The sequence below is a fragment of the Stenotrophomonas sp. AS012628 genome (genome assembly GCF_010608305.1).
GTDB lineage: Bacteria > Pseudomonadota > Gammaproteobacteria > Xanthomonadales > Xanthomonadaceae > Stenotrophomonas > Stenotrophomonas geniculata.
Window position 1 is genome coordinate 1 of sequence record NZ_VMBJ01000002.1, and the last position, 52,146, is coordinate 52,146.

Annotated in this window: 71 protein-coding genes and 1 tRNA gene (1 of these 72 only partly in view); 48 read left to right on the plus strand and 24 right to left on the minus strand. The window is 65.8% G+C overall.

The genetic code is table 11. The annotated features are described in order from the left end of the window. The first annotated feature begins 181 nt into the window (after positions 1–181). From G5A07_RS01475 to G5A07_RS01505, 7 genes are all read left to right on the plus strand, one after another. On the plus strand, positions 182–613 hold the full coding sequence (locus G5A07_RS01475) for a DUF2946 family protein (RefSeq protein WP_019338729.1): 432 nt from the start codon (positions 182–184) through the stop codon (positions 611–613). A 72-nt stretch (positions 614–685) separates the two neighbouring features. Continuing rightward, positions 686–2,749 (plus strand): TonB-dependent copper receptor, encoded by a 2,064-nt coding sequence (locus tag G5A07_RS01480; protein ID WP_191862444.1) that lies wholly within the window; start codon positions 686–688, stop codon positions 2,747–2,749. 273 nt (positions 2,750–3,022) lie between these two features. Continuing rightward, positions 3,023–4,129, plus strand: a complete 1,107-nt coding sequence (locus G5A07_RS01485) for an efflux RND transporter periplasmic adaptor subunit (protein ID WP_010481451.1) — start codon at positions 3,023–3,025, stop codon at positions 4,127–4,129. Continuing rightward, a complete protein-coding gene (locus G5A07_RS01490) occupies positions 4,126–7,251 on the plus strand; it encodes an efflux RND transporter permease subunit (protein WP_010481452.1) in 3,126 nt (1,041 codons plus the stop codon). The genes G5A07_RS01485 and G5A07_RS01490 overlap by 4 nt, the downstream gene beginning before the upstream one ends. Continuing rightward, positions 7,244–7,783, plus strand: a complete 540-nt coding sequence (locus G5A07_RS01495) for a GNAT family protein (RefSeq protein WP_029379754.1) — start codon at positions 7,244–7,246, stop codon at positions 7,781–7,783. The genes G5A07_RS01490 and G5A07_RS01495 overlap by 8 nt, the downstream gene beginning before the upstream one ends. Positions 7,784–7,963: 180 nt before the next feature. Then, positions 7,964–9,481 (plus strand): alanine/glycine:cation symporter family protein, encoded by a 1,518-nt coding sequence (locus tag G5A07_RS01500; RefSeq protein WP_100446602.1) that lies wholly within the window; start codon positions 7,964–7,966, stop codon positions 9,479–9,481. Further along, complete coding sequence (locus G5A07_RS01505) at positions 9,474–10,307, plus strand: TrmH family RNA methyltransferase (RefSeq protein ID WP_191862445.1); 834 nt, start codon at positions 9,474–9,476, stop codon at positions 10,305–10,307. The genes G5A07_RS01500 and G5A07_RS01505 overlap by 8 nt, the downstream gene beginning before the upstream one ends. Positions 10,308–10,491: 184 nt before the next feature. On the opposite strand, the gene G5A07_RS01510 is transcribed toward G5A07_RS01505, so the two are convergent. The 4 genes from G5A07_RS01510 to G5A07_RS01525 form a co-directional block, all read right to left on the minus strand. After that, positions 10,492–11,913, minus strand: coding sequence for a M28 family peptidase (locus tag G5A07_RS01510; protein ID WP_049481710.1), 1,422 nt, complete (start codon positions 11,911–11,913; stop codon positions 10,492–10,494). Between the two features lie 63 nt (positions 11,914–11,976). Then, on the minus strand, positions 11,977–12,381 hold the full coding sequence (gene mscL, locus G5A07_RS01515; RefSeq protein WP_010481458.1) for a large-conductance mechanosensitive channel protein MscL: 405 nt from the start codon (positions 12,379–12,381) through the stop codon (positions 11,977–11,979). A gap of 55 nt (positions 12,382–12,436) precedes the next feature. Next, complete coding sequence (locus G5A07_RS01520) at positions 12,437–13,153, minus strand: fumarylacetoacetate hydrolase family protein (RefSeq protein WP_019660190.1); 717 nt, start codon at positions 13,151–13,153, stop codon at positions 12,437–12,439. A 75-nt stretch (positions 13,154–13,228) separates the two neighbouring features. Then, positions 13,229–13,510 (minus strand): hypothetical protein, encoded by a 282-nt coding sequence (locus G5A07_RS01525; protein WP_010481462.1) that lies wholly within the window; start codon positions 13,508–13,510, stop codon positions 13,229–13,231. A 178-nt stretch (positions 13,511–13,688) separates the two neighbouring features. Here G5A07_RS01525 and G5A07_RS01530 point away from each other — a divergent pair, with 178 nt between their 5' ends. Then, on the plus strand, positions 13,689–14,024 hold the full coding sequence (locus tag G5A07_RS01530) for a Rieske (2Fe-2S) protein (RefSeq protein ID WP_071306355.1): 336 nt from the start codon (positions 13,689–13,691) through the stop codon (positions 14,022–14,024). A gap of 312 nt (positions 14,025–14,336) precedes the next feature. Here the strand turns inward: G5A07_RS01530 and G5A07_RS01535 are convergent, their stop codons facing one another. The 4 genes from G5A07_RS01535 to thiS form a co-directional block, all read right to left on the minus strand. Next, entirely contained in the window at positions 14,337–16,184 is a 1,848-nt protein-coding gene (locus tag G5A07_RS01535) for an SLC13 family permease (protein ID WP_049413367.1), read from the minus strand. 27 nt (positions 16,185–16,211) lie between these two features. Further along, positions 16,212–16,946 carry a tRNA (guanosine(46)-N7)-methyltransferase TrmB gene (trmB, locus tag G5A07_RS01540; protein ID WP_053501092.1) on the minus strand — a complete coding sequence of 245 codons (735 nt, stop codon included), beginning with the start codon at positions 16,944–16,946 and terminating at the stop codon, positions 16,212–16,214. Continuing rightward, complete coding sequence (locus G5A07_RS01545; RefSeq protein ID WP_010481470.1) at positions 16,946–17,740, minus strand: thiazole synthase; 795 nt, start codon at positions 17,738–17,740, stop codon at positions 16,946–16,948. The genes trmB and G5A07_RS01545 overlap by 1 nt, the downstream gene beginning before the upstream one ends. 80 nt (positions 17,741–17,820) lie before the next feature. Next, a complete protein-coding gene (gene thiS / locus G5A07_RS01550; protein WP_171955083.1) occupies positions 17,821–18,021 on the minus strand; it encodes a sulfur carrier protein ThiS in 201 nt (66 codons plus the stop codon). 207 nt (positions 18,022–18,228) lie between these two features. Here thiS and G5A07_RS01555 point away from each other — a divergent pair, with 207 nt between their 5' ends. Both G5A07_RS01555 and G5A07_RS01560 read left to right on the plus strand, forming a co-directional pair. Beyond that, a complete protein-coding gene (locus G5A07_RS01555; RefSeq protein WP_100446596.1) occupies positions 18,229–20,082 on the plus strand; it encodes an autotransporter domain-containing protein in 1,854 nt (617 codons plus the stop codon). A 128-nt stretch (positions 20,083–20,210) separates the two neighbouring features. Then, positions 20,211–20,284 (plus strand) — tRNA-Gly (locus tag G5A07_RS01560). Positions 20,285–20,310: 26 nt separating this feature from the next. Here G5A07_RS01560 and G5A07_RS01565 read toward each other — a convergent pair. The 4 genes from G5A07_RS01565 to G5A07_RS01580 all read right to left on the minus strand — a co-directional run bounded on the left by G5A07_RS01565 (position 20,311) and on the right by G5A07_RS01580 (position 22,283). Then, positions 20,311–20,625, minus strand: coding sequence for a hypothetical protein (locus G5A07_RS01565; protein ID WP_191862446.1), 315 nt, complete (start codon positions 20,623–20,625; stop codon positions 20,311–20,313). 123 nt (positions 20,626–20,748) lie between these two features. Further along, on the minus strand, positions 20,749–21,789 hold the full coding sequence (locus G5A07_RS01570; RefSeq protein ID WP_191862448.1) for a tyrosine-type recombinase/integrase: 1,041 nt from the start codon (positions 21,787–21,789) through the stop codon (positions 20,749–20,751). Position 21,790: 1 nt separating this feature from the next. Continuing rightward, positions 21,791–21,988 carry a DUF4224 domain-containing protein gene (locus G5A07_RS01575; RefSeq protein WP_191862450.1) on the minus strand — a complete coding sequence of 66 codons (198 nt, stop codon included), beginning with the start codon at positions 21,986–21,988 and terminating at the stop codon, positions 21,791–21,793. A 1-nt stretch (position 21,989) separates the two neighbouring features. Further along, complete coding sequence (locus G5A07_RS01580) at positions 21,990–22,283, minus strand: hypothetical protein (RefSeq protein ID WP_191862452.1); 294 nt, start codon at positions 22,281–22,283, stop codon at positions 21,990–21,992. A 51-nt stretch (positions 22,284–22,334) separates the two neighbouring features. Between G5A07_RS01580 and G5A07_RS01585 the strand changes: the two genes are divergently transcribed. Continuing rightward, the gene (locus G5A07_RS01585; RefSeq protein ID WP_191862454.1) at positions 22,335–22,817 is read left to right on the plus strand and encodes a hypothetical protein; all 483 of its coding nucleotides are present in this window, start codon (positions 22,335–22,337) and stop codon (positions 22,815–22,817) included. Between the two features lie 5 nt (positions 22,818–22,822). Here G5A07_RS01585 and G5A07_RS01590 read toward each other — a convergent pair whose 3' ends face one another. Further along, positions 22,823–23,029 carry a hypothetical protein gene (locus G5A07_RS01590; RefSeq protein ID WP_191862456.1) on the minus strand — a complete coding sequence of 69 codons (207 nt, stop codon included), beginning with the start codon at positions 23,027–23,029 and terminating at the stop codon, positions 22,823–22,825. Positions 23,030–23,093: 64 nt separating this feature from the next. Between G5A07_RS01590 and G5A07_RS01595 the strand changes: the two genes are divergently transcribed. Next, the gene (locus G5A07_RS01595) at positions 23,094–23,630 is read left to right on the plus strand and encodes a hypothetical protein (protein ID WP_191862458.1); all 537 of its coding nucleotides are present in this window, start codon (positions 23,094–23,096) and stop codon (positions 23,628–23,630) included. Between the two features lie 77 nt (positions 23,631–23,707). Here G5A07_RS01595 and G5A07_RS01600 read toward each other — a convergent pair whose 3' ends face one another. The 10 genes from G5A07_RS01600 to G5A07_RS01645 all read right to left on the minus strand — a co-directional run bounded on the left by G5A07_RS01600 (position 23,708) and on the right by G5A07_RS01645 (position 27,013). Next, entirely contained in the window at positions 23,708–24,070 is a 363-nt protein-coding gene (locus tag G5A07_RS01600) for a hypothetical protein (protein ID WP_191862460.1), read from the minus strand. After that, positions 24,063–24,737 (minus strand): hypothetical protein, encoded by a 675-nt coding sequence (locus G5A07_RS01605; RefSeq protein WP_191862462.1) that lies wholly within the window; start codon positions 24,735–24,737, stop codon positions 24,063–24,065. The genes G5A07_RS01600 and G5A07_RS01605 overlap by 8 nt, the downstream gene beginning before the upstream one ends. Then, positions 24,734–24,943, minus strand: coding sequence for a hypothetical protein (locus tag G5A07_RS01610; RefSeq protein WP_191862464.1), 210 nt, complete (start codon positions 24,941–24,943; stop codon positions 24,734–24,736). The genes G5A07_RS01605 and G5A07_RS01610 overlap by 4 nt, the downstream gene beginning before the upstream one ends. 87 nt (positions 24,944–25,030) lie before the next feature. Then, positions 25,031–25,273 (minus strand): hypothetical protein, encoded by a 243-nt coding sequence (locus tag G5A07_RS01615; protein ID WP_191862466.1) that lies wholly within the window; start codon positions 25,271–25,273, stop codon positions 25,031–25,033. Then, positions 25,273–25,602 (minus strand): hypothetical protein, encoded by a 330-nt coding sequence (locus G5A07_RS01620; RefSeq protein ID WP_191862467.1) that lies wholly within the window; start codon positions 25,600–25,602, stop codon positions 25,273–25,275. The genes G5A07_RS01615 and G5A07_RS01620 overlap by 1 nt, the downstream gene beginning before the upstream one ends. Continuing rightward, on the minus strand, positions 25,599–25,886 hold the full coding sequence (locus tag G5A07_RS01625; protein WP_191862468.1) for a hypothetical protein: 288 nt from the start codon (positions 25,884–25,886) through the stop codon (positions 25,599–25,601). The genes G5A07_RS01620 and G5A07_RS01625 overlap by 4 nt, the downstream gene beginning before the upstream one ends. Continuing rightward, positions 25,883–26,317 carry a hypothetical protein gene (locus tag G5A07_RS01630; protein WP_191862470.1) on the minus strand — a complete coding sequence of 145 codons (435 nt, stop codon included), beginning with the start codon at positions 26,315–26,317 and terminating at the stop codon, positions 25,883–25,885. Before G5A07_RS01630 ends, G5A07_RS01625 begins: the two co-directional genes overlap by 4 nt. Next, entirely contained in the window at positions 26,314–26,613 is a 300-nt protein-coding gene (locus tag G5A07_RS01635) for a hypothetical protein (protein WP_224329024.1), read from the minus strand. Before G5A07_RS01635 ends, G5A07_RS01630 begins: the two co-directional genes overlap by 4 nt. Then, positions 26,610–26,825 carry a hypothetical protein gene (locus G5A07_RS01640; protein WP_191862472.1) on the minus strand — a complete coding sequence of 72 codons (216 nt, stop codon included), beginning with the start codon at positions 26,823–26,825 and terminating at the stop codon, positions 26,610–26,612. The genes G5A07_RS01635 and G5A07_RS01640 overlap by 4 nt, the downstream gene beginning before the upstream one ends. Then, positions 26,822–27,013: a hypothetical protein gene (locus G5A07_RS01645; protein WP_191862474.1), complete on the minus strand. Its 192-nt coding sequence runs from the start codon at positions 27,011–27,013 to the stop codon at positions 26,822–26,824. The genes G5A07_RS01640 and G5A07_RS01645 overlap by 4 nt, the downstream gene beginning before the upstream one ends. 540 nt (positions 27,014–27,553) lie before the next feature. Here G5A07_RS01645 and G5A07_RS01650 point away from each other — a divergent pair. Both G5A07_RS01650 and G5A07_RS01655 read left to right on the plus strand, forming a co-directional pair. Further along, the gene (locus G5A07_RS01650) at positions 27,554–27,949 is read left to right on the plus strand and encodes a hypothetical protein (RefSeq protein WP_146256732.1); all 396 of its coding nucleotides are present in this window, start codon (positions 27,554–27,556) and stop codon (positions 27,947–27,949) included. A gap of 73 nt (positions 27,950–28,022) precedes the next feature. Further along, positions 28,023–28,169 (plus strand): hypothetical protein, encoded by a 147-nt coding sequence (locus G5A07_RS01655; protein WP_191862476.1) that lies wholly within the window; start codon positions 28,023–28,025, stop codon positions 28,167–28,169. Between the two features lie 87 nt (positions 28,170–28,256). Here G5A07_RS01655 and G5A07_RS01660 read toward each other — a convergent pair whose 3' ends face one another. Continuing rightward, positions 28,257–28,946: a S24 family peptidase gene (locus G5A07_RS01660; RefSeq protein WP_191862478.1), complete on the minus strand. Its 690-nt coding sequence runs from the start codon at positions 28,944–28,946 to the stop codon at positions 28,257–28,259. A 73-nt stretch (positions 28,947–29,019) separates the two neighbouring features. On the opposite strand from G5A07_RS01660, the gene G5A07_RS01665 reads away from it, so the two are divergent. The 34 genes from G5A07_RS01665 to G5A07_RS01830 all read left to right on the plus strand — a co-directional run. Continuing rightward, on the plus strand, positions 29,020–29,451 hold the full coding sequence (locus tag G5A07_RS01665) for a hypothetical protein (RefSeq protein WP_191862603.1): 432 nt from the start codon (positions 29,020–29,022) through the stop codon (positions 29,449–29,451). A gap of 109 nt (positions 29,452–29,560) precedes the next feature. Beyond that, entirely contained in the window at positions 29,561–30,091 is a 531-nt protein-coding gene (locus tag G5A07_RS01670) for a phage regulatory CII family protein (RefSeq protein WP_109813934.1), read from the plus strand. Next, positions 30,088–30,399 (plus strand): winged helix-turn-helix domain-containing protein, encoded by a 312-nt coding sequence (locus G5A07_RS01675; protein WP_191862479.1) that lies wholly within the window; start codon positions 30,088–30,090, stop codon positions 30,397–30,399. Before G5A07_RS01670 ends, G5A07_RS01675 begins: the two co-directional genes overlap by 4 nt. 1 nt (position 30,400) lies before the next feature. Beyond that, the gene (locus tag G5A07_RS01680) at positions 30,401–31,294 is read left to right on the plus strand and encodes a helix-turn-helix domain-containing protein (RefSeq protein WP_191862481.1); all 894 of its coding nucleotides are present in this window, start codon (positions 30,401–30,403) and stop codon (positions 31,292–31,294) included. After that, the gene (locus G5A07_RS01685) at positions 31,284–31,955 is read left to right on the plus strand and encodes a hypothetical protein (RefSeq protein ID WP_191862483.1); all 672 of its coding nucleotides are present in this window, start codon (positions 31,284–31,286) and stop codon (positions 31,953–31,955) included. The genes G5A07_RS01680 and G5A07_RS01685 overlap by 11 nt, the downstream gene beginning before the upstream one ends. Further along, the gene (locus G5A07_RS01690) at positions 31,952–32,146 is read left to right on the plus strand and encodes a hypothetical protein (protein ID WP_191862485.1); all 195 of its coding nucleotides are present in this window, start codon (positions 31,952–31,954) and stop codon (positions 32,144–32,146) included. The genes G5A07_RS01685 and G5A07_RS01690 overlap by 4 nt, the downstream gene beginning before the upstream one ends. Continuing rightward, positions 32,146–32,523, plus strand: coding sequence for a Ref family recombination enhancement nuclease (locus G5A07_RS01695; RefSeq protein WP_191862486.1), 378 nt, complete (start codon positions 32,146–32,148; stop codon positions 32,521–32,523). Before G5A07_RS01690 ends, G5A07_RS01695 begins: the two co-directional genes overlap by 1 nt. Beyond that, the gene (locus tag G5A07_RS01700) at positions 32,520–33,032 is read left to right on the plus strand and encodes a hypothetical protein (protein WP_191862487.1); all 513 of its coding nucleotides are present in this window, start codon (positions 32,520–32,522) and stop codon (positions 33,030–33,032) included. The genes G5A07_RS01695 and G5A07_RS01700 overlap by 4 nt, the downstream gene beginning before the upstream one ends. Then, the gene (locus G5A07_RS01705) at positions 33,029–33,382 is read left to right on the plus strand and encodes a Lar family restriction alleviation protein (RefSeq protein ID WP_154352239.1); all 354 of its coding nucleotides are present in this window, start codon (positions 33,029–33,031) and stop codon (positions 33,380–33,382) included. Before G5A07_RS01700 ends, G5A07_RS01705 begins: the two co-directional genes overlap by 4 nt. Then, positions 33,382–33,591 (plus strand): hypothetical protein, encoded by a 210-nt coding sequence (locus G5A07_RS01710; RefSeq protein ID WP_191862489.1) that lies wholly within the window; start codon positions 33,382–33,384, stop codon positions 33,589–33,591. Before G5A07_RS01705 ends, G5A07_RS01710 begins: the two co-directional genes overlap by 1 nt. A 70-nt stretch (positions 33,592–33,661) precedes the next feature. Then, positions 33,662–34,360 (plus strand): hydrogenase maturation nickel metallochaperone HypA, encoded by a 699-nt coding sequence (locus tag G5A07_RS01715; RefSeq protein WP_262405792.1) that lies wholly within the window; start codon positions 33,662–33,664, stop codon positions 34,358–34,360. A gap of 190 nt (positions 34,361–34,550) precedes the next feature. Then, positions 34,551–34,748: a hypothetical protein gene (locus tag G5A07_RS01720; RefSeq protein WP_191862491.1), complete on the plus strand. Its 198-nt coding sequence runs from the start codon at positions 34,551–34,553 to the stop codon at positions 34,746–34,748. Further along, positions 34,745–35,209, plus strand: coding sequence for a lysozyme (locus tag G5A07_RS01725; RefSeq protein ID WP_191862493.1), 465 nt, complete (start codon positions 34,745–34,747; stop codon positions 35,207–35,209). The genes G5A07_RS01720 and G5A07_RS01725 overlap by 4 nt, the downstream gene beginning before the upstream one ends. After that, complete coding sequence (locus tag G5A07_RS01730; protein WP_191862495.1) at positions 35,206–35,682, plus strand: lysis system i-spanin subunit Rz; 477 nt, start codon at positions 35,206–35,208, stop codon at positions 35,680–35,682. The genes G5A07_RS01725 and G5A07_RS01730 overlap by 4 nt, the downstream gene beginning before the upstream one ends. After that, entirely contained in the window at positions 35,679–36,023 is a 345-nt protein-coding gene (locus G5A07_RS01735) for a DUF1064 domain-containing protein (RefSeq protein WP_154352243.1), read from the plus strand. Before G5A07_RS01730 ends, G5A07_RS01735 begins: the two co-directional genes overlap by 4 nt. Before the next feature lie 162 nt (positions 36,024–36,185). Continuing rightward, positions 36,186–36,476: a hypothetical protein gene (locus tag G5A07_RS01740; protein ID WP_191862496.1), complete on the plus strand. Its 291-nt coding sequence runs from the start codon at positions 36,186–36,188 to the stop codon at positions 36,474–36,476. Next, positions 36,476–36,874 (plus strand): HNH endonuclease signature motif containing protein, encoded by a 399-nt coding sequence (locus G5A07_RS01745; RefSeq protein ID WP_191862498.1) that lies wholly within the window; start codon positions 36,476–36,478, stop codon positions 36,872–36,874. The genes G5A07_RS01740 and G5A07_RS01745 overlap by 1 nt, the downstream gene beginning before the upstream one ends. A gap of 78 nt (positions 36,875–36,952) precedes the next feature. Continuing rightward, positions 36,953–37,333, plus strand: a complete 381-nt coding sequence (locus G5A07_RS01750; protein WP_191862499.1) for a hypothetical protein — start codon at positions 36,953–36,955, stop codon at positions 37,331–37,333. A 3-nt stretch (positions 37,334–37,336) separates the two neighbouring features. Beyond that, positions 37,337–39,007, plus strand: a complete 1,671-nt coding sequence (locus G5A07_RS01755) for a terminase TerL endonuclease subunit (protein WP_049431057.1) — start codon at positions 37,337–37,339, stop codon at positions 39,005–39,007. Then, on the plus strand, positions 39,007–40,311 hold the full coding sequence (locus G5A07_RS01760; RefSeq protein WP_191862501.1) for a phage portal protein: 1,305 nt from the start codon (positions 39,007–39,009) through the stop codon (positions 40,309–40,311). Before G5A07_RS01755 ends, G5A07_RS01760 begins: the two co-directional genes overlap by 1 nt. 1 nt (position 40,312) lies before the next feature. Beyond that, positions 40,313–41,038: a head maturation protease, ClpP-related gene (locus G5A07_RS01765; RefSeq protein WP_262405794.1), complete on the plus strand. Its 726-nt coding sequence runs from the start codon at positions 40,313–40,315 to the stop codon at positions 41,036–41,038. 68 nt (positions 41,039–41,106) lie between these two features. Then, positions 41,107–42,351 carry a phage major capsid protein gene (locus G5A07_RS01770; protein ID WP_191862504.1) on the plus strand — a complete coding sequence of 415 codons (1,245 nt, stop codon included), beginning with the start codon at positions 41,107–41,109 and terminating at the stop codon, positions 42,349–42,351. A gap of 57 nt (positions 42,352–42,408) precedes the next feature. Beyond that, on the plus strand, positions 42,409–42,813 hold the full coding sequence (locus tag G5A07_RS01775) for a hypothetical protein (protein ID WP_154352251.1): 405 nt from the start codon (positions 42,409–42,411) through the stop codon (positions 42,811–42,813). 3 nt (positions 42,814–42,816) lie between these two features. Next, the gene (locus G5A07_RS01780) at positions 42,817–43,239 is read left to right on the plus strand and encodes a head-tail connector protein (protein ID WP_154352252.1); all 423 of its coding nucleotides are present in this window, start codon (positions 42,817–42,819) and stop codon (positions 43,237–43,239) included. Continuing rightward, a complete protein-coding gene (locus G5A07_RS01785) occupies positions 43,236–43,568 on the plus strand; it encodes a phage head closure protein (RefSeq protein WP_191862506.1) in 333 nt (110 codons plus the stop codon). Before G5A07_RS01780 ends, G5A07_RS01785 begins: the two co-directional genes overlap by 4 nt. 4 nt (positions 43,569–43,572) lie before the next feature. Next, a complete protein-coding gene (locus tag G5A07_RS01790) occupies positions 43,573–44,064 on the plus strand; it encodes an HK97-gp10 family putative phage morphogenesis protein (RefSeq protein WP_262405795.1) in 492 nt (163 codons plus the stop codon). Further along, positions 44,061–44,423 (plus strand): DUF3168 domain-containing protein, encoded by a 363-nt coding sequence (locus G5A07_RS01795; protein ID WP_191862508.1) that lies wholly within the window; start codon positions 44,061–44,063, stop codon positions 44,421–44,423. The genes G5A07_RS01790 and G5A07_RS01795 overlap by 4 nt, the downstream gene beginning before the upstream one ends. Positions 44,424–44,501: 78 nt before the next feature. Next, positions 44,502–44,981 carry a hypothetical protein gene (locus G5A07_RS01800; protein ID WP_065179728.1) on the plus strand — a complete coding sequence of 160 codons (480 nt, stop codon included), beginning with the start codon at positions 44,502–44,504 and terminating at the stop codon, positions 44,979–44,981. Between the two features lie 124 nt (positions 44,982–45,105). Further along, positions 45,106–45,480, plus strand: a complete 375-nt coding sequence (locus tag G5A07_RS01805) for a hypothetical protein (protein ID WP_154352256.1) — start codon at positions 45,106–45,108, stop codon at positions 45,478–45,480. A 77-nt stretch (positions 45,481–45,557) separates the two neighbouring features. Then, positions 45,558–45,773 carry a hypothetical protein gene (locus tag G5A07_RS01810; protein WP_012511474.1) on the plus strand — a complete coding sequence of 72 codons (216 nt, stop codon included), beginning with the start codon at positions 45,558–45,560 and terminating at the stop codon, positions 45,771–45,773. 2 nt (positions 45,774–45,775) lie between these two features. Beyond that, positions 45,776–47,743, plus strand: coding sequence for a hypothetical protein (locus G5A07_RS01815; protein WP_262405796.1), 1,968 nt, complete (start codon positions 45,776–45,778; stop codon positions 47,741–47,743). Between the two features lie 223 nt (positions 47,744–47,966). Then, entirely contained in the window at positions 47,967–48,728 is a 762-nt protein-coding gene (locus tag G5A07_RS01820) for a hypothetical protein (RefSeq protein ID WP_262405797.1), read from the plus strand. 74 nt (positions 48,729–48,802) lie between these two features. Further along, positions 48,803–49,153, plus strand: a complete 351-nt coding sequence (locus tag G5A07_RS01825) for a hypothetical protein (protein ID WP_191862512.1) — start codon at positions 48,803–48,805, stop codon at positions 49,151–49,153. An 89-nt stretch (positions 49,154–49,242) separates the two neighbouring features. Continuing rightward, positions 49,243–52,146, plus strand: partial view of a tape measure protein gene (locus tag G5A07_RS01830; RefSeq protein WP_191862514.1) — the 5' portion only. It continues 1,683 nt past the right edge of the window; the window shows 2,904 of its 4,587 coding nt (coding positions 1–2,904); the start codon lies at positions 49,243–49,245; its stop codon lies off the right edge, out of view.

The following is a 52,146-nucleotide window of genomic DNA, read 5'->3' on the forward strand; positions in this document are numbered from 1 at the left end:
CCCATGGATGGGTTTACGGCGTCTCCCGCAACCGGACCCGCCCCGCCATCCCACGGATTGCCCGCTTTTGACGTTGACGTTGACGTTGATTCGGCGGGTGCAGGGCGCAGCCCTGCCGATAAACCCCTCCTGCGACGGTTCGTCGCACGGGCAACCCTGGACCCGGCTCTACACTAGCGGGGTGACCCGCCTGTCCCGCCCGCAGCGCCTTCTGCTCCAGCTCGCCGTCCTGGCGACGCTGCTGATGGTGCTTGCGCCACTGGTCAGCCGCGCGCTGCAGGCGCCGCCGATGGAGTACGCCGCGATGGCAGGCATGGACCACGCCGCCATGGGCCATGGCATGCACGGCATGACCATGGCCGGGCACGATCGGCACGGTGCTGCGCCGGCAGCGCCCAACCGCCCCGCCGACCCCCACGCCATGCACGGCGAAGCCTGCGAATACTGCGTGCTGGCCATGCGCCTGCTGCCGTGGCTGGCGGTGCTGATGCTGCTGTTGCCGCTGCTGTGGCGGCCGCGCCTGGTGTTCCCGTGGTCGCAACAGGTGCTGCCGGCACTGCGTTGGCCGGCGCACGCCGCACGTGGGCCACCGCGCCCCGCCATCGTCCGCTGATGTCCCTGTCGAATCTGCCGCACGACGCCTGACCGGGCACCGTGCGCGCGTGCGTACTTTGGAGCTGTTCCGATGAAAATGACTTCCCGCCCCGCGGGCGCCTGCGCGCGCCTGCCGGTTGCCCTTGGCCTGGCCGTGGCTGCGTCACTGGCCCATGCTGCGCCTGCCGAGCAGGCGCGCACCCTCGACACGATGGTGGTCACCGCCGCCGCACCGTCCTCGCCCCTGCACTGGGTGACCGATCCGCGCCTGCCGCGGCAGCCTGTGCCGGCCAGCGACGGTGCCGATTACCTGAAGACTGTCCCCGGCTTCTCCGCCATCCGCAATGGCGGCACCAACGGCGACCCGGTGCTGCGCGGCATGTTCGGTTCGCGGCTGAACATCCTCAGCAACGATGGCAACCTGATCGGTGCCTGCCCGTCGCGCATGGACAATCCGCTGTCCTACATTGCGCCGGAGAGCTTCGACCGGCTGACCATCATCAAGGGGCCGCAGAGCGTGCGCTGGGGCGCAGGAGCCTCGGCCGGCACCGTCCGTTTCGAGCGCGATACGCCGCGCTTCGACGAACCGGGGCTGCGTGCCGATGCCAGTGCGCTGGTTGGTTCGCGCCACCGCAATGACCAGGTGCTGGACCTGACCCTGGGTAACCCGACCGGCTACGTGCGCGCCAGCGGCAACCGTTCCGAGGCCGATGACTACAAGGACGGCCACGGTGATGTGGTGCCGTCGAAGTGGCGCAAGTGGAACGGTGACGTGGCCATCGGCTGGACGCTGGATGCCGACACGCTGCTGGAAATCTCCGCCGGTGCCGGCGATGCCATCGCGCGCTACGCCGGGCGCGGCATGGACGGTGCCGCGTTCGAACGCACCAGCTATGCAGCACGCTTCGAGAAGCGCAACCTGCCCGGTGCGTGGGATACGTTGCAGGCCAACGTGTACTACAACGAAGCCGACCACGTGATGGACAACTACACGCTGCGCACGCCGAACCCGCACAGCATGATGCCGATGCCGATGGCCTCGAACGTGGACCGCCGTACCCAGGGCGGCCGGGTCAGTTCCGAGTGGCGCTGGCAGGACGTGCAGCTGGTGGCCGGTGTGGATGGCGAAGACAGCCGCCATCGTGGCCGCATGGGCATGGGCCGCGACACCTACCGCCAGGCCGCCTGGGAGACCGATGCCAACTTCCGCCGCTATGGCGTGTTCACCGAGTTGACCCTGGGCGCCGGCACCGACCAGCGCTGGATCAGTGGCCTGCGCATCGACCGTGCCAGCGCCCGCGATGAGCGGCAATCGATCCGCGGCATGATGGGCAACCGGCCCAATCCAAGCGCAGGGCAGACGCGCAAGGAATGGCTCGGCAGCGGTTTTCTGCGTTACGAGCAGGACCTGGCCGATGGCCTGACCTGGTACGCCGGCCTCGGTCACAGTGAGCGCATGCCCGACTACTGGGAGCTGTTCTCGCCCAACCATGGCCCGGCCGGTGCAGTGAACGCGTTCACCGGCGTGCAGCCCGAGCGCACCACCCAGCTCGACGTCGGCCTGCAGTACAAGGGGCCGCGCGTGCAGGCGTGGGTTTCGGCGTACGCCGGGCAGATCCAGGACTACATCCTGTTCACCTACCACGGCAGCGGCATGATGGGCATGAGCCAGGCCCGCAACGTCGATGCGCGCATTGCCGGTGCCGAAGCCGGGCTGGAAGTGAGCCTGGCCGAGCAGTGGAAGCTGGGTGGCACGCTGGCCTATGCCTGGGGCGAGAACCGCGACCAGCAGCGTCCGTTGCCGCAGATGCCACCGCTGGAAGCACGCCTGAGCGCGAACTGGGAAGGCGAGCGCTGGAGTGCCGGTGCGCTGCTGCGCGCGGTGACCCACCAGCATCGCGTCGCCGATGGCCAGGGCAATGTGGTCGCGCAGGACCTGGGGCCGAGTGCCGGCTTCGCCACCTTCGGGCTCAACGCAGCCTACCGCTTCAGTTCGCAGCTGCAGCTCAGTGCGGGCGTCGACAACCTGTTCGACCGCGCCTACAGCGAGCACCTGAACCTGGCCGGCAGCGCCGACTTCGGTTTCCCGGCCGATCCGGTGCGCATCAACGAGCCGGGCCGCAGCCTGTGGATGAAGGTGAACTACCGGTACTGATCCGCCGGGTGAAAAAAACCGGGGCCGGATCCCCGCCAGGATCCGTCCCCGCCCGACGCCCTCTGTCGGGCAGCTTCGACTCTACGATGGCAACGCCCGCGGTGCACGGCTGGATACACCTCGACACATGCCGACACCGCTGCTGCCAGCCTTGCACGGAACGGGTTCAGGGCGCTATCGCGACGCCGGTTCCACGCTGGTAAACGCTTGGCACATATCGCTTCTGTGGGCGCTTGCCTACACTCGGCGGCCGTGGATCACTCAGGACCGTTCATGTTGGCTCGCATCGCTTCGACCCTGGCCCTTGGCCTCTGCCTGGCCGTGCTGGCCGGGTGCGCGGGCAAACAGGAGGCCGCCGCCCGTCGGCAGGGAGAAGCGGTGCCGGTCACCGCGCAGGTCGTGCAGTCCACGCAGTGGAACGACACCCTGCAGGCACTGGGTACGGCCAAGGCGCGCGAATCCATCAGCGTCACCGCCAAGGTCAGCGAGATTGTCGAGAAGGTGCACTTCGAAAGCGGCCAGCATGTTGCTGCCGGTGCGCCGATCGTAACCCTGCGCGGGCAGGCCCAGGAGGCCGCGCTGGTGCAGGCGCAGGCCACCTTCCATGAGGCCGACCAGCTGTACAAGCGCCAGCGCGAGCTGGCCGCGCAGCGGCTGGTGTCCAGCGCCACGCTGGATACGCAGAAGTCGATCCGCGATGCTGCCGAGGCGCGTGTGGCGCAGATGCAGTCGGACATCGGTGACCGTCGCGTGCGTGCGCCGTTCGCCGGTGTGCTCGGCATCCGCCAGGTCAGCCCGGGCACGCTGCTGACGCCGACCACGGTGATCGCCACGCTCGATGACATCGAGCACATGCATATCGATTTCCAGGTGCCGGAAGTGGAGCTGGCCGCGCTGGGCGTCGGTGACAAGGTCAGTGCCACCAGCGTGGCGTGGCCGGGCCGTACTTTCGAGGGCGTGGTCAGCACCATCGACGCACGCATCGATCCGGCCACCCGCGCGGTGACCGTGCGCGCCGACTTCGCCAACGGTGACCATGCCCTGCGCCCGGGCATGCTGCTGGATGTGCGCCTGTTCCACCCCGAGCGCCCGGCGCTGGTGATTCCGGAAATCGCCGTGGTGCAGGTCGGTCGCGATACCTTCGTGTACCGCATCACCGCCGACGACAGCGTCGAGCGCGTGGACGTGATCACCGGCGCACGCCGTGCCGGCGTGGTCGAGATCAAGCAGGGCCTGGAAGCGGGCCAGCGCATCGTGGTCGATGGCACCGGCAAGCTGCGCCCGGGCCTGAAGGTCGCGGCCAAGGATGCGGCACCGGCCAGCGGTGCGAAGCCGGCTGACGCGCCGGCGCCGGTCGCGGCCGAGGGCCACGGCGGATGAAGCTGTCCGACATCTCCATCCAGCGGCCGGTGTTCGCCGTGGTGATGAGCCTGCTGTTGCTGGTGCTGGGCGTGATGTCCTTCACCCGCCTGACCCTGCGCGAACTGCCCGCCATCGATCCGCCGATCGTGTCGGTGTCGGTGGACTACACCGGCGCCTCGGCGGCGGTCATCGAAAGCCGCATCACCCAGGTTCTGGAAGATGCACTGGCTGGCATCGAAGGCATCGATACGATCAATGCGCGCAGCACCAACGGCCGCTCGCAGGTCAGCATCGAGTTCACTTCCAACCGCGATATCGAAGCGGCGGCCAATGACGTGCGCGATGCGGTCAGCCGTGTCGCCGACCGCATGCCGGAAGAAGCGCGGCCGCCGGAAATCGCCAAGGTCGAAAGCGATGCCGACCCGATCATCTGGTTCAACATGGTCTCCTCGACCATGGACACGCTGGAACTGAGCGACTACGCCGACCGCTACGTGGTCGACCGCTTCTCCAGCCTCGATGGCGTGGCCCAGGTCCGCATCGGTGGCCGCCAGCGCTATGCAATGCGCATCTGGCTGGACCGTGACCAGCTGGCCGCGCGCGGGCTGACCACCGGCGATGTGGAAACCGCACTACGCAACGAGAACGTGGAACTGCCGGCCGGCCGCATCGAGTCGACCGACCGCGATTTCACCCTGCGCGTGGAGCGCAACTACATCAAGCCGGAAGACTTCGCGACCATCCCGCTGGGCAAGGGCCGCGACGGCTATGTGGTGCGCATGGGCGACGTGGCGAAGATCGAACTGGCCTCGGCCGAGCGCCGCGCCTACTACCGCAGTAACGGCGAGCCGGGCATCGGCCTGGGTATCGTCAAGACCTCCACCGCCAACTCGCTGGACGTGGCGCGCACCGCGCGCGCTGAAGCCGAGCGGGTGGCGCTGTCGCTGCCCAAGGGCACGCAGATCTTTGTTGCGTTCGACAACACCACCTTCATCGAAGCCGCCGTGGACCGCGTCTACGCCACGCTGGTGGAGGCGATGATCCTGGTGCTGGCGGTGATCTGGCTGTTCCTCGGCAGCTTCCGTGCCGCACTGATTCCGGCGGTGACCGTGCCGGTCTGCCTGGTGGCCGCGTTCATCGCACTGTATGCGTTCGACTTCTCGATCAACCTGCTGACCCTGTTGGCACTGGTGCTGTGCATCGGCCTGGTGGTGGACGATGCGATCGTGGTGGTGGAGAACGTGCAGCGCCGCATCGACCTGGGCGAGCCCCCACTGGTGGCCTCCAAACGCGGTACCACGCAGGTTGCCTTCGCGGTGATCGCCACCACCGCCGTGCTGGTGGCGGTGTTCCTGCCGGTCGGTTTCCTGGAAGGCAATACCGGGCGCCTGTTCCGCGAACTGGCGGTGGCGCTGGCGGCGGCGGTGGCGCTGTCCGCATTCGTAGCGCTGACGCTGACGCCGATGATGGCGTCCAAGCTGCTCAAGCCGCACACCGGGCAGGCACCACGTGGCCTGCATGGCTTCATCAACCGCAATCTGGAGCGCCTGGCCTCGGGCTATGGCCGCGTGCTCGACCACCATGTCGACCGCACCTGGATCTACCTGCTGGTGATGGTGGCCGCACTGGCTGCCAGCTGGGGCCTGCTCAAGCTGCTGCCGTCGGAGCTGGCGCCAGCCGAAGACCGCGGTTCGTTCCAGATCATGATCGACGGCCCGGAGGGCGCCGGCTACGACTACACCGTGCAGCAGGTGCAGCAGGTGGAAGCGATGCTGGCACCGCATGTCGGCCCGGACAAACCCATCGTGCGTGCCAACCCGCGCGTGCCGGGCGGCTGGGGCGCCAGCGAGGAAATGCACACCGGCCGCGTCAGCATCTTCCTGCAGCCGTGGCGCCAGCGTAGCGAGGGCACGCCGGATGTGGCCAATGAGCTGCAGAAGGAACTGGACACCATCCGCGGCGTGCGCGTGCGTACCCAGGTCGGTGGTGGCCTGGTGCGCAGCGGCGGGCAGCCGTTCCAGATCGTGCTGGGCGGGCCGGAGTACGCCGAGATCGCGCAGTGGCGCGACCGCATCCTGCTGCGCATGGCCGACAATCCGGGCCTGGTCGGCCCGGACTCGGACTACAAGGAAACGCGGCCGCAGATGCGGGTCAACATCGACCGCCAGCGCGCGGCCGACCTCGGCGTGCCGGTCACCGCGATCGGATCGGCGCTGGAAACCATGATGGGTTCGCGCCGCGTCACCACCTTCGTCGACAACGGCGAGGAGTACGACGTGCTCGTGCAGGCCGGTCGCGACGGCCGCGCCAGCCCGGCCGACCTGGCTGCGATCCGCGTGCGCGCGACTTCCGGCGAACTGGTGCCGCTGTCCAACCTGGTCACGCTGAGCGAAGTGGCCGAGGCCGGCACCTTGAACCGCTTCAACCGCCTGCGCTCGATCACCATCAACGCTGGCCTGGCGCCGGGGTATCCGCTGGGTGAGGCCATCGCCTGGGCGCAGCAGGTCACGCGTGAAGAGCTGCCGCAGTATGCGCAGGTGAACTGGAAGGGTGAATCGCGCGAGTACCAGAGTGCCGGTGGCGCAGTGCTGCTGACCTTCGCGATGGCCCTGCTGGTGGTCTACCTGGTGCTGGCCGCGCAGTTCGAAAGCTTCATCCACCCGCTCACCATCATGCTGACCGTGCCGCTGGGTGTGCTCGGTGCGCTGGTCGGCCTGTGGGTGAGTGGCGGCACGGTGAACCTGTTCAGCCAGATCGGCATCGTCATGCTGGTCGGCCTGGCCGCGAAGAACGGCATCCTCATCGTCGAATTCGCCAACCAGCTGCGCGACGACGGAAGAACCGTGCGCGAGGCGATCATCGAATCGGCGATGGTGCGCCTGCGCCCGATCCTGATGACCTCGATCGCCACCGTGGTCGGCGCGATCCCGCTGGTGGTGGCCGGTGGCCCCGGTTCGGCCAGCCGTGGCACGATCGGCATCGTGATCATCTTCGGCGTGACCCTTTCGACCTTCCTGTCGCTGTTCGTGGTGCCGGCGTTCTACGCGCGGCTGGCCCCGTACACCCGTTCGCCGGAAGCGGTGAAACGCGAGCTGGAGAAGCAGGAAGCGGAATCGCCCTCGGTGGGTGGCCATGCCTGATCCGACCACGTTGCTGCGGGGCGATGGCTTCCAGCTGCGCCCCTGGCGCGCGGATGATCTGGAATCGCTGCTGCGCCATGCCAACGACGCCGAGGTGTCGCGGGGCCTGCGTGATCGCTTCCCGTACCCGTACACGCGCGAGGATGGCGAGGCCTTCCTCGCCGGTCGCGTGCTGGCCCCTGGCACCCTGAACCTGGCCATCGAGATCGACGGCCAGGCCTGCGGCAGTGTCGGCGCCCAGCAGGGCGTGGCCGAGCGGGGTCATATGGCTGAACTTGGCTACTGGCTGGGCCAGGCCTACTGGGGCCAGGGCCTGATGACCCGCGTGGTCGGCCTGTTCGCGCCGTGGGTGATGGACGAACTGCGCCTGTTCAGGCTGCAGGCCGGGGTGGTCGACTTCAACCTCGGCTCGGCACGGGTGCTGGAAAAGAACGGCTTCCAGGAAGAGGGCGTGGATCGCTGCGCGATCTACAAGCGGGGTGAGCTGCACGACCTGCGCCGCTTCGCCCGGGTGCGCACGCAGCTGCCCTGAACACGCGGGCTGGCCGCTGTAGAGCCGATCCCATGCTCGGCTGCCCTCGGGGGCCCAAGCCGAGCATGGGCTCGGCCCTGCAAAACAGCGCTACCGCAGCGGCCTTCGATCAGGGAGAATCGACCGGTCCCCTCCAGCCGACGGGACGTCCTTACAACCCGCCGACTGGAGAGAGCGCGCGTGGAAGCTACCGTACATTTCATCAACAGCATCATCTGGAGCAAGGCGCTGATCTTCATGTGCCTGGCCGCCGGCCTGTTCTTCAGCCTGCGCACGCGCTTCATGCAGATCCGTGGTTTCGTCGAGATGTGCCGCCTCACCGTCAAGGGTGAGAAATCCGACGCCGGCGTGTCCTCGTTCCAGGCCCTGGCCATGTCGATGGCCGGCCGCATGGGCATCGGCAACATCGCCGGCGTGGCCACCGCCATCGCCTTCGGCGGCCCCGGTGCCATCTTCTGGATGTGGGTGATGGGCTTCCTCGGCGCGTCCACGTCGTATGTGGAATGCACCCTGGCGCAGATCTACAAGACCAAGGACGCCGAAGGCCGCTACCGCGGTGGCCCGGCGTATTACATCGAAAAGGCCATGGGCCTGAAGTGGTACGCGCTGGCCTTCGCCATCGCCACGATCATCGCTGCCGGCTTCCTGATGCCGGGCGTGCAGGCCAATGCCATCGCCGACAGCATCATCAACGCCTGCCGTGGCACCGCGCTGTGCGGCCCGCTCGATGGCCAGGCCTTCGGCATGGAGTCGGTGCAGGCGCTGAAGCTGGGCATCGGCATCGTGGTCGCGCTGCTGCTGGGCGTGGTGATCTTCGGTGGCGTCAAGCGCATCGCCAACTTCGCCGAAGTGGTGGTGCCGTTCATGGCCGCCGGCTTCATCCTGATGGCCATCGTCATCATGATCATCAACTACGACCGCGTGCCGGAAATGTTCGGCATCATCTTCAAGAGCGCCTTCGGCACCCACGCCGCGTTTGGCGCGATGATGGGCCTGGCGGTGGAGTGGGGCATCAAGCGCGGCATCTACGCCAACGAAGCCGGCCAGGGCTCGGGCCCGCACGCTGCAGCCGCCTCGGAAGTCTCGCACCCGGCCAAGCAGGGCTACGTGCAGGCCTTCGCCATCTACTTCGACACCATGATGGTGTGCACCGCCACCGCGTTCCTGATCCTGGCCAGCGGTACCTACAACGTGTACTCGCCCGTGGCCGGCGCCGAGCCGATCTTCCAGGGCCTGGCTGGCATTCCAGAAGGCGCGGGCTACGCGCAGGCCGGCGTGGAAGCGGTGCTGCCGGGCTGGGGTTCGGCGTTCGTATCGATCGCCATCTTCTTCTTCGCCTTCACCACCATCATGGCGTACTACTACATGGCCGAGACCAACCTCAGCTATGTGAACCACAACAAGAAACGCCCGCTGACCGTGCTGCTGCTGCGCCTGGGCATCATCGGCATGGTGGTGTTCGGCGCGTTCCATAACGCCACCCTGGCCTGGGCGCTGGGTGACATCGGCGTGGGCCTGATGGCCTGGCTGAACATCATTGCCATCCTCATCATCCAGAAGCCGGCCATGCTGGCCCTGCGTGATTACGAACGACAGAAGAAGCTCGGCCTCGATCCGATCTTCGACCCCGATGCCCTGGGCATCAAGAACGCCGATTTCTGGCGTCAACGCAAGCTGGAGTTGTCCCGTAGTGAATGATCCCTGGAAGAACGCCCGCCGCCCGTCGTCGCGACCGCCGCGGGCGACCCCGCTGCCGCCGCGTGAGGGCGGCACCCCGCCGCCGCCGGGGCGCGGCAATGACGAGCTGCGCCTGTATGGCTGGAACGCCGTGCAGGCGCTGTTCGCCAAGCGCCCGCAGACGTTGCGCAAGCTGTACCTGGTGGACGCGCTGATTCCGCGCATGCAGCCGGTGCTGAAGTGGTGCGTGGCCAACCGCGTGGGCTATCGCGTGGTGGAGGAGGGCGATCTCAACAAGCTGGCCGCCACCACGCACCACGAAGGCCTGGTGGCTGACGTGCTGCGCGCGCCGGTCGTGCCGCTGGCACAGTGGCTGGCCGATCTGGGCGAAGGCCCGGCGCTGGCGTTGTGGCTGGATGGCGTCGGCAACCCGCACAACTTCGGCGCGATCCTGCGCTCGGCCGCACACTTCGGGGTCAAGGCGCTGCTGCTGCCGGCCGGCAGCACGCTGGCGCTGTCCGGTGCCGCCGCACGCGTGGCCGAGGGCGGTGCCGAGTCGGTGCCGCTGGTGCAGCTGCCTGAAGATGCAGAAGCGATGGCGCAGCTGCGCGCCGCTGGCTTCGGCCTGGCTGCGACGCTGGTTGAGGGCGGCGATGACGTGTTTCGCGCGTCCCTGCCGGACAGGCTGGTGTATGTGATGGGCGCCGAAGGCGAAGGCATGGACCGCAACCTGGCAGGGCAGTGCGATCTGCAGGTCTCCATTCCCGGCAGCGGTGCAGTCGAGAGCCTCAACGTGGCCTCGGCTACGGCGGTATTGCTGGCGCAGTGGGCAAACCGCCGCAGCTGAGTGGCGCCCGGTGGGTGCGAAATCTGCCTTGGTGGGTGCGAACCTTGGTTCGCACCGCTCCTGCCGCTTCACTCGCCGGGCATGGCCCGGCGTTACCGATGCGGGATCTGCCGTGGTGGGTGCGAACCTTGGTTCGCACCGCTCCCGCCGCTTCGCTCGCCGGGCATGGCCCGGCGCTACCGCATCATTCGTTCGGCGGCGTGGTCGCCTTGGCTTCGCTGCCGAAGTTGCCATCAGCCTCCGCCGCCAGGTATGCGAACACGGTATACGCAGCCACGTTCTGTGCCAGCGCCTTCGGGTCGATCTTGTCGAGGGTGTCGTCGGCGGTGTGGTGCAGGTGGAAGTAGTCCGAGCCATCCTGCGCCAGCCACGCCCACGCACCGCCCTTGGCGGCCAGCGGGCCGACGTCCGGGCCCGGGCCACCCTTGTCGGCCTGGTACTCGATGCCCAGCGGCTTCATCACTTCGGCAATCTGCTTCGTCGCTTCGCGCGAGCCTTCCGGGTTCGGCGAACCGGTATTGAAGGCGTAGATGCGGCCGGCGCCAAAGTCACTCTCGGCAGCCAGCTGGTGCAGGGCCACGTCCTTGGCATGCGCCTCGGCGTAGGCCTTGCCGCCGTACAGGCCCTGTTCTTCGTTGGCGAAGGCGACCACACGGATGGTGCGCTTCGGCGCCTGCTTGAGCAGGCCGATCAGGTGGCCTGCGGCCATGGTGATGCCCACGCCCGCGCCGTCATCCACCGCGCCGGTGCCCAGGTCCCATGAATCCAGGTGACCACCAATCACCACCACTTCCTTCGGCAGGCTGCGGCCGGTGATCTCGCCGATCACGTTGTACGAGGTGGCGGTGCCATCCCAACCGCAATCCAGCGCGACCTTCACCGTGGTGCTGCCACGGGCCAGCAGGCGGGCCAGCTGGTCGGCATCGGGCACCGACAGCGCGGCCGACGGCACCGGGGTCAGGCCATCGTCAAAACGGGTGATGCCGGTGTGTGGCACGCGGTGCGAGTCGGTACCGGCCGAGCGCATCAGGAAACCCACCGCGCCCTTGCGGATCGCTTCGGACGGGCCCTTGCTGCGGATCGCGCCGCCGCGGCCGTAGTCGCGGCCATCGCGGAACGGCAGCATCTGGTAATCGACGAAGGCAATCTTGCCCTTCAGCGAACCGGCCGGTGCGGCCTGCAGTGCGGCCAGATCGGCGAAGCGCACCACTTCCGCTTCCACCGTGCCGCCCGGGCTGCCGCCCAGTGCGGTGATCTGCAGCGGCTGCGGGTTTTTGCCGGTCACGGCGGCGTGCTCACTGCGGCGTTCCCACTTCGGGAAGGTCACCGGCTCCTTCCAGACTTTGTCGAAACCGAGTGCCTTGAACTTGGCCTCGGCCCAGGCCACGGCACGGGCGTCAGCCTCGCTGCCGGCAATGCGCGGGCCGATTTCGGTGGTGAGCGATTCGACCACCTTCCAGCCTGTGTCATCGGCCAGCGCCTGGTCGCGCAGCTGTGCGGCGGTGGCCAGCGACGCCGGGGGCAGGGTGGTGGTGTGCGGCGCCGCGAAGGCCGGGGCGGCCAGCAGGGCGAGGGAGGATGCGATGGCAAGGACGCGGCGACGCATGGACAGCTCCGGGAAGGGACCAAGCCTTGGAGCTTAACAGTCGTTCAGCCCGGCGCTACTACCTTATTTCTTCAGGCTGTCGCGGATCTCGCGCAGCAGCACCACTTCCTCGGCCGGCGCTGCCGGTGCCGCTTCCTTCTTGCGCGACAGGCGGTTGATCACCTTGATCACCAGGAAGATGGCGAAGGCCACGATCACGAACTGGATCAGCGTATTGATGAAGTCGCCGTAGCCGATCACCACCGCCGGAATCTCCTTGCCGTCCGGCCCGATGCGGGCCGGTGACAACGTCCACGCCAGCTGCGAGAAATCCACCTTGCCGATCAGCATGCCCAGCGGCGGCATGATGATCTTCTCGACCAGCGCCGTCACGATCTTGCCGAAGGCCGCGCCGATCACCACGCCGACGGCGAGGTCGATGACGTTGCCGCGCATCGCGAATTCCTTGAACTCGGTGAGCATTCCCATTGTTGTTTTTCTCCGGTGGGGGAAGAGGACAGCGCGCAGGGTAGCGCAGGTGATGTCAGCCGGCGATCACACCGTGGCGCTCGGCCACGTTTTCCAGGCGGGCACTGAAGCGGTCGCCGGGCTTCAGTGCGGCCACACCGGACGGGGTGCCCATGAACACCAGGTCGCCGGCACGCAGCTGCCACAGCTTGGACAGCTCGTGCAGGATCTCCGGCACGTTCCAGATCATCTGGTCCAGCAGCGCCTGCTGGCGCACCTCGCCGTTGACCTCCAGCGACAGGTTCAGCGCGGCCAGGTCGCCCACTTCCTCGGCGTGGACGATTTCGCTGATCGGCGCGGAGGCATCGAAGCCCTTGGCCGCGTCCCACGGGTGGCCCTTGTCCTTGGCGGCGGCCTGCAGGTCGCGGCGGGTCAGGTCCAGGCCCACGGCGTAGCCGTAGACCAGTGCATCGGCATCGGCCACGGCCAGCTCACCGGCAGGCGCATCGCGGCCGATCGCCACCACCAGTTCAACTTCGTGGTGCAGGTTGGCAGTCGCCGGCGGGTAGGGGATGGCATCGTCGTGGCCGACCACGATCGCATCGGCCGGCTTGCTGAAGAACATCGGGCGGCCGCGGTCATCGGCCGCCGGCACCGCTGCGCCCATTTCGCGGGCGTGGTCGGCGAAGTTGCGGCCGACGCAGTAGATGCGGTGCACGGGGAAACTGCCGCCACCGGCTACCGGCACACGCGGCAGGGCTACGGCAGGGATCACATCGGAGACATCGGACATGCGGGCATCCAGGAAGGGCGTGCCCGCAGTCTAGAACGCATGGCGCCCGCCGTCAGCGGGCGCGGATGGCGTAAGTCAGCGCGAGACCGGCAACACCGGCTTGCGCACCACGCGGTACTCGCCCTCGACCACGGTCGGGTCGACCGGACGCGCGGCACCCGGCTTGCGCGAGGCCAGCAGCTTCCACGCTAGGCCGACCATGATCATCGCCGCACCAACAAACACGCCGATGAACACCATCGCGGCCAGGATCGCCAGGCCAAGCAGGCCCACGGCAACGCGCACCAGCGGGTGACGCGGCTTGCGCGGCGCGAACAGGGTGCGGAACTGGTTGAAGGCGGATGCGCGATTGAACATGGCGGCTCGATAGGCTGGGATCAGCGAAAACAGAGTATCGGGACGCGCCACTGTCATTGAGTGAAAAACTCGTTAAATATAGCCTGTGCTTATTACGGATCAATGACTTGTGTTCATGTCGCAGCCAGTCACCTGAGTGGGCATGCGACAATGCGGGTTTACTGTCCGAGCCTTCGCCATGACTGCCGCTGCTTCCCTGATCGCCCTTGATGCCATTGCCGATGGCGCGTTTGCCGAGGTCGAAGCGGTGGTCGATGGCGATGCCGAGTCGCTGGTGCTGTACCGCGACGGCGCGCAGGTGCGTGCGTTCCTGAACATCTGCCCGCACGCCGGCCGACGCCTGGACTGGGCCCCGGGCCAGTTCCTGAAGAGCCGCGAAGGCCACCTGGTCTGCGCCGCCCACGGTGCCTCGTTCGCGCTGGACAGCGGCGACTGCATTGCCGGTCCCTGCAAGGGCGACCGCCTGCGCGCAGTGCCGGTGGACGTGCGCGACGGGCAGGTTTACCTGGTTTGATGTATCGGTGTGCGGACCAACGGTCCGCACCCACCAAGCCAACAGTCCGCACCCAACAGATCAACAGGTATCCAGATCCATCCACGCATGGCGTGGATCTACTGCAGATTGCAGCGATCTGTCGAAGGCGGGGTGGGGCCGGTTGCGGGGGCGTGAGCCGCATGGATGCGGCGACCGAGCTTACAGGGACGTACTTGCAGCGTCCCCCGCAACCGGCCCCACCCCGCCATCCCACGGAATGCAGGCTGTTGCTGTTGCTGTTGCTTTGGCTTCTGCGGGTGCAGGGCGCAGCCCTGCCAACAAACCCAACCCTCAGAACATCAGGTTGATCATCAACACCACCACGCAGGTGTAGATCAGCGACAACGGTCCGCCGACCCGCCACATCTCGCGCGGGGTGTAATTAGCCGGACCGGTGATCATCGAGATCACCGGGTTGGAGGCCGTCATCAGGTTGTTGGACGCCGACAGCGCCACGATCAGCGCGAACGCCGTCGGGTTGCCACCCGCCGCCAGTGCCAGGTTCACCGCAATGGGCACCATCACGATGGTCGCGCCCACATGGCTGATCACCAGCGAGAACGCCGTGGTCAGCAGCGCCAGCGCCACCTCCAGCACCCACACCGGGATGCCGGTCGGCAGCTTGTCGATGGTATGGCCGGCCACCCATGCCGCCGCACCACTGGAATCCATCGCCCAGCCGAGCGGAATCAGCCCCGCCATCATGAACACCGTCTTCCAGTTGATCGAGGCATAGGCCTCGTCCATGCGCAGCACGCCGGTCAGCAGCATGCCGGCCACGCCGGTCATCAGCGTCAGCGCCACCGGCAGCTTGCTGGTCAGCGCGATCAGGATGGTCAGCGCGAAGATCGCCATCGCGATCTTGAACTTGTGCGGGCGCTGCTCGCCGGTCGGGTAGTCGGTCACCACCACGAAGTCACGGCTGCGCGCGGCCTGCGCCAGGTCGGTCCAGATGCTGTGGAAGACCAGCATGTCGCCGGCGCGCAGCTGCACGTCGCGCACGTCCTCGCGGATCACCTGCTTGTCGCGGTTGATCGCCAGCAGGCTGATGCCGCGCTCCTTGCGCAGGCGCAGGTCGGCCGCGCTCTTGCCGATCACGTTCGAGGTGGGGGGCACCACCGCTTCGGAAATGCCGGCACGGCTGGGATTGAACAGGTCGCCCAGGTGCTTCAGGCGCGAAGACATGCGCAGGAACTGGTTCTGCGCGAAATCGTGGATCTGCTCGCGCGGGCCCATCGCACCGAGCACGCTGCCGACCCAGATGCGCATTTCCGCCGGCGGCGCCAGGCGGGTGTCGTTGCCGGTTTTCAGGGCCAGCAGCAGCGGGGCATCGTGCAGGTTCTCGGCCTCGCCCAGGGTCATGCCCACCAGCGGGCTTTCCGCGCTGACCACCAGCTCGAACACATCGCCTTCGATGCCGTAGGTCTTGGCGAAGTAGCTCTCGGTGCGTGCGGGCGTGACCCCGTCGTTGACCAGGTTCTCTTCCTCGATCAGCTTGCGGTCGCCGTAGTAGCGGAAATACAGCAGCGAGGCGATCAGCAGGGCCACGCCGATCGGCAGCGGTGCGAACATGCGCAGCGGCTCGATGGTGGCCAGGCCGGAGGGCAGGTTGTTGTTGGCCGAGGCCAGCAGATCGTTCAGCAGGATCAGCGGCGAGTTGCCGACCATGGTCAGCGCGCCGCCCATCACGATCGCCGCCGAGATCGGCAGCAGCAGGCGCTGCAGGGTCAGGCCGGTGCGCGCTGCCAGTCGCGAGGCGACCGGCAGGTACAGCGCCATCACCGACGGGTTCTGCATGAAGGACGAGTTCAGGCCGGCGATGGCCGTGGTCATCATCAGCAAGCGCTGCTCGACGCCATGGCCGCGCCGCAGCAGCCAGGCCGCCAGCCGGTTCAGCGCCCCGGTGCGGTCCAGGCCGGCACCGAGGATGGTGGTGGCGATGATGCTCATCACCGCGTTACCGGAGAAACCGCCGAAGATTTCCTCCGGCGCGATCAGGCCGGTGACACCCAGCACCACCAGCACCACCAGCGCGACCACGTCGGCGCGGATGCGCTCGAACAGGAACATCGCCATCGTGAAGCCGACCAGCCCGAGCACGAGCTTCATGTCGTTGGTCAGCGTCAGCGCGGTATCCATGTGGGGCGCGGCGTCCTCAGGCGATCGTCAGGTGCGGTCGTACAGCAGGTCCCAGACGCCGTGGCCGAGCTTCTGGCCGCGGGTCTCGAAGTGGGTCTGCGGGCGCCAGTCCGGGCGCGGCACGCTGCCACGCGGGCCGGCGCGGTTGACCAGGCCGGCGGTGGCATCGAGCACGTCCCACATCTGCTCGGCGTAGTCTTCCCAGTCGGTGGCGCAGTGCAGGCGGCCACCCGGGCGCAGCTTGCGCACCAGCAGCTCGGCGAACGCCGGCTGCAGCAGGCGGCGCTTGTTGTGGCGCTTCTTGTGCCACGGGTCCGGGAAGTAGATGCGCACTTCATCGAGCGCGCCATCGGCGATCTCGTTCTGCAGCACTTCCACCGCATCGTGGTGGTACAGGCGCACGTGGTCGGCGTTGTCCTCCGCCAGCGCGTTCAGCAGCCGGCCCACGCCGGGCGCGTGCACTTCGATGCCGATGTAGTCGCGCGACGGGTCGTGCTGGGCGGCGAAGCGCAGCGCGGCACCGTTGCCGAAGCCGATTTCCAGCACCTTGTGCGCCGGGCGCCCGAAGGTGGCGTCCAGGTCACGCGGCTGGCCGTTGTAATCGATGCCGAAGCGCGGCCAGCGTTCGTCGAACGCGCGCTGCTGGGCGGGGGTGAAGCGGCCCTGGCGCAACACGAAGCTGCGCACCTCGCGGCGGCCTTCGCTGACGGTGAAGGGCTTGGGCGGAGCCTTGGAACCGGCGCTGTCGAAAGGATTGGTCATCAGCCGATCAGCCCATCCACCGGGGAGGAGGCGCTGGCGTAGCGCTTGCGCGGGATGCGCCCGGCCAGGAACGCCTCGCGGCCGGCCTCGACGGCCTTGCGCATGGCACTGGCCATCAGCACCGGGCTGCGTGCACCGGCAATGGCGGTGTTCATCAGCACGCCGTCGCAGCCCAGCTCCATCGCGATTGCCGCGTCCGACGCGGTGCCCACGCCGGCGTCGACGATGATCGGCACCTTGGCGTCTTCGATGATCTGCAGCAGGTTGTACTTGTTCTGGATGCCCAGGCCCGAACCGATCGGTGCGGCCAGCGGCATCACCGCAGCGCAGCCGATCTCTTCCAGGCGCTTGGCCAGGATCGGATCGTCGGAGGTATAGACCATCACCTCGAAGCCGTCCTTGACCAGCTGTTCGGCGGCCTTGAGGGTCTGCACCACGTCCGGGTACAGCGACTTCTGGTCGCCCAGCACTTCCAGCTTGGTCAGGTTGTGGCCGTCCAGCAGCTCACGTGCCAGCCGGCAGGTACGCACCGCGTCTTCGGCGGTGTAGCAGCCGGCGGTGTTGGGCAGGATGGTGTAGCGCTCCGGCGGCAGCACGTCGAGCAGGTTGGGCTCGCCCGGGTTCTGCCCGATGTTGGTGCGGCGGATGGCCACGGTGACGATCTGGGCGCCTGCAGCCTCGGTGGCCAGGCGCGTTTCTTCCAGATCCTTGAACTTGCCGGTGCCGGTGAGCAGCCGCGAGCCATAGGTCTTGCCGGCGATCACCAGCGAATCGGGGGAGACATGAACGTTCATGGCGCGATTATCGCCTATCCGCCTGAAGATGGGATCACGCAATGGCGTGCCGGCCGCTGGCCGGCAAACCCGCGCAGGTCTCAGCCCCCGCCCAGCGCGTGCACGATCTCCACGATGTCGCCTTCGGCCAGGACGTGCTCGCCATGGCGGCTGCGGCTGACGATCTCGCCGTTGACCTCCACCGCCACCCGGCGCTGCAGCAGCTGCTCGGCCTCGAGCAGGTCGTGGAGGGTCGCCGGGGCGGGCAGGGTGCGGGGTTCGCCGTTGAGCTGGATGTTCATCCCTGCATTGTCGCTGATAGCCCGTCGAGATCGGAACGTTTGCAATTTGAACCGGGCGCCAGCTCCAGCACAGCGGGTTCCGGCGTGATCAGGCGACAATCCATGCGGCGGCGCAGCGTGAGCAAACGGCGGCGCGGTGAAACCATTGACCGTGCGCCGGCGTACGTGCGCCGGATTCCAACCTATTTACCCCACAGGAGTTCCTAGATGCAGCTCAGCAAACACCCGATCCGCTCCCTGATGGCGGCTGCGATCGCACTCGCCGCGCTGCCGGCCATGGCAGGCGAAAGTCCGTATTCCAAGGCGGTGTTCTTCGGCGACAGCCTCACCGACGCCGGCTATTTCCGCCCGCTGCTGCCTGAGGCCACCCAGGGGCTCTCCGGCCAGTTCACCACCAACCCGGGCTGGGTGTGGTCGCAGCAGGTCGCCAACTACTACGGCCTCAACAAGGACCCCAACGGCAACGGCCAGAACGGCGACAACTACGCTGTCGGCGGTGCCCGCGTGTCGGTCGAAGGCGGTGGTGCCCTTGGCGCGATCCCGTCGTTGAAGTCGCAGGCGGCCCGTTACCTGGCCGCAAACGGCGGCAAGGCTGATCGTAATGCCCTGTATACCGTCTGGGGCGGCGCCAACGACCTGTTCGCCGCGGCCGGTGCTGCCGGCGCGGGTGCGTCGCCGGCCCAGGTGCAGGGCATCATCGGCGCGGCGGTCACCGACCAGATCGCGCTGGTCGGCGCCCTGAAGCAGGCCGGTGCCCAGTACGTGCTGGTGCCGAACCTGCCGGACGTGGGCATCACCCCGCAGTTCCGCGGCCCCAACGCGGCAGCCGCCACCGCCATGTCGGTGGGCTACAACAAGGCACTGTACGGCGGCCTGAAGCAGGCGGGCATCGAGTTCATTCCGCTCGATACCTTCAGCATCCTGCGTGAAGTGACCGCCAACCCGGGCATGTACGGCTTCACCAACGTCACCGGCACCGCCTGCAAGATCAACCCGGCCAACACCACGGGCAGCATCATCGGCTGCAACCCGACGACCTACGTCAGCCCCGATGCGTACCAGACCTATCTGTTCGCCGATGGCGTGCATCCCACCGTGACCGGTCACCAGCTGCTGGGCCAGTACGCCGTCTCGGTGCTGGAGGCTCCGCGCCTGCAGCAGGTGCTGAGCCACTCGGCACAGACGGTCGGCCGTTCGCGTGCCGACCAGGTCAGCAACCACCTGGGCGCCCGTCCGGCCGATGGCCTGTCGTGGTGGGGTGGCGTGCGCGGTGACATGCAGCGCTATGACCACGCCGACCTGTACGACGGCGTGGCGCCGGCCGGCCTGTTCGGTGTCGACTGGTCACGTGACGGCGTGGTGGTCGGCGGCTTCGCCGGCTTCGGCCGCATGAGTGCCGACTTCGGCAACAGCCGTGGCGACTTCACCCAGAAGGACACCACCGCCGGCCTGTTCGCTGCCTGGTATGGCGACCGCGTCTGGGTCAACGGCCAGGTCAGCTACACCTGGTTGTCGTATGACGTGAACCGCAAGGTCCAGCTGGGCCCGGCCACCCGTGAGCATGGTGGCTCGCCGGATGGCAGCAACCTGACTGCTGCACTGAATGCCGGTTACGAGTTCGGCACCGAAGGTGGCTTCCGCCACGGCCCGATCGCTTCGGTGATCTGGCAGAAGGTGAAGATCGACGGCTACACCGAAAGCGCCACCGCCGGCACCATGGCCACTGCGCTGGGTTACGACCGCCAGAACGTCGACTCGACCGTCGGCCGCGTCGGCTGGCAGGCCCGCTTCGATGGCGGCACCGTCAAGCCCTACGTGCAGGTGACCTACGACCACGAGTTCGAGGACACCAAGCAGGCCAGCGCGTGGCTGCAGACCCTGCCGGAACTGGGCAGCTACCGCGTGCCGGGCCTGGACTTCGACAAGAACTACGCCACCGCCGTACTGGGTGCGCGCATGGACCTGTTTGGCCTGCAGGGCAACGTTGGCCTGAGCACCACGGCTGCGCAGAAGCGCGCCCGTGACGCGACGATCTTCGCCACTGTGGGTGGCAGCTTCTGATGAAGGCAACATCCCGGGCACCGCAAGGTGCCTGGGATGCCTGCACGGCAGCGCCGGGCGATGCCTGGCGGGTGCGGCGGCCACCATTGCGCAACACCGGCCGCTCCGCATAGACTTTCATCCGCAATGCGGGCGTAGCTCAATGGTAGAGCTGTAGCTTCCCAAGCTACTGACGTGGGTTCGATTCCCATCGCCCGCTCCATGTCTCCCAACGGTTTCCAACCGTTCCTAGCGCTCCGCAATATCCAGACCGCTCCGCAATTCGTGGAGGTGGCGGGGCGGATTGCTCTGTTGAGCGTCGTACCAAGCTTGGAACTTCGCGCCGTCATCGGGCCCGTCGAATGTGACCAAGTACCTGGTTTCCTTTCGGGCACCTTCGACTGGCGGCGCGTCAGAGTACGGACCGACTCGCCAATCTGCGTCGACTTGTGTCACGGTGGCATTGCTGCCCGAGGCAGCAATGCCGTGGTTCACTTCCTCAAGCTTGGAAGGTGTGATTAGCAGAGTGTTTTGATGCACCTGCAGGTATTCATCGCTGTTCATGAGCATTGACCTCCGGTTGGGACTTCATGTTGCCTCAACGGGAAATTGCCGTGGTGACGCGGCCTAGGCGGAACCTAGTCGAAAGCATAACGCCCCGACTTTTCTGGTTATAGCGGGTTCACTTTATTTAGTTGGGGTTGCCTTAGACCCTCTCTTCTTCCGGACGTAGATTTCGGTCGTGGTGACCGATGAATGCCCGAGCTGGGCCTGCGCCTCGCGAATGTCCTTTGCCGAATCGGCCTTGTCCGTGCCCGCCTTGGCGCGTAAATCCCGGAACTGGAATTCCCCCTTTGGAATGCCCGCAGCCTTCCTGGCCTTGTCGAACCGGTAGCGCAGGGCCGCACGCCCCAGGGCCAAGCCCTCGTCGTCCACGATCAGCCGCGTGCTGTAGACCTTCTCTCGCCCGTTCGGGCACTTCTCCCCCTTTCGCTTTGCAATGCGCTCGAGCAGCGCAGCCAGCTCGCCTGTGATCTCCATGGTGACGCGGTTGCTGGTCTTCGACTGCTGGATGATGAGTCCGCGCGCTGTAACCTGGCGCACGTCCATGGACCACACGTCGCCAACGCGCTGGCCGGTTAGGTAGGCCAGATCCATGGCGTCGCGCAGAGCTGCGTCGGCATATGCATAGACGGCGCTGAAAGCGTCATCGTCCACGTAAACGTCGCGACCGGCTTCCTTGTTGCGACGAATGCCCTCGCACGGGTTGGGTAGATCGGTGATGCCTTTGCCGCGTGCCCAGTTCCAGATATGCGAGAACAGTGAAACCTCACGGTTCGCGATCACCTTCGCCTTGCGCCAATCCAGATACTGCCGGATGTTGATCGGACGGATGGCTTCAAACGGCGCTGGCGGTGCGTCGAAGTAGCTCAGCAGCGCGGTGATGCAGCGATTGTTGAGGCGCTGGGTGGTGACGGCCTTGGTAGGAACCACCTCGGCGCGGTAGCGATCGGCAACGTGCCGGAAGGTCACGACAGCCGCTGCGGGGATCGTGCTCGCGTGTTCGATCTCGGCCCATCGCTTGATGGCCACGCCGTAGTCGCTGCCGAGGGGTGTTTCGCGCCTCGGCTTTCCGCCGTGGTCATAGTAGTAATGGATAACGCCCGATTTCTGCTTGCGTGGCCTGAACCGGGGGATTGCCCCCGGCTTACTCGGTTTCCGTCCCATTTCAAGCGACCTTGCTGGAAGTCCATGTCGGCGGCGCCTTTGGTGCATGCGCCGTTCCCTCGACACTGGAGCGGAGCACGACCGGCCAGTCGTGCGCGTCCAGGTAGTGCTTGATCCCGTTCTTGCGGAGAAATGCCGCCTGGCGCGCGCGCTGCGGCGTGCGGCACAGGCCGGCGATCTCGTCCCGCGACAAGTACATGTCAGACGGCACTGGCCACCTTGCCTCCGCCTGACATCACCAGGCGCATCTGTACAACGTTGTCGGCAACGGCTGCCGGCGACTGAGCCCGCGCGCTGCGGGCCGGCCGGTTGAGCAGGCGCCACGCTTCGATGGCCTTGCCCGGATCGGCATGCTTGCCGGTCGACCTGCAGGCGCACTCCACCAGGTGGCCACCGCCGGCGGACGCGCAGCGCTTGTCGTGGATGTGGCGCGCGCGGTGGCCGGCGGCGCAGTTCGGCAACCCTTCCGGGTGGCTGATATGTTCTTGGGTCATGTGTCAGCTCCGATGGAAATGCGGGGAATGGCTGGCGCTACACTGGGGTGCATGAGTCAATATGCGAACTCGACGCATGCGGAGTTGTGGCTCCGCGCCAAGGCTGAGGCGGGCGCTCTTCGACAGAGCGCTGACGTTCAGGACTTGGTATTGGCCAAGAGGCCGACGACGCATTGGCAGCGGCAGCAGATCCGAGCCGCCATGGCTCCGGGCGCTGACCGGTCGCTGGCCGACCTGTTGGACGCACTGGCCAGGCAGGTTCACCACGGTGAGCACCTGGAGGGCGACGCCGCGCAACAGCTTCTGGAGCCGGGCGCGACGCTGCTGACTGTGTTCGGCCCTCGGCTCGCGAATGGGCAGAGGAATGCTCGCCACCAGGTCGTTCTGGAAGCGGCAAACCTGGTGCTTCGGACGCGAGCGAAGGAATGGCTCAATGCGGGAAAGCCCGGAGAGACCCGGCATGATCGAGCTATTGCCAGCAATCGCGGCTTGGCGGCCGTGCTGGGGGAGCTTGAGGCGGAGCGGAAGCGCTAGAGCGGTCATGCGAACAGGTCCAGTTGGGCCGGCAGTGCCGGTGCGCGCGGGGGTTCCGGCAGTGAGGCGGGGGCGGTAGCGCGCACACGCGCGCGCTGAGCGGCGTTGAACGAGAACCAGTAGCCAAGGCCATTCCTCCGCGCTCGCGCCTCGCTGAGGAATACGCGCGCTGTGTGCTTGGCCTGTGCAGCGGTGAGCAGCTGGTCAGCCATGGGTGGCCACCGAGGTGACACGAGCCGTGGCAGAATGCCGACCACACCACGAATGGAGTTCGGGATGAGCATGATGGATGGAGTGAGCCAGTGCTGGTTGCTCAGCCGATCTTGTGTAATCGATTGGGATGCTTGGGCTGCCATCGCCACGGCAGCTGCAACTGGGCTTGCTCTCGCTCTTGCTCTCAAAGAGACGAAAGCGCGTCATCGCAAAGCCAAGCACGACGCATTGCGATCGAAGATCGCGCTTTATCCCCACGTCCATGAAGCTCAAGCTGCGGTCACATCCCTGGGCTCGGTCATTCGTGCTGACGCTCATCTCATCATTCCGAATGTCGAGCATGAGATCCAAAGGGTCACGGCTGCCATGGAGGCCATTAAAGGAACCGGCCACCAGCTGGAAGAAGGTGATGCGCTGTTGCTCGCCAACGCCACGTCGCTTGCTGAGTACGTTGTTCGTCAGTCCAAAAGACTGGTCAACCTCGATGCGGCCGCACACAGTGACGCTGCGCTTCGTGACGACTGGGCGAGAGATGCCCGTAAGGCAACACAACTCTTTCTTGACCTTGCCTCCGATTACAAGAGAGCTACGAAGGCGTAGCAGGTCACCGCAAACGCAGCACTGGCAGATTGGCATGCATTTCCCATTGCGCGCCTCCGTGTCTTTGGTGATCGCCTTCATCTCCAGCCCCTCAGGTACTCGCCGAATGTCACGCCACCGTCGTAGCGCAGGAACTGCTGGTAGCGCTGCTGGGATCGGGTCAGTTTCGGTGGCGGCGGAGTGTGCTCCTGCACTGCTGCGCGGCCGGCCTGGGTGACGTTGAACAGGTCGCTGCCGCCGGTGAGCGCATTGCCCGCGCGCCGGACCATGAATCCACGCTCGACCAGCGCCATGCAGTGTTGGTGGTCGGTGCCGCCTGGGCCGGTGACGAAGTGACTGCGGTAGCTGCGCTCCAATCCGCCCTCGCCAACGCCCAGGGCGTGGCGAAGGATCTGCAGCTCGGCTTCCGGCAGAGCGCCGGTGGTCGTTTGGTCAGCCATTGCCCACCGCCTGGTTGTCGATCTTGGACAGCAACTCCTCCATGACGGCGATCCCCTCGCGGTAGATACGGGCGTCGTTGTTGTAGTCGTGCTCGCCCTTGGTCTCAATCTCGCGGGTTCCGGGTGCGCAGGGATCGGCGGGCAGGTGCGAGCGCCACTGCTCGATCCGTCGCTGCAACAGTGCACGCATCGCGTCCAGGTCCACGGCCTGCGCGGGCGGTGCATGCCGCTCCATGATCAGTCGCAGGTCGAGCATCCGGATGCACACCGTGTCGGCGGCGTCAGGGTCTTCCGGATCAAGCTCGCACACGTCGCGGATGACAAGCTCGAACCATTCAGGGATAGACCCCACCGGCTGGCGGGCGGCGAGGGCGGCTACCAGCGCGTCGTAGGTGGCCATAGAAATCGTGCCGCTGTAGTCACCGCTATCAATGTCGCTGATTACGCGGCGCGCGGCTTCGTGCAGCGCATCCTGACCACCCGGGGTGGGCTGGACAGGAATGATCGCGTCGTGCAGCTCCATGGCCTGCTGGCTGTAGCCGATGCCGTGAGTCCCTGCGTTGTACGCGTCACCAATCAGGTCGCGTGCGCGGTCGTACGGCACAGTTGCCAGCCTCACCCTCCCACCGGGCTGCACGTCCGCCAGGGTCTTGTTGTCGTTGCTCATGCCTGCATGTCCTTGCTGTTGGTGGAGCGCGCGCTGTGCGCGGCGAGGTGTTCCCAGCGTTCGGCTTCGCCCAGGTAGTACTCGTGTCGTTCCTGTCGGACGGTGGCGGTGAACTGCACATCGTTCAGGGCGCGCTCGGCGGCGGCGCGGTTGGCCGCTGCCATGCGGGCTGGGTCGTGATCGAAGATGTCGAGCTGGTTACGCACGCTGGACTCCTGGAATGGGTTGCCGGCTGGTGGAACCCGGCCGGCGCGGGTTCCCTGCGCTACAGGGGGAGAGCGCAGGGCAGGGGGTCAGTGGGTGTCGTCAGCGATCAGCGGCGCGCGCTGTCGTTCATCGCTGCGGCGCTGCATCTCGGCCTTGAAGGCCGGCCAGCTGGTGCGGAGGTCTTCCCAGCAGCGCCATGCGAAGAACACGGCGCCGATGGCGCAGGCCAGGGCAGCGGCGTCGACGTGGTTGCGCAGCGCCCAAGCGAGCAGCGCGAGGAGCAGGCCGACGACGACGGCGCAGAATAAGGGCAGGGCCAGGTGGCGCATTACTCGGCTCCGCACAAGAAGCCCGGCTCGGCCTCGGCCAGCCATGCGCGCATGGTGGTCATGACGCCGGTGGGCTGCTCGTCCTCGTCGGTCTCCGGCACCGGCATATCCAGTTCCTGCTCCGATGCCTGATAGGGGTAGCCATCTGCGGGCGCTTCGCCGCAATCGGCTTCGTGCAGTTCGGCGGCGTGCTCGACGGATTCGGCTGCGTAGATGGTCGGCATGTCGTCGACGTAGAAGGCTTTCAGCTGGGTCATGGAGATTGCTCCTGGCGGGGTGATGGGCGGGATGCCGACGGCCATGGCGGCGAAGAAGTCGTGGTCGGTCATGGCTGCTCACCGTTGGCTTTGGCGATGGCCGCTCGCGCGAAGGCGATTCGGGCCTCAACCTCTATGGGCAAGGGCTCTGCCCCTGCTTCGAGTGCGTCGCAGAGCATCTGCAACTCGTCGCGCATTTCCGGCGCGGCTGAGATCAGGCGTGCGGTTCTCTCGCTTTCGCCCGAACTGTCCTGGGAAAGCTGGCAGATGAAGCGGTTGTTGGGTCCGCGCACGATGTGCGTGTAAGCATCGCTCTGCTCTTGGTATGCCCAAGGCCCTTGCGTCCGGCCGGTCACGACTGCACCCCGGTGAAACTGAAATTGCAGGCGCGCTGACAGTTGCCGTTCTTGGCCTCCCAACGCAGCGAGGCGATCTCTTCCTCTTGCGGTGCCAAGGCTTCTTTGATGGCCTGGAACGACGGCAGGGTGAAGTCCTGGAAGGCGGACAGCTTCTCGGCCAACCAGATGGCGCGGTAGTGGGTCGGCAGGCCGCGCTGCACGCACGCCCCGGTTTCCACGTGCGTTACCTGCCATTCGCCCAGCTCGGCGACCGTGCTATCGCCCATCATGGTCTTCTCGTCGTCGCTGTAGACGTGGTGGCAGAAGAACGGGCCGACTACGAAGCCGGTGAACTTGCTGGGCGGCGAGGCGTCTGCGCGCTTCAGGTCTTCGCCGCGCGGCAGGGTGAAGGTCTGCATTGCGGCCGGTACGCAGGGGAATGCGGTCAAGCGGCACCGCCTTGGGCGATGGCGCCCTCGGTGGAGGCAATGAACGCCTGCAGCTTCTTCCGGCTGGCAGGCGGGACTGCGATGTAGGTGCGACCGGCAATAACGTGATGCTGACCAGCGGTTTCGCTGAAGGTCGGCGCGGTATCTGCAGCCGCGAACATGACCATGGCCTTTGCGCCGTGGGTGCGGCGCCAGCCGGAGACGCTCCAGCCGCCTTCATCCTTCATGGCGCGCAGCCGCATGCCGCAGCCGGGCACTTCGATGATGGCGAAGCTCGGGATGGTGGGCGCGCTCATGCAGCACCTGCCTGCGCGCGCGCTGCGCGGCGGGCCGCAGCGACCGCACCTGCAGCGCTCTGGCCGTGCCGCAGGACGGCATTGGCGGCGATGCTGGCGGCGACGACGACCTGATAGGGGAGGAGGCCCCAGCGGCGCCCGGCGCGGGCGACGATGCCAGCGGCGGCTGCGGCGCGCTGGGCGTTGGAGTGGTGGGCGAGGGCGGCGCTCATGCGGCGGCGTCCTGGCTTTCGCCGCTCAGCTGATGCGCAGCGTGCTGGATCTCCACCGAGAGGCGGTCGGCCTCTGCCACTTCAATGTAGAGGCTGGCAGAGCCCACCTTGATGGCGACCACGCCGAGGGAGGGAATCGCTACGACGGTGGGTGGCGCCTTGCTGACGCCCAGGGAAAGGGTGGCCATGCGTGATCTCCTGCGCCCGGCCCCGGGATGGGGTGATGTTGGGCGACAGGGCTAGATTAGGAGTGGCTAATCTTTCAGTCAATAGGAGTGGCTAATATTTTTATGAATGGAGTTCCTAATGCACCCTGGTCTGCGTGGACCGGATGACCGACCACCCCTGCAAGTGATACGGCTGAGCCAGGCTGGGACACTGGACCGGGACAGCAGATAGGGCGGGAAACGGCCCATGAACGTGAACGTTTAACGTTAAAACTTTCCGGCCATAGTTGCGGTCTATTGGGACAGTCCATGAGTCTGAAACCTAAGCGACACAAGGGTTCACTAAGGTTTCATCCTCGGGAGCCGATACTTTGATCGAAGGGTTTGCTTGAGCAATTCGTGAATCTGACCAGTTGTCAACCATTGATGCCTAAGACAGTTGTGGTAAGGGCTGTTTACCGGTTAACATCGCCGGCAGACAGTAGCGGATCGCTACATTAGATAGCGGCCGCCGATCCCTCTAGCGGCCTTTTTTGCCGGTTGCGACAGGGGACTCACTGGATGAGTGCAAGGCCGAATTTGACGGTTGTTCAAGGTGCTGGTGGCGGTGTCGTACGAGACCGTCAGCTGGAAGATGAAGTCCTTAAGATTTGGGAAGACATCGTCCAGCACATCGAGCTCGTTCTTGCCGGTGCAAACGAGCACGGATATGAGAAGTTCCTGGAGCTTGCGAACCCGAGCATTGAGGACATTGTTCAGTCGATCGACAAGGTCGATGAGTTGATGAACAAGATGTTCGCGGGGCAGCTCGCTGATCTCGTTGATATCGAGACTGAGCTCAAGTTGAACGACTGCCAACAGTGCATTCACCTCATCCGGCGCGTTCACATTGCGCTCAAGTACGACAACCAAGATGAGTACGACGACGTCATTCGCAAGCTGATTAGTCACCGCTGATCTACTACCCGTAAGTTTTGATTACTTCCCACAGCAGATGGACCAACGGAGCAAAACCATGAAGGCGGATGCCATGAAGACCACGATCGCTGCCACTGATAGGGCGCAGAGCCGTGAGGATCTTCTTGCATTGGCTCGTGCAATTCGAGCCGAGTTCAAGATCCTTAACGGCCACATGAGCCGGATCTTGGTGGCTGCGGACACCCGTAAAGCCGCATAACCCTCGGCTGTTGCCTACGAAAAGCCCCGCTTAGGCGGGGCTTTTTCTTTGTCCCAATTTGGGACAGTGCTAGGGATCCTTCGCTAGCTAGAACTTCCGCAGACCTGCGTGGATCAGCGCCTTACCCAGGATGCTCACATCGCCAGGATCTGGCCTATAGGCCGGGAAGTCTGTGTTGACGCTTACGACGTAGAGACCGTCGCCGCGCTTCTGCAGCATCTTGATCTGCGTCTCGCCCCCGATGTTGATCAGGTAGTAGTCGTCACCGTCGAAGTAGTCGCAGCTGGTGTCGATCCAGACAATGTCGCCGTCTTCGAGTTTGGGTTTCATCGACGGCCCGCGGCCGGTGATGATCTGGATCCTGCCTGGCTTGGGTAGGTAACCGAGCTTCCTGCGGACTTCCCATTCTGCAACCTCGATGGTCTTCACCACCTCTGGGTAGTCCTGGTTAACCATCCCTGCACCCATTCCCGCACCCCCTTCAAACAAGTCGAAGCGAACATATCCGGGTGGCGTCTCAATCTCTCGGACTGGCGAGATCCATTCAGTCGGATCCGTGCTGGACTGCATCTGACCCTTGCCAGTTGCCAGCCACGTCTCGTTCACGCCTAGGGCCTTTGCCGCTGCAAGCAGGTTCTCGCCCCGAAGGAACTTTGCTTTCCCGCTGAACCAGCCGTTGACACTAGGCGCGGAGATGCCCACCCGTCGGGCAAGTTCCGCCTTAGAGAGCTGCGCGTGCTCGATGGCGATCGTCAAACGTTCGGCAAGAGTAGTCATTAGGAAAGGCTAACTACAATTGAGTTAGGACTGGCTATTGACTGAGGCATTAGCTAGTCCTAATCTTGGTGGCATGGACAACCTTACTGCTTCCGAGATCATCGACCGCTTGGGTGGCACCACAGAGGTGGCCCGCATCTGCCGGATCAAGCCGCCGTCTGTCAGTGAGTGGCGCGCTAGTGGGATCCCACCAGCGCGCCGGCAGTTCCTCGAACTGCTGCGGCCAGAAGCTTTCGTTGGATCTGGTATTGCGGCTGTCCGTCAGCTGGTCGACAGCCGCATGAGCAAGCGCGCGCTGCGAGCCAAGCTCGGCATGGCGAGCGACAAGCACCTTGCCACCTTGCTGCAGCTTCCGGCCGAAGAGGTCGAGGCATGGCCGGAGGAGGGCGTCCTGCCCGTCCTGCCGCAGATCCAGCGCCTGCTGGGTGTCGAGGCTCAGCCAGCCGCTGAGCCCGCCAATGACGATCCCGACGCCGACCGCATCGGACCCGTCGACACCGCCTGAAAGGCCATCCCTGGCCGTCGTCCCTGACTTGCTGATCTCCATGGCGCCCATCGTGCGCCACCCGGGCCCAGCCCGAAACCTTGAAACACAGCCTTCCCCAAGGTGACCCATGACCTGCCGTACATCCGCACTCAACTGGCTCGACGTTCTCTACAACTCCGTGCGCAAGACGCCCGGTGGTGTCGTGGATGCAGCCGCCTTCTTGGCCGACCGCCGCGGCAAGTCCATGCACCCGGAGACGCTGCGCGCGAAGTTGCGCGGGCTGGAGGGCGAATCGGTGACGATGGAGATCGCCGAACTGCTGACCGAATGGATGCAGGAGAAGGCAGGCGGCAACGACTACGCCCTGGACTGGATGCAGGCGCTGGCCGGCCAGTTCGGCATGGCCGTCGCCACGGTTCCGCCGCCGCCGGAGGGTGGTTGGTCGGACGAGATCGGCGCCATCCAGACGAAGCTGCTGGAGATCACCACGCGGGTGGGGCGCCTCTCGGGCACCGCAGTGGATGCGATGGCCGACCGCCACATCGACAGCGACGAAGCCAAGCTGATGGTGGAAGAGGCCAACTCGCTGATCACGATGGCGCACCGGCTGATCCGCAACGTGTCGCGCGCTGCAGCGAAGGGGAGGGCGCGTCGATGAACCATCCGGCCCGAGCAACCGACCTCAGCACCAGTCACGAGGCAGCCTACTACGTCGTTCAATCCGGCTTGCAGGGTGACCAGCAGGCAGCAGCGGCGTCCGCAGTGAAGCGCCATCCCGGCCTGACCAGCAATGAGCTGGCCCAAGAGACCCGCATGTGCCGCTACGTGCTGGCACGCCGTCTCCCCGAGCTGGCAGAAACCGGCCGTGTTTGGCGTGGCCCGAAGAAGCCCTGCTCCGTCTCGGGCCGCAGCGCCTGCACCTGGTGGCCGGTGGCGCCGGGCGAGAACATGACGCTGGGGCTCTGACATGTCGACGATCATCATGTCGCAGTGCTGGCCGCTACAGGGCCTGAGCGTTACGCAGAAGGCTGTCTTGATCTCGCTGGCTGACCAAGCCAACGACGACGGCGTGTGCTGGCCGGCAGTGGGCACGATCGCCGCGCGCTGCTGCATGTCGGCGCGCGCTGTGCGTAGCGCCATGGATCATCTGGAGGCCGTAGGCCTGCTGGCGCGTGATCGCCGGTTCAACAGCAGCACGGTCTATTCGGTCACGCCGGCCAAGTTCAACACTGCCGCTGCACCGTCCAAGGGAACCCGCAAGACCGGAAAGAACGGTACTGCACCGGGCGCAGGTGCTGCGCCCCATGCAGGGGGTGCGCCCGGTGCAGGTGGGGGTGCGCCCGCTGCAGGAGGGGATGCACCGGGCGCAGGTCTGGAGGTGCGCCCCGTGCCGCCTAACCGTCATATAACCCCCATTGAACCGTCAGATGAACCGCCAGTTGCGCCGCCTGTGGCGACGCCGCCGACGAAGGCGGAGCTGGAGGAGCAGATGCAGCTGGCCTGCAAAGCGACATGGGGCGCCTACCGAGCCGCCTACCGCAATCGCCACGGCGTGGACCCCGTCCGCAACGCCAAGGTCAACACCAACGTTCGGGATCTGGTGAAGCGCCTTGGCCGTGAAGAGGCGCCGCTGGTGGCTGGGTGGTTCGTGAGCGTCAACGAGCAGTACGCCGTGAAGCGCATGCACGACCTGGGTGTGCTGCTGGCCGGTGCTGAGGCGTACCGGACCCAGTGGGCCACCGGTCGACAGGTGACCGCCACCATCGCCCAGCAGCAGGACCAGACCCAGGCCAACGCATCGGCTATCGATGACGCCAAGGCGCTGCTGCGCCGCATGAAGGGGAGCGCCAATGCTCAGTGATGCCGATCAGGACAGGCTGGTCGAAATGCTGGTGACCACGGCCGAGGTGATGGGCGAGCAAATCCGCCCGACCGCTGCGGCCTACATGGTCGCCGACCTGGCGACCTACCCGCTGCAGGTGCTGGCCAACGCGCTGACCGCCTGCCGCCGCGAGGTGAAAGGGAAGCTCAGCCTAGCCGCGATCATGGAGCGTATCGACGACGGACACCCGGCACCCAACGAAGCGTGGGCCGTGGCCATCCGCGCCGCTGACGAGGCGGTGACGCTGGTTTGGAGCGAGCAGACCCGTGACGCATGGACCGCGGCGCTGCCGCTGGTGGAGGCTGGCGACAAGATCGCAGGCAGGGCTGCATTCCTGGAGGTCTATACCCGGTTGGTGAAGGAGGCGCGCGCTGCAGGCGGCTGCGCCGTCTACCAGCCGTCGCTGGGCCACGACCCTGGTGCTCGCGACGCAGCGCTGCAGCAGGCGGTCAACGCTGGCCGCCTTGCCCATGAGCAGGTTGCCGAATACCTGTCGCTGCCGCCTGCCACGCCGGCGTTCAACCCGCTGGCACTGCTGGCCGGCCGAGTGGAGGCAAGCCCGGAAGCAAACGAGCGCACCCGGAAGCGGCTGGCCGAGATCGCCGAGTTGTTCGGCTCCGCTCAGGACGCTGCGGCATGAGCCAGGACCACGTCGAACTGGAAGTGCGCCCGGTGTCCGAGCCCGTGGCGGTGGCCGGCTGGTATCTGGCCTATGGGTACGGGATCAAGCCGCTGGTTATCTACGCCACCCGTGGCACCCGGGTGTGGCGCGATGGCATGCGCCAGATACCAATCACTCGCTATGCCGGTCCGATCCCGGAGCTGCGCTGATGTGGTGGTCGCTTTCGCTTGGCCCACCTCCTACCCAGGAGGAAAGGGCCCGGATGGAGCTGGCAAAGACGGGCCCTTGCATGGCCTGCCTGGCGCTGCTGCAGCAGCAGTTGCTGGAGCCCGAGCTGGTGGTCTACGGCTGCGACTACAACCACGCCAAGAGCGGGAACCTGCGGCGCGGCCACATGTTCGGCTTCGCGCTCTGCAAGTGGCACCACATGCGGCATCCGATGGAAGGGAACACCTTCGCGACGATGCGCCAGATCTACGGCCCGAGCCTGATGGATGGCTCGCGGACCTTCCACGAGACGTACGGCTCCGACGACGAGCTGATTGCAAACCAGACCTACATCAACGAACTGAGGGCCGCAGCATGATGGATCGGACCAACACCTACGCGGGCACTGTCCGCGCGCTGTTCCAGGCAGCGCCGCATGCCCGGTTGCGAATGCGTGACCTGTGTGCGCTGGCGAAGGCTCACACCGTGGAGCATCGCTCGCGGATCCGCAGCGCGGTCCGTGACTTGGTCGCGGCAGGCTTCCTGGACAAGGAAGGGAAGGGCCAGCGTGCCGAGTACCGCAACTCGGGTAGGGGAATGCCCCGGCAGTTCGTGGTGACCTCCGACCAGCGCGAGCGCTGCCGCGCGAACAAGGCGCACAAGCAGGCTCTCCGCCTGTCGGCGAAGCGGGCCGAATCCGCAGCACCGCGGCCAGCGGACAAGATGACCATCAACCGGTCGCGCGTGGCGCTGCTGGCGGACCTCGCGCCAGCCAAGCCTTGGGGAAAGGAGAGGGGCGGTCAGCGGCCGGCCGAGACGGTCGAGCAGTTCATGGCGCGGGGCGGGCAGGTGCAGCGCCTAACGGCCAGCTGGGAGCGTGCAGCATGACGGCCCTCGACCTGAAGCCATGCCCGTTCTGTGGCGGCTCGGCCAGCGTAGAAACCTTCTCGGAGGAACACTTCATCTACGGCGAAGTGCCTTGGCGGAGGATCCATTGCCAGTGCATTTCCGCGTTGGAGCAGCTTGCAGAGGAACGTGAGGCGGACATTGTTTCGGCATGGAACCAGCGCGCCCCAGTCGGGGAGAGATGGCTGCCTATCGCGGACGCGCCCCAGGACGGCTCGCGGCTGATGCTGTGGGACTCGGTGAGCAAGCGGCCAGTGTTCGGCAGCTGGCGCGGAGACAACCCGGGGATCACGCACTATGCGGACGAGCCGACCGGCCCGGAGGAGGTCTGATGGACACCGCCTTCCACGTGGGCCAGCTGGTCATGGTGAAGGAAGATCCTGACGTGTTCCCGTTTTGTGGCGAGGTCGCACGCGTTTCTGTTCTCGATGTTCCTTGCATGGACGGGATCGGAATGGAGGTGATCAGCGATCACCTGGGACGGTTCAAGGGCGCCTACGAGCAGTTTGAGCCGATTCCTGAAATCAAAGGGAGGCACTGATGGATCCCATCGAGAAGAGGGCGCGATCGCGCGCTGCACAAGCAATCCACCAAGGGGAAGGCGCATGCAAATGAACAATGCCCGCGAACTGCTGTCCAGCCGGACTGGCCCAAAAACGATGAGCTTTGACGGGTCTGCCGGTGGCCCGTCCACCCAGGAGATCGTCGCTGCATTGGCGTATGTTCCGCATGGGCTGGGGCATGAGCTGCTGCAGGCACTATGGTGGCCCGAGAGCGGCCAGCGTCGACGAGAGCAGTTGCGCCAGGCTGTCGTGGGCTTGGTCGCGCCGGAGTTCACCCGCCAGATGCACGATCTTGCCGATGCCCGCACGGAGTTCGGGATCGCCAAGGCCAGCATGGGCTGGGGCGGTGGCACGGTGACCGATGTGCAGCGACGTGAGCTGCGGCGTGCCGAGCAGGCGCTGGAAGATGCACGCGCGGCGGCGTGGCCGAACAACACGATGGAGCAGCTTGGGGTGCTGGCCGGGGCGGTGATCGAAGAGATGGCCGGGGCGTGCGAGTGTTCCCGCTGTGGAGGCAAGAAGGTCCTTGTGGACCCGTCGATCGCGGGGATCGTGAACTGTGATAGCTGCGGCGGGAGTGGCTTCGATCCGCTCAGCGGCCGAAAGCGTGCGGCTGCCATCGGTGCCGACTGGTCCGCCTACAGCCGGTTCTGGCGGCCGGTCTATGAGTGGATGCTTTTCAATTTCCGTGCAGCCGAAGCGCGCGCTGCCAGGCAGTTCAGCAAGGCCCTCACGCAGGCTGCATAGCGATGACTTCCTAGGTCATCGAAAAAGGCGGCAATCTTGCCACCATCCAATCGCAAGCCCCGGCCCAGCCGGGGCTTTTTCTTTGCCCGTGACCCCATACCGGATCAACTCTTCAGACCAACCGGCAACGGGGCGGGCACCAATCAACCGGGAGGGGCATATGCCGAACCGGACTAGCTACGGGGCCACCATGAAGGACGAAATCATTGGCACTGCCGCTGGTGCTGCAGCGAAGGCTGCTCCACCGGTGACGGTTGCCGGCGCGGTCGCCGCAGGAGCGAACCTCGATCGCGTGGTGGTGGTACTGACGATCATCTACTTGGTGGGCCAGATTAGCTATCTGGGCTGGCGCTGGGTTCGCGAGTGGCGGCAGAGGGCGCGAGCATGAAGGCCAAGATCATCGGTAGCAGCGCCGCCGCCGTCATCGCCTTGGCTGCGGCCGCACTGGTAAAGCCATGGGAAGGCTACTCGCCGACTCCCTATGTCGACATGGTCGGCGTTGCCACCTACTGCTATGGCGATACCAGCCGCCCGGAGAAGGCGGTCTACACCGAGCAGGAGTGCGCCGAGAAGTTGAACAGCCGGCTCGGGCAGTACCTGACCGGCATTCAGGCATGCATCCGCGTCCCACTGCAGCCCCACCAGGCTGCGGCGCTGCTGAGTTGGACCTACAACGTGGGCGTGGGCGCTGCCTGCCGCTCGACGCTGGTGGGGCGGATCAACGCAGGACAGCCCGCCGCAAGTTGGTGCCCGGAGCTGGACCGCTGGGTCTACGCCGGTGGCAAGCGCGTACAGGGCCTGGTGAACCGTCGAGCTGCTGAGCGGGCCATGTGCGAGGGCAGGTCGTGAACCGCGTCGCCATCGCGGTCGCCGCTTTTGCCCTTTGGTCCGGTGCCATGTTCGGGGCTGGCTGGGGTTGGCGTGGCGATCGCGCGGAGAGTGCTGAAGCCCGGCAGCTGGCCAGCACCAGCTCCGCCCAGGTGCAGCAGATCAACCAGACCCGTGCCATCGAGCACGCCCAGGCCGAGACACTGGCCACCATCGGAGCGAAGCATGAAGAAGACCGCGCTGCGGCCGAGGCCGTCCCTGCTGCTGTTGTGGCTGACCTGCGCGCTGGCCGTCTCCAGCTGCGCGACGACCTCGCCACCTGCAACACCAGCCTCCTGTCCCAAGCCGTCGCCGGCGCCGTCGAACGTGATGCGCACGCCGAACTACGAGCAGAGGTTGCGGGAGCTGCTGTTCAAATCGGCCGGGACGCCGACGACCACGTCCGCGCCAGCCAAGCAGTGATCGTGACTGACCGGCAACCGGTGACGCAATGAACCGCCGAGTGCTCGCGCTGGGTCGGCTGAAGACCGGCGAGATGAACAAGACCGAGGCCGCATATGCCGAGCGGCTGCGCGCGCTGCAGTCTGCCGGTGAGGTCCAGTGGCACCGGTTCGAGGGCCTGAAGCTGCGCCTGGCCGACAACACGTTCTACACCCCGGACTTTGCAGTCATGGCTGCCGATGGCGTCATGGAGTGCCACGAGGTCAAGGGCCACTGGCAGGACGATGCCAGGGCCAAGATCAAGATCGCCGCGGCCATGTATCCCTTCCGATTCATTGCGGTTAAGGCCAAGCCTAAGCGGGATGGCGGCGGCTGGGCAGTGGAGGAGTTCTGATGGCGGCGACAGTGCGCGCGTCGATACGCATGCGGTGGTGGCTTCGTTGCTACCTCGCCGCAGTGATGTGGTTCGCCCGGGCAACGGGGATGGAGCCGGACTGGGACCGGGTGGACCGGTGGATACGCCGTGGCCTGGTGCTGCAAACAACGAGGGTTACTGATGGACACCACACAGGTTAGCGCGCGGGGCACGGCGCTCAGCCCAGAACAGGTCGCGCGTTACGCTGCGGCCTCGTCGCTGGCTTCGCGTGTTGAATGTTGCAGCGATGCACGCATTGATCGCTTGGTTGGGATCATCGAGCAGCAGGGCAAGCAGATCGCCGAGCTGGCCATGCACGTGGGGCTGCTGGTGCAAGCGGTGGCGCAGCTGCTGGGCGAGGAGGCCGGCGCACCGGTGCAGGATGAGGGCGCCGAGCCCGAGCGCGTGGACCTGGACGGGAACCCTTACTGATGCCTACCAGGCCACCGCAACACCGTGCGGCTGGCTGGCGCCCCTACAAGGAGACCAGCGCTCAGGTGCGCAAGAGGCAGGCGCGACGCGCATTGCCCACCAACTCCTCGCTGTGGCGCAGGATTCGCGCGGTGGTGTTGGCCCGTGAGCCCCTGTGCAGATGCTGTGCGGAGCAGGGAAGGGTACGGGCGGCCACTGAGGTCGATCACATTGATGGGGACGACGCCAACAACGCCGACAGCAATCTGCAGCCGCTGTGCCGGCCCTGCCACAGCGCCAAGACGGCGCGGGAGAACGGAGGGTTTGGCAGGGATCGCAGCCATCACGGCGAACCTGAACGGGTCGCGGGTTATCCACAGCAAACTGAACGAAAGGGGAGGGGGGAGGGTCAAAGTTGAGGGCCCTCCTCGACCGATACGCGCGCCCCCCTTTCTTCTCGCGTCCGCAGAATTTGAATTTCAGAAATGGGAGGTCCGATGGCTCGCCATCGACAGCCGAGGGAACTGGCCGAGCTGAAGGGCGCGACCAAGAAGGATCCGCAGCGCTACAGGAACGAAGCGCCCAAGACGGATTCGCCATTGGGCAAAGCGCCGGCACACCTTCCGACCGAGGTCGCAGTGGTGTGGAAAGAGCTGGAGAAGTGCGCCTTGCCGGGCGTCCTGACCAGCGCCGACCGTTTCATCATGGAGGTGGCGTCATCGCTGCTTTCCGAGTTCCGTGCCAACCGCGGCGAGTTCGTTGCGGCCAAGTACTCCCACCTGATCGGCTGCCTGGCGCGCCTGGGCCTGACCCCGGCTGACCGTCAGAAGCTGGGGACCGAAAAGACCCCGGAGGGCAACCCATTCGACGAGTTCTGATCCATGACGCCGAGCGAATCAGCCAAGGCATACGCCAAGGGCGTCACGTCAGGAAAGATCCCCGCCGGCGAGTTCATCCGTCTGGCGTGCCAGCGGTTCCTGGATGACCTGAAGCGCAAGGGGGCCGACTGGCCCTACAAGTACGACGCCGAGAAGGCGGACCGCGCGGTGCGGTTCATGGAGAAGATGCCGCACACGAAAGGAAAGTGGGCGGCGCAGAAGCGCCTGCTGGTGCTGGAGCCCTGGCAGCACTTCATCGAGTGCAATCTGTTCGGCTGGGTCCACAAGAAGACCGGGCATCGGCGCTTCCGCCGCGCATACGAGGAGATCCCGCGCAAGAACGGCAAGTCGTTGCGACTGGCTGCCCGTGGCCTGTACCTGTTCTGCGCTGACGGCGAGGCGGGCGCGGAGGTCTATTCGGGCGCTACCAGCGAGAAACAGGCGTACGAGGTGTTCCGCCCGGCCTGGCAGATGGTCCAGAAACTGCCGGCGCTGCGCGCCCGCTTCGGTATCGAACAGGCGGGAAACCCGAAGAACCCGGGGCCGCTGTTCGTCATGGAGGACATGTCCAAGTTCGAGACCATGATCGGCAAGCCCGGTGACGGTTCAAGCCCGCACGCGGCGCTGGTGGACGAGTACCACGAACATGACGATGACCACATGGTCGACGCCATGGAAACCGGCATGGGCGCGCGCGAGCAACCCCTGCTGTCGATCATCACCACGGCGGGCACGAACCTGTCCGGCCCATGCTTCGAGATGCGGGGCGATGCCATCCGCATCCTGCGCGGTGAGGTGACCGACGAGACGGTTTTCGCGGCTATCTACTGCATAGACGAGGGCGACCGCTGGGACGATCCGGCGAGCCTGCGCAAGGCCAACCCGAACTACGGCGTTTCCGTGTTCGAGCAGTTCCTGCTCGACCAGCTCGCCAAGGCAAAGCGGTCGGCCAGCAAGCAAAGCGCGTTCCGTACCAAGCACCTGAACGACTGGGTCGGCGCCAAGCTGGCATGGATGAACATGCTGGCCTGGCAGCGGCAGAAGCGACGGTTTGAGGTGTCCGATTTTGCGGGCTGTCCGTGCTGGGTCGGCGTCGATCTGGCATCCAAGCTGGACGTGGCTGCCGTGGTGCTGCTGTTCGAGAAGGGCGATAGCTACTACGTCATTCCCCGGTTCTACGTGCCGGAGTCGGCCGTGGAGGAAAACGAGAAGTACCAGCAGTTCCTGCTGGACGAGCTGATCGTGTCCACGCCCGGGAACATGACGGACTACGCGTTCATCGAAGAGGAGCTGAAAGAGCTTGCGGCACAGGGCGTCGACGTGCGGGACATTGCCTTTGACCCGGCGCAAGCGGCGTACCTGATGACGCGCCTTGAACAGGAAGGGCTGCCGACCGTGGAGATGGCGCAGTCGGTGCGCAATCTCTCCGAGCCCATGAAAGAAGTGGAGGCGCTCATCCTGTCGCGGCGCCTATGGCACGACGGCAACGCGGCCATGACCTGGATGATGGGCAACGTAGTGGCGCGCGTGGATGCCAAGGAACACGTCTATCCCCGCAAGGAAAAGATGGAAAGCAAGATCGACGGCGCGGTGGCGCTAATCATGGCCATGGGCCGCGCCATGCAGGCGCGGGACACCGGCACAACCCAACAAGGCTTCGTGGTGATCGACTGATGTTCGGACTATTCGAGAAGAACCGGCGGGCCGATGCCCGCGACCGTATCGAGCCGACGATCAGCAACCTGGTCGATGGCGAGGTGATCCAGTCCTCCAGCATGGGCATGTTCGAAGTGTTCGGGAACCCGACGACGGCCTCTGGCGCCGTGGTCAGCCCGGAATCGGCGATGCGGGTCTCGGCGGTGTTCGCTGCCGTTTCGCTGCTGGCCGGTGCGATCGCCCAGCTGCCGCTGCCCGTCTTCGAGCGGGTGGACGGGCACCGGACGCGAGCTGAGCACGATTACTGGTGGCTGCTGAATGAGCAGTTCTCTTCCGGTTGGTCGAGCGCCACGGGCTGGGAATTCACCGTCGGCCAGATGCTGCTGCGCGGTGACGGTGTGGTGTACGTGACGCGCAATCGCGCTGGCGTGGCGACCGGGCTGATTCCCTGGCCCCGCGACAGGGTGATGATCCTCAAGCAGGAGAAGGCCAGCCCACGGGAACCAACACGCCTGCAGTACGCGTTCCACGACGCGGACGGGTACTTCACCGTTGACCAGGACGATGTGCTCCATTTCCCAGGCTTCGGTTTCAATGGCGTTCACGGCATGTCGGTGATCCAGTGGGGCGCGCGGAACGGCATTGGCATCGCGATCCAGGGTGACGAGCACGCCGGCAAGTTCTTCAGTGAGGGTGGCAAGCCCGAAGTGGCCATCCGAACACCCAACAAGATGACCAAGGACCAGCAGGACGATTTCCGCGACGCCTGGGTCAAGAAGTACGGCGGGGTGCAGGGCAACCGTCGCATTCCGCTGGTTCTGACCGAAGGACTGGAGGTCCACGAGCTGACCATGTCGGCGGTCGACCAGCAGCTGCTGGAGTCCCGACAGTGGCAGGTCATCGACGTGGCCCGCGCCTTCGGGGTTCCACCCCACATGATCGGAGAGACCAGTAAGGCCACCAGCTGGGGTACTGGCATCGAGAGCATGGGTATCGGCTTCGTGAAGTACACGCTGGGTCCGCACCTGAAGCGGATCAAGGACGAGTTGAACCGCAAGCTGTTCCGCACGCCGCGCTACTTCGTTGAGCACAACGTGGACATGTTCATGGCCGGCGACTCCAAGACGCAGGCTGAGTACTTCAGCAAGGCACTGGGTGGTCCTGGCGCGAAGGGCTGGATGGTCGTGAACGAAGTCCGCCGCCTCAAGAATCTGCCTCCCATCGAGGGCGGCGACGAACTTTACCAACCGAAAGACCCCGCGCCACCGGCGAAGCCGGACAGCGACGACCCTGAAAGGAACCCTGAAGATGCCGATTCCTAAGTTGCTGCAGCTGGCCAAGAACAACGCCGGCCAGTCCAAGCCCATCCGGGCGGAGACCGAAGGCAAGGAGGCCACGATCTACCTGCACGGCGTCATCGGCGGGTGGTGGGGCGACATTGACGAGACGATGTTTGCCCAGGCCCTGGCCGGCATCGACGCGGACGTGATCCATCTGCGCATCGACTCGCCGGGCGGTGACGTGTTTGCTGCCCGATCGATGATGACTGCCATCGCCCAGCACAAGGCCATCGTCGTCGCGCACATCGATGGCTTGGCTGCCTCGGCTATGACCGGGGTCTGCATGGCGTGCGACAAGGTCGAGATCAGCCAAGGTGGCGCGTTCATGATCCACAACGCATGGACCATCACGGTCGGCAACAAGGCAGACATGACCAAGACGGGCGAGCTGCTGGCCAAGATCGATGCCGGCCTGGCCGGCGACTACGCCCGCCGTACTGGGAAGGACCAGGCGCAGATCGTCCAGTGGATGGACGAAGAGACCTGGTTCACGGCCGACGAAGCCAAGGAGCACGGCTTCGCCGACGAGGTGGTGGAGATCGTGGGCAAGAAGAAGGCATCCAACACCTGGGACCTGTCTGCCTACGACAACGCGCCTGCCGCGCTGGCCAACCGTACCCCCGAACCCGACGACGGCGCCGCAGCCGCCGCGGCCCATCAAGCCAACCTGTCGCGCCGTCTGGCGCTGCTGGAACGCCCCGCTGCGTAAGCGACTCCCGCCCGCAGTTCATCCCGGCCGCCGAAAGGCGGTTTTTTTTCGACAAAAGGAAATAGCCCATGCCCTTCAACATTCAGGCCGAGCGGGAGCGCCGCACCGCGCTGGCAAAGGAAACCCGCAATCTGCTGGATACCAGCACCGGCGACGGCAACAAGTGGACGCCGGAGAACCAGGCCAAGTACGACAACAACATTGCCGAGATCGAGCGCATCGATGCGGCGATCGAGCGTCATCAGAAGGTCATGGACCTGACGACCGAAGAAGCGCTGCGCGAACAGGGGATGCGCGAGCACACCACTGCCAACCGTGGCGGCCAGGAACCGTCCAACGAGATGCGCCTGTTCGACCGCTGGGCGCGCGGCGGCGACAGCGCCCTCAGCGCGGAGGACTGGAAGCAGGTCAACGCGGCCATGTCGGGCAACCCGGCCGTCAATCCGGAACAGGGTGGCTACACCGTTCCGACCACGCTGGCCCAGCAGATCCTGGACGCCCTGAAGGCGTTCGGCGGCATGCGTCAGGTGGCCGATGTGTTCAGCACCGCCGGCGGTGAGCCGATGCAGTACCCGACCAGCGATGGCACCTCCGAAGAGGGCGAGCTTGTCGCCGAGAATCAGTCCGCTACCGATCAGGACGTGGCCTTCGGCACCAAGGGCCTGCAGGTGTACAAGTACAGCTCCAAGGTGGTGACCGTGCCGTGGGAGCTGCTGCAGGACAGCACCGCCGATATCGCCGGCTTCATCGAGAAGCGCCTGCAGACCCGTCTCGGCCGCATCACCAATCGCAACTACACCGTCGGCACCGGTGTGGGCCAGCCGATGGGCGCCTTCACCGCCGCGGCTGTGGGCAAGATCGGCGCCGTCTCGGCGCTGCCGATCATCACCTACGACGACCTGGTCGATCTGGAACACAGCGTCGATCCGGCATATCGCCAGCTGGCCAAGTGGATGTTCCACGACGACATGCTGAGGCTGATCCGCAAGGTGAAGGACGACCAGGGCCGGCCGATCTTCGTGCCGGGCTACGAGCAGGGCAATCCGGGCGGTGCGCCGGATCGTCTGCTGAACCGCGATATCCAGATCAACCAGCACGCTCCGGCTCCGGCCGCGGGCGCCACCTCGATCGCGTTCGGCGACTTCAGCTACTACAAGATCCGCGACGTGATGGCCGTGACCTTGTTCCGCTTCAACGACTCGGCCTACGTGAAGAAGGGCCAGGTGGGCTTCATGGCCTGGATGCGCTCGGGCGGCAACCTGGTCGACGTGGGTGGCGCGGTGAAGACCTTCAAGCACGGCGCCGCGGCATAACCGCCTCGGCCCACGAACGGAGGGACGCCCCAGTACGGGCGTCCCTCGGAGACGATCATGGCAAAGCATAAGAACACCCCAGCGCCGGCAGCCGGTAGCGCGCTCGATGCGTCGGGAGCGTCCGCTGCCGTGGCCGACGCAGCTACCGGCCAGGGCGAACAACCGAACGCCGAAAGCCCCGAGGCTGACGCGGTAGCCGCTGTCGGCGAGCCGGAGGCGGATGAGGGCGGAAACAGTCCGGCGCCCGAGACCGTGGACACGGACGACGACGCGCTGCCACCGGATGAAGAACTGGCTCCCTCGAACAGTGAAACCGTGCCGGCGCTGGTGCTCAGCGACAACCATCTGGGCAAGGTCGGCGATGTGATCCAGGTTGAAGCGGCTCACGTTGAGGCGTTGCGCCTTGGCGGGCTGATCGACCCCCACCCCAACGCCCTCAAGTCGGCCACGCCGGAGGAATGACCCATGCTGCGCACGTTGACCCCGGCGGCAGAGGAACCCGTGTCGCTGAGCGAGGCGAAGGCGCACCTGGTAGTCATCCACGATGCTGACGACGTGCTGATCGGCGCCTTCATCACGGCCGCGCGTGAGTCGGTGGAGCGAACGACGGGCTGTGCGTTGGCAGCAGCGACCTATGAGTGGACCCCTGTCGGCAAGGGCCGTTCTCCGCTGCCGATCGAGCCTGCCACGCTCGACAGTGAACCAGGCGCCTATCCGGTGAAGTTCACGACGACACCTGGCCCGCTTCCGGGGCCGCTGCGGGCGGCCGTGTTGCTGTTGCTGGGTGACCTGTACGGCAACCGGGAGGCGGTGGTCGCAGGCACGCAGCTGGCTGAGAACCCGACGCTGGACCGGCTGATGTTCCCCTACCGACGGGTGCTGCCATGAGACGGGCGGGGAAATACCGGCATCGCATCGAGCTGCAGGACTACGGCCCGGTGCGTGATCCGCTCGGCGGGGACGTAAAGCAATGGCGTAGATGGCGGGCTGACGTGCCGGCAGAGGTGGTGCCGCTCTCGGGTCGGGAGTTCACTGCGGCCTCGGCCGAACATGGAGAGGTGACTGCACGCATCGAGATCCCTTACTTGTCCGGGGTAGTTCCGACCATGCGCGTGGCGTTCGACGGGCAGGTGTACTCGATTCGTGCGGTGCTGCCGGATGCGACAGCACGGGGGCATATCACGCTGATGGTCGACGCCGGGGTGTCCGATGGCTGAGCAAGTGAAGATCGACGGCCTGGACGGCCTCCTGCGTTCACTGCGGGAGGCACCCAAGGCGATTCAGGGGCGAGCCGTGCAAGCCGGTATGCGCAGGGGGGGCAACGTCATCCGTGACGATGCCCGCCGCCGGGCTCCGAAAGCTTCGGGGTTCATGGCCTCGCAGATCGTCACGCGCCGGGCCAACGCAAAGAGCCGACAGCGCGCAGGTGTAGGCCAAGGCGGCGAGTACTTCACTGTAGGCGTCAAGAGCGGCCGTCGGCGCAAGTACGCCAACACCAAGCGTAATCAACGGCGTGGGCGGACCGGTAAGACCTATGTTGATCGCGGATGGGCGTACTACTGGCGGTTCCTGGAGTTCGGCACCAAGAAGATGCGGGCCTCGCCATTCCTCACACCCGCCGGTGAGGCCAAGGGCCCAGAAGCGGCTCAGGTGGTCATTGATGAGACCTGGGCGGCGCTCGACAAGCAGCTGAAGAAGGATGGCTGGCGATGATGGTTCCCCTGATCCAGTCCCTGCTGCAGGGTGATGCAGCGGTTCGGCAAGTGTTGGGCGACCCGATCCGGTTGTGGCCGGGAACCGCGCCACAGGAGGCAGCACTTCCCTACGCGACGTGGGAGGTGGTCGGCGGTTCGCCCACTGCGATGCTGTCTGAAGCGCCGCCGGCCGACGGGTGGCGAGTCCGATTGACCGTGTGGGGCAAGGCCATGACTCAGGCCAACGGCGCGGCCGTCGCCATCCGTGACGCGATCGAGCGTGTGGGCAGCATCGAGTCCTACAACCCAACGCCGGACAGTGATGGCACGGACGCCTTCGGCATCTCGTTCGACGCCAGGCTCCTGCAGTTGCGCTGATCCGCACAACGGCAACCCACCGGCCCCGCAAGGGGCCTTTTTCATGCCCGGCGACGGGCGCAACACAAGGAACCCCCTATGGGACAGGTAATCAAGTCGAAGCACTCCCAGCTGTTCGTCGCCACCGGTGCGGCCGAGGTCACCAAGGTGACCCGTCTGCGCTCGGTCGGCTTCCCCGATGGCCAGGCGTCGGAGATCGATATCTCCGACTACGACGATGACTGGGATCAGTTCGTGGCCGGCCGCAAGCAGACCGGCAGTACCAGCATCGAGATCATCTACGACAGCGAAGATCACGAGAAGCTGGAAGATCTCCACAAGACCGGCGCAGTCGTGAACTGGCTGGTGACCGCGCCGAAGTCGGAAACCGAAGGAGCGGCGAAGCCGGCGGCAGTCGCCGGGAAGATCACCCCGCCCACTGACGTGCTGTCCAAGCAGTTCGACGGCTTCGTGCAGAACTTCGCGGTGACCAGCCAGGACAACGACGTCTGGAAGGCCACGATCACCATCCGCGGCTCCGGCGCAGTCACTACCCACCGGCCTTCGGTGGGCGGCTGACCATCACAACGGCGCTCTTTCTCGGCCCGCTTCGGCGGGCCTTCTCTTTGGCAGGGCGCGCGGATCCTCCGCGTGTTAGCCGTGCGCGGCCCGCGCGCCCTGTCGCCATTCAAGGAAACGGCCAATGAGCAAGACCAACGACACCCCCGAAACCCAGCCGCAGCAGCCCGTCAGCCTCCTGCAGTCGTTCACCAGCCTGGGCATGTTCGCGTCCAAGGACGTGCACTCTGACACTATCACCCTGCCCAACGGCGCGAAGGCACAGTTCTACGTGCGCGAGCTGCCGGACGTGGAGTTCCGCAAGCTGTGGGATGAGGGCGACCGCGCGAAGCTGATCGCGGCTACCATTTGCGACGAAGATGGCAAGCCTGTGATGAACGCAAGTCAGGCCGCCCAGCTGAAGCCACTCGTGGCCGCTGAGCTGCAGCGCGTGGCCATGAAGCACTCCGGCTTTGGCGCCGAGGCCGCCCAGGCGCAGGCCGACGCGGGAAACGGCTAAGGCAGCGTGGCGAGGACTGGTTCTGGAAGGTCCTCGCCGGTCACCTGCACCGGACGGTGTCGGACTTGCGGGCCACCATGTCGCGCCGCGAGTTCTTGGAATGGTGGGAGTTCCACAAGCGGAACCCCATCGACCCCGTGAGCCTGCACATCAAGCCCGCTGCCTTCGCCGCGTACATCACCGCCTCGCACAGCCAGGGCGGGACAAAGCGCTCCTTTCAGCACTACCTCGACGCTCTCGTGCCACGGTCCGATGAGGACGAGGCGCAGGACTGGTTCGACGGACTGGGATGACCATGACCGACACATTCGGGCGGTTCGCCGCTACACCCATTGGCCCGGTACTCGCTGCGCGAGACGGCGGGCTTACCCTGGCCACCACCGGTGCCACCACGTTGGCCAGCCACGCGCGCTCCGACTTCGGCCTTGACGCCGGGACGGTGGGCGTGGAGTTTGCGGTGTGGGGCGATGACGCCGTTGCAGCCCTCGTAGGCTTCGCCACTGGACCGGCAGCGCTGAACAAGGCGCTGGGGGCGGACCTCGCCAGTATCGGCTGGGACCTCGCCGCCGGGCGCCTGCTGCAGGCGGGCGGTGCGATCGCCACTGGCCTGCCGGCGGCTACCCATGGCGACATTGTCGGGCTGCAGGTGCTCTTCGGGGCACCGCGCCAGATCCGGCTCTACCTCAACGGCGCGCAGATCCTGGTGCGCGAGCTGCAGCTGTCCGGGCCGTTGTTCTTCGCCGCGTCGCTTGCCGCCACCAAGGCCGGTGGGCTGTGCCTTGCGGTCAACGCAGGGCAGTGGGGACCGCGAAGTGAAGCGGCTGCAGCTGGGTGGCGCCTCCCCACCGCCAACGTCAGTCCCACGCGCCTGGCGGACGTTGACTGGCTGTCAGCTCCTGGCGACAGCCCGGCGAACGTTCGCTACGAGGGATTGGTGGCCGAGGGCGTCAACCTGATCCAGGAGCTGGCGTTCTGGCCGTGGGGCGGTGATCCAGTGTCCCAGGCAGCGGCCGCCGAGTGCGTTGTGGTCGATGCGGATGGCCTGCTGGACGGAATGGCAGGCACTGGCGTCTCTGGCAGTTCGGTGCAGATCCTGCTGGCACCCGAGAACGGGATGCGGGCCGACGCGGTCCCGGCCTTCCGTTGCGCGATCGAGCAGATCGAGATCAACGACGACGGCACCAAGACGCTGCACCTGCGCGATGCGCACGACTACCTGGACGAGACCATCAACCGGGGCGTATTTCTGCCCAATGTCGCGTCACTGGCATGGAAGCCTCAGCCGGTGGTGATTGGCGCGGTGGCCAGCATTCCGGCCATGGGCGCCAACTCAGACGCAACATCGATGTTCGTCGCTGACAGCCGGGTCTACGTCAATGCGGTTATGGACCGCGGCGACCTGATGGAGATCAACACCTACAACGAGGCCCCGGACGGGCAACAGCTGCTGCTGAAGTCGCCACCGGTGACGCCGGTGGTGGTTGACGCCTCCAGCATCGGCGCGGGCATGATGCCGGCGCGGTTGGAGCAGGCGGTGGGTGATGTGATGGCTCGGTTGGGGCGGGCGGCGTGGTCGGCCACCGACTGCGCGGTGATCGACCAAGCCACCGGCTACATGGGTATCGGCTACTACGCGGGCACCGCCATTACCGGCCGAGCCGCGCTGAATGCCCTCCTACCCAGCTACGGCGCCGGCTGCTATCAGGATCCATCCGGAGTGCTGCGCTTCGCCCGCGTGACCGCGCCCGAGGCCCATACCGGCGCGCTCGCCTTCGACCTGTCTGAGGATGATCTGGCGGCTGATCTGGTCATGGTGCCCGATGATGCTCCGAACCTGACTCGACGCATGGCCTACCGACCCAACGGCCAGGCGCTGGGCGCGTCAGACCTGGTCACCGACGTTGTCGACGTGCCGCAGTCCCGGCGCGACGAACTGACCGGCCTTTACCGGGGGCAGGTGTATGGTGCTGGTCCGCTGCACGCCCACTACCAGCGGGCAGAGGCGGCTGACCCAGTCATCTCGCTGTTCTGGCACGCGGCCGACGCGCAGCAGGAGATCGATCGCGTCCTGGGCATGTACCAGGTGCAGCGCCACTTCTACCAGCTCGCGGTCCGTGGTGATCAGGATCTGGCGCCGCTGCCCGGGCAGATCGGTCGGCTTACCTACGGTCGATACGGCCTCGAGGACGGCAAGCCGGTGCTGGTGCGCCGTGTAGAGCGCAACCCTGCCACGGGGGACGTGGTGCTGACGGTGTGGGGCTAGATATGCAGGACGTTCGCCAATTCGACGTAGTGGTCGCGAGATTCCAGCCACGCCGCCAAGACGACCTGGTGCCTGGGGCCTCGGACCTCATCGGTCAGGAGGCCAAGTGGAAAGCGTGCTGGTTGATCGAGGAGGGGGAGTATGCCGGCGAGTGGGCGATGACGATGCTTCCCGAGAACGGGAAGCTCAGCCCGTTTGCATGGGTGCCGTCGGGAGATCTTGAATGTTGATCGGATATGGCATGCCGTCTGTCACCACGGTGACCCTCACCGGCGGCACGTGGCTCAGTGCGGACCAAGGCTCGGCGCTCTTCGATGGGAAGCCGGCCCGCGCGTCGCGGATCAGGCGAACCGGCTCGCTGGCGATCACCATCACCCTGGCCGACGCTGTGGTCCCCGGGATCATCGCGATTCTCGGCCTGAATATTCCACCCGGCGTGCAGGTCAGTGCCGCCGGAGCCATCGGGACCACCGTGCGTCTGCCTGACGGCAGCGTCTGCGCCTGGCTGTTCCCGCAGGCCAGCGCCCTGGTCTCGGTGGTGTCCGTGGAGATCGCCACCACCGCGACCAACGTGGACGTGGGCGAGATTGCGATCTTCCGGGAGGTGGACGTTGGTATCAAGGACGGCTGGGCCGTAGCAACTATTGACGCCAGTGTCCATGCCCGGACCAAGGGCGGCCAGGTCAATACTGTGCCCGGGCCGCTGTACCGCAGGCTGACCTGCACGCTGTCCGGCCGGTCCACGCCGGTTGTGCGCGGTAACGGCCTCGGCGGGATGGACTGGGAGATGATCGGGGCCGCACTGGCGGGCCGACGGCGCACCTGTGTCGTGCCCCAGTACCGGGATATGGTGACGAAGGCGTTCGATTCAGCTTTGGCGGCGCGGTCCGCCCTCTACGGCTTCCCGACCCAGCTTCCCAGTGCCGAGAACATCAGTCGACAGTACTTCTCGGGGTACATGGAATTTGAAGAGGTCCCGGCATAGCTGTTTGTTGAGGCCCGAGGAGAGTGCGAGAATCAGCGGCGAAGACTGATGCGAGGACCTCCATGAGAAATCCAATGTCTCTGACAGCGGCTGCCGTCGTGCTGGCCTCAGGGATGCTCCTCGCCTCCTGCGGCGGGACCTCGCCAGAGCAGCGCGCCTTCCGTGAGGCGAGCAAGAATTGCCAGCAGTGGGTCAAGGAGTCTGCCAAGAACCCCTCCTCGGCCAAGATCCCGCAACCGGCTTCGGTCCGCCAAGCCAGCGGTCAGATCATCGTCCAGTGGGGGCACGGTGATGGGCTGACGCTGATGAACGGTTTCGGCGCAAACGTCGACGCCACCGCGAGGTGCACCATGTCGTTGGATGGCCACTTCCTGAAGGAGCTGGTGATCAACGACGAAGTGATTCGAAGATCGTCCTCCAACTGAGCGATCGTCAATAGAGGCCGCCCAATGGGGCGGCTTTTTTTATACCCATCTCGGCCCGCCATGTGCGGGCTTTTTTTGTGGATGACGGCATGAGCCTTTACACCCTTACCGTAGACCTGTTGCTGAAATCGGGTTCTTTCGAGCGAGACAGCGGGAAGGCAGCGCGTGTAGTAAAGCGCGACATGGAGACAATCCAGTCATCGATGTCGGATGCTTCGCGTCGTGGCGCGGATGAGGTATCTGCTGGATTCCGCCGGGTGGCCTTCGAAGCCGTGGGGATGACCTCGGCCCTGGCCGCGGTCAAAGCTGTGATAGGGAAGGCCGATGAATGGACCAACCTGAACAACCGGCTTCGTCTCGTTACCAAGGACCAAGCTGCATTCGTCGCAGCCCAGCAAGACGTCGTGCAGATCGCCAAGGCTACTAGGCAGCCGCTCGGTGCGACTGCCGAGCTATATCAGCGCATCGCTATGAATCAGGACGCGCTGGGTCTTTCAGGTGCGGGACTTGCGCGAGTCGTCGAAACCATCAGCAAAACGATGGTGATCAGTGGCAGCAGCGCGGCGGCCGCTGAGGGCGCATTGATTCAGTTGGGGCAGGCGTTCGCCTCTGGCGCATTGCGAGGTGAGGAACTGAACTCAGTTCTGGAAGGCGCTCCTGCGCTGGCACAAGAGATCGCCAAGGGCCTGAACGTCCCAATGGGCAAGCTGCGCGAGCTTGGGCAAGCCGGCAAGTTGAGTGCTGACCAGGTCATCAATGCCCTCCAGCGCCAGGCCGGTGCGGTTGACGAGGCGTTCGGAAAGATGGACGCGACCGTTGGCCAGTCACTGACCCTGCTCAACACCAACCTTTCGGAGATGATAGGACGCGCGGATGATGCGACTGGCGCCTCCCAGGCCCTTGCTGCGGGGATTGGCCTTCTGGGCAGCAACCTTCAGACTGTGGCCGTTGCCAGCGCCGCGGTTGCCTCCGGCCCACTGCTGAAGGCGCTACTGGCGCGTGTCGCTGCAGCTAACGCAGGGGTGGCAGCGGATCGGGCCGCAGCCGCGCAGAACGTCGCCGCGGCACAGCAGCTTGAACTGCGGACCCGCGCAGCAATGCTTGATGCTCAGGCGGAGGTGCGCCGCGCGGCTACGATCGGCGGAAGCGTATCTGTCAGTTCCAAAGCCGCTGCTGCTACCCTTGAGCATCGGCAGGCCGTCCTCCTGCTTGCCCAAGCACAAGGACAGGCAGCTGCAGCGAATGCGGGATGGGTTGCGCGCGCGGGTGCATCGACGCTCGCGATGCTTGGAGGCCCGGCCGGCATCGTCACGATGCTGGCCACGGCCGCAGCCGGGTGGCTGATCTTCCGCGACAACACCAACACTGCGTCAGCCGCACTGATTGACTTTGGTGGCGCCGCCGACACTGCCATCGAGAAGTTCCGCGAACTCAATCGCCAGCAGCAGGCCGGTGAGATTCTGCGCCTGCAGAAGGAGATCGATGCGAACTATCGAACCATCACGGGTTCCATTACCGAGATGGTTGCGGCAGCCACGAACTTCTCCACCGCCGGCCAGGCGTCTGCGTTCATTCAAGAGACGGAACGACTGGACGCGGCATTCAAAGCCGGTCGCATCAGCGCGGATGACTTTGCGAGCGGACTGGATGCAGCTTGGAAGGCGATGATCGACGGCTCGCCAGCCGCCGCCGCTGTGGCCAAGAGCCTCACGGAAGAGACCGCCGCCGCCGCGACTGCCGGTAGGGAGGTCGATCGCAAGCGGGCAATCTTGGATGCGTTCACTGGCAGCAGCACTCAGGCGAAGGGCGCCACCGACGCGCTGTCGGGGTCCTTCAATGCACTGGGAGACTCGGCCGGCGCTGCTGGGAAGCGGATTGCCTCGGCTATGCAGTCGTTGCCTGGCCAGCTAGCGCGCGTCGGCAAGAGCGCGGCTGAGGTGGCGAAGCTGGACGTGGGCGATTGGTTCAAGGAGGCGCAGGCTAGCGGCGTCGACTTCTCCAAGCGCGACGACCCTAAGGTCAAGCAGTACCTTGAACAGGGCGCCCAGTACATCCGGCTGCAGACCGAGCTGGCCGCGGCCCAGAAGAACTTCACCGAATCGCGAAAGGCTTCGTCGGCCGCAGAGCGTGCAGGTGCGAAGGATCGCAAGGCTGACGCGGAGGCAATCAAGCGCTACGGCGAGCAGGCGGCGATGGCGGCCGCGACCATGGCTGGCCCGCTGGCCGAGGCCACGGAGCGCCAGAAGCAGCTCGAGGACAAGCTGAAGGAAGCGCTCAAGGAAGGGCGTATCGAGCGCGCCGCGTACAACACGCTTGTGCTGGAGTCGCAGAAGGCGTTGGAGCAGTCCAGCGCCGAGATCAAGAAGGCCCTGGCCAGTCCGGAATCGCTGCTGGCGACCATGGACGCCGAGGTGGCCATGCTCGGCAAGGTCGGACGTGCGCGGGAACTGTCGCGCCGGCAGATGATGAACGAGCGCGACATGCGGCAGGAGCTGCAGAGGGCTGTTGAGGCGGCGGGCAGCAAGGAGGAGCTGGCCCGGAGGAAAGGCGTTGCCTCTTACGAGGCGTATGAGCAATCCATGCTTGCTGCGGCCCGTGCCTCGGCTGATCTGTCGCTACGGGTCGAGGAAGCCGCAGCGAACGTAGAGGCATGGGCCAGCGTGCTCGTGTACGGCGTTGGCGATGCCGCCGATGCCATGGCCGACTTTGTCGCAGGTGGCATGCGCGACTTCGACAACCTGTGGGACGACCTGAAGGACGCAGCCAAGCGGGGCCTGCGCGATCTCGCCCGCGAGTTCCTGCAGCAAAAGCTGGTGATCCCGATCCAGACGCAGATCCTCAACGGGATGAACGGTCAGGGTGGTGGTCTGAACCTGCAGAGCCTGATGGGCCTGTTCGGCGGCAACGGCTCGGCGGCTGGCGGGCAGAACCTGAGCACGGTTGCCGGCCTGCTCTCCAAGGGGCAGGGCCTGTTCGGCTTCGGGCGTTCGGCC

Excerpts from the sequence above, each read along its gene's own strand:
- G5A07_RS01710 (WP_191862489.1), top strand. The coding sequence starts at position 33,382 with ATGGACACCGCCTTCCACGTGGGCCAGCTGGTCATGGTGAAGGAAGAT.
- G5A07_RS01715 (WP_262405792.1), top strand. The coding sequence starts at position 33,662 with ATGAACAATGCCCGCGAACTGCTGTCCAGCCGGACTGGCCCAAAAACG.
- G5A07_RS01580 (WP_191862452.1), bottom strand. The coding sequence starts at position 22,283 with ATGACCCAAGAACATATCAGCCACCCGGAAGGGTTGCCGAACTGCGCC.
- G5A07_RS01745 (WP_191862498.1), top strand. The coding sequence starts at position 36,476 with ATGCCTACCAGGCCACCGCAACACCGTGCGGCTGGCTGGCGCCCCTAC.
- G5A07_RS01635 (WP_224329024.1), bottom strand. The coding sequence starts at position 26,613 with ATGAGCGCGCCCACCATCCCGAGCTTCGCCATCATCGAAGTGCCCGGC.
- G5A07_RS01800 (WP_065179728.1), top strand. The coding sequence starts at position 44,502 with ATGGGACAGGTAATCAAGTCGAAGCACTCCCAGCTGTTCGTCGCCACC.
- G5A07_RS01725 (WP_191862493.1), top strand. The coding sequence starts at position 34,745 with ATGAAGGCCAAGATCATCGGTAGCAGCGCCGCCGCCGTCATCGCCTTG.
- G5A07_RS01720 (WP_191862491.1), top strand. The coding sequence starts at position 34,551 with ATGAAGGACGAAATCATTGGCACTGCCGCTGGTGCTGCAGCGAAGGCT.
- G5A07_RS01650 (WP_146256732.1), top strand. The coding sequence starts at position 27,554 with ATGAGTGCAAGGCCGAATTTGACGGTTGTTCAAGGTGCTGGTGGCGGT.
- G5A07_RS01485 (WP_010481451.1), top strand. The coding sequence starts at position 3,023 with ATGTTGGCTCGCATCGCTTCGACCCTGGCCCTTGGCCTCTGCCTGGCC.
- G5A07_RS01585 (WP_191862454.1), top strand. The coding sequence starts at position 22,335 with ATGAGTCAATATGCGAACTCGACGCATGCGGAGTTGTGGCTCCGCGCC.
- G5A07_RS01490 (WP_010481452.1), top strand. The coding sequence starts at position 4,126 with ATGAAGCTGTCCGACATCTCCATCCAGCGGCCGGTGTTCGCCGTGGTG.
- G5A07_RS01660 (WP_191862478.1), bottom strand. The coding sequence starts at position 28,946 with ATGACTACTCTTGCCGAACGTTTGACGATCGCCATCGAGCACGCGCAG.
- G5A07_RS01640 (WP_191862472.1), bottom strand. The coding sequence starts at position 26,825 with ATGAGCGCCGCCCTCGCCCACCACTCCAACGCCCAGCGCGCCGCAGCC.
- G5A07_RS01520 (WP_019660190.1), bottom strand. The coding sequence starts at position 13,153 with ATGTCCGATGTCTCCGATGTGATCCCTGCCGTAGCCCTGCCGCGTGTG.
- G5A07_RS01645 (WP_191862474.1), bottom strand. The coding sequence starts at position 27,013 with ATGGCCACCCTTTCCCTGGGCGTCAGCAAGGCGCCACCCACCGTCGTA.
- G5A07_RS01510 (WP_049481710.1), bottom strand. The coding sequence starts at position 11,913 with ATGCGTCGCCGCGTCCTTGCCATCGCATCCTCCCTCGCCCTGCTGGCC.
- G5A07_RS01595 (WP_191862458.1), top strand. The coding sequence starts at position 23,094 with ATGAGCATGATGGATGGAGTGAGCCAGTGCTGGTTGCTCAGCCGATCT.
- G5A07_RS01700 (WP_191862487.1), top strand. The coding sequence starts at position 32,520 with ATGATGGATCGGACCAACACCTACGCGGGCACTGTCCGCGCGCTGTTC.
- G5A07_RS01600 (WP_191862460.1), bottom strand. The coding sequence starts at position 24,070 with ATGGCTGACCAAACGACCACCGGCGCTCTGCCGGAAGCCGAGCTGCAG.
- G5A07_RS01495 (WP_029379754.1), top strand. The coding sequence starts at position 7,244 with ATGCCTGATCCGACCACGTTGCTGCGGGGCGATGGCTTCCAGCTGCGC.
- G5A07_RS01555 (WP_100446596.1), top strand. The coding sequence starts at position 18,229 with ATGCAGCTCAGCAAACACCCGATCCGCTCCCTGATGGCGGCTGCGATC.
- G5A07_RS01795 (WP_191862508.1), top strand. The coding sequence starts at position 44,061 with ATGATGGTTCCCCTGATCCAGTCCCTGCTGCAGGGTGATGCAGCGGTT.
- G5A07_RS01535 (WP_049413367.1), bottom strand. The coding sequence starts at position 16,184 with ATGGATACCGCGCTGACGCTGACCAACGACATGAAGCTCGTGCTCGGG.
- G5A07_RS01775 (WP_154352251.1), top strand. The coding sequence starts at position 42,409 with ATGGCAAAGCATAAGAACACCCCAGCGCCGGCAGCCGGTAGCGCGCTC.
- G5A07_RS01785 (WP_191862506.1), top strand. The coding sequence starts at position 43,236 with ATGAGACGGGCGGGGAAATACCGGCATCGCATCGAGCTGCAGGACTAC.
- G5A07_RS01770 (WP_191862504.1), top strand. The coding sequence starts at position 41,107 with ATGCCCTTCAACATTCAGGCCGAGCGGGAGCGCCGCACCGCGCTGGCA.
- G5A07_RS01480 (WP_191862444.1), top strand. The coding sequence starts at position 686 with ATGAAAATGACTTCCCGCCCCGCGGGCGCCTGCGCGCGCCTGCCGGTT.
- G5A07_RS01820 (WP_262405797.1), top strand. The coding sequence starts at position 47,967 with ATGTTGATCGGATATGGCATGCCGTCTGTCACCACGGTGACCCTCACC.
- G5A07_RS01565 (WP_191862446.1), bottom strand. The coding sequence starts at position 20,625 with ATGAACAGCGATGAATACCTGCAGGTGCATCAAAACACTCTGCTAATC.
- G5A07_RS01680 (WP_191862481.1), top strand. The coding sequence starts at position 30,401 with ATGTCGACGATCATCATGTCGCAGTGCTGGCCGCTACAGGGCCTGAGC.
- G5A07_RS01545 (WP_010481470.1), bottom strand. The coding sequence starts at position 17,740 with ATGAACGTTCATGTCTCCCCCGATTCGCTGGTGATCGCCGGCAAGACC.
- G5A07_RS01780 (WP_154352252.1), top strand. The coding sequence starts at position 42,817 with ATGCTGCGCACGTTGACCCCGGCGGCAGAGGAACCCGTGTCGCTGAGC.
- G5A07_RS01525 (WP_010481462.1), bottom strand. The coding sequence starts at position 13,510 with ATGTTCAATCGCGCATCCGCCTTCAACCAGTTCCGCACCCTGTTCGCG.
- thiS (WP_171955083.1), bottom strand. The coding sequence starts at position 18,021 with ATGAACATCCAGCTCAACGGCGAACCCCGCACCCTGCCCGCCCCGGCG.
- G5A07_RS01815 (WP_262405796.1), top strand. The coding sequence starts at position 45,776 with ATGACCGACACATTCGGGCGGTTCGCCGCTACACCCATTGGCCCGGTA.
- G5A07_RS01760 (WP_191862501.1), top strand. The coding sequence starts at position 39,007 with ATGTTCGGACTATTCGAGAAGAACCGGCGGGCCGATGCCCGCGACCGT.
- G5A07_RS01750 (WP_191862499.1), top strand. The coding sequence starts at position 36,953 with ATGGCTCGCCATCGACAGCCGAGGGAACTGGCCGAGCTGAAGGGCGCG.
- G5A07_RS01620 (WP_191862467.1), bottom strand. The coding sequence starts at position 25,602 with ATGACCGACCACGACTTCTTCGCCGCCATGGCCGTCGGCATCCCGCCC.
- G5A07_RS01530 (WP_071306355.1), top strand. The coding sequence starts at position 13,689 with ATGACTGCCGCTGCTTCCCTGATCGCCCTTGATGCCATTGCCGATGGC.
- G5A07_RS01615 (WP_191862466.1), bottom strand. The coding sequence starts at position 25,273 with ATGCGCCACCTGGCCCTGCCCTTATTCTGCGCCGTCGTCGTCGGCCTG.
- G5A07_RS01705 (WP_154352239.1), top strand. The coding sequence starts at position 33,029 with ATGACGGCCCTCGACCTGAAGCCATGCCCGTTCTGTGGCGGCTCGGCC.
- G5A07_RS01810 (WP_012511474.1), top strand. The coding sequence starts at position 45,558 with ATGTCGCGCCGCGAGTTCTTGGAATGGTGGGAGTTCCACAAGCGGAAC.
- G5A07_RS01805 (WP_154352256.1), top strand. The coding sequence starts at position 45,106 with ATGAGCAAGACCAACGACACCCCCGAAACCCAGCCGCAGCAGCCCGTC.
- G5A07_RS01605 (WP_191862462.1), bottom strand. The coding sequence starts at position 24,737 with ATGAGCAACGACAACAAGACCCTGGCGGACGTGCAGCCCGGTGGGAGG.
- G5A07_RS01695 (WP_191862486.1), top strand. The coding sequence starts at position 32,146 with ATGTGGTGGTCGCTTTCGCTTGGCCCACCTCCTACCCAGGAGGAAAGG.
- G5A07_RS01590 (WP_191862456.1), bottom strand. The coding sequence starts at position 23,029 with ATGGCTGACCAGCTGCTCACCGCTGCACAGGCCAAGCACACAGCGCGC.
- G5A07_RS01690 (WP_191862485.1), top strand. The coding sequence starts at position 31,952 with ATGAGCCAGGACCACGTCGAACTGGAAGTGCGCCCGGTGTCCGAGCCC.
- trmB (WP_053501092.1), bottom strand. The coding sequence starts at position 16,946 with ATGACCAATCCTTTCGACAGCGCCGGTTCCAAGGCTCCGCCCAAGCCC.
- G5A07_RS01655 (WP_191862476.1), top strand. The coding sequence starts at position 28,023 with ATGAAGACCACGATCGCTGCCACTGATAGGGCGCAGAGCCGTGAGGAT.
- G5A07_RS01665 (WP_191862603.1), top strand. The coding sequence starts at position 29,020 with ATGGACAACCTTACTGCTTCCGAGATCATCGACCGCTTGGGTGGCACC.
- G5A07_RS01575 (WP_191862450.1), bottom strand. The coding sequence starts at position 21,988 with ATGTACTTGTCGCGGGACGAGATCGCCGGCCTGTGCCGCACGCCGCAG.
- G5A07_RS01755 (WP_049431057.1), top strand. The coding sequence starts at position 37,337 with ATGACGCCGAGCGAATCAGCCAAGGCATACGCCAAGGGCGTCACGTCA.
- G5A07_RS01670 (WP_109813934.1), top strand. The coding sequence starts at position 29,561 with ATGACCTGCCGTACATCCGCACTCAACTGGCTCGACGTTCTCTACAAC.
- G5A07_RS01740 (WP_191862496.1), top strand. The coding sequence starts at position 36,186 with ATGGACACCACACAGGTTAGCGCGCGGGGCACGGCGCTCAGCCCAGAA.
- mscL (WP_010481458.1), bottom strand. The coding sequence starts at position 12,381 with ATGGGAATGCTCACCGAGTTCAAGGAATTCGCGATGCGCGGCAACGTC.
- G5A07_RS01570 (WP_191862448.1), bottom strand. The coding sequence starts at position 21,789 with ATGGGACGGAAACCGAGTAAGCCGGGGGCAATCCCCCGGTTCAGGCCA.
- G5A07_RS01735 (WP_154352243.1), top strand. The coding sequence starts at position 35,679 with ATGAACCGCCGAGTGCTCGCGCTGGGTCGGCTGAAGACCGGCGAGATG.
- G5A07_RS01825 (WP_191862512.1), top strand. The coding sequence starts at position 48,803 with ATGTCTCTGACAGCGGCTGCCGTCGTGCTGGCCTCAGGGATGCTCCTC.
- G5A07_RS01675 (WP_191862479.1), top strand. The coding sequence starts at position 30,088 with ATGAACCATCCGGCCCGAGCAACCGACCTCAGCACCAGTCACGAGGCA.
- G5A07_RS01685 (WP_191862483.1), top strand. The coding sequence starts at position 31,284 with ATGCTCAGTGATGCCGATCAGGACAGGCTGGTCGAAATGCTGGTGACC.